Raw genomic sequence first — 56,625 nt, 5'->3', positions numbered from 1 at the left:
GTGGTACACCAGTGGTTGAAGAAGGCGGTACTGCTCTACTTCCGCATCAATGACAACGGCATCATCAAGGGTGACGACGCCCAGTACTACGACAAGGTTCCCCTCAAGTTCTCCGACTACAGCGCCGAGCAGTTCAAGGCTGCCGGTGTGCGCGTGGTGCCGCCGGCCACCGCCCGCAAAGGCTCCTTCATCGCCCCCAATACCGTGCTGATGCCCTCCTACGTCAACATCGGCGCCTTCGTCGATGAAGGCACCATGGTCGACACCTGGGCTACCGTGGGCTCCTGCGCCCAGATCGGCAAGAACGTGCACCTCTCCGGCGGCGTCGGCATCGGCGGCGTACTGGAGCCGCTGCAGGCCAACCCGACCATCATCGAAGACAACTGTTTCATCGGTGCCCGTTCCGAAGTGGTGGAAGGGGTGATCGTGGAAGAGGGCTCCGTCATCTCCATGGGCGTCTTCATCGGCCAGTCCACCCGCATCTATGACCGTGAAACCGGCGAGATCCACTACGGCCGCGTCCCGGCCGGCTCGGTGGTCGTCTCCGGCTCCCTGCCCTCCAAGTGCGGCAAGTACAGCCTGTACGCCGCCGTCATCGTCAAGAAGGTAGATGCCAAGACCCGCGCCAAGGTCGGCATCAACGCCCTGCTGCGCTCCATCGACGAGTAAGCGGTTTACGGTGATTTAAAAGGGCGCCTGATGGCGCCCTTTTGATTTTGGCGCCCCTGTCACAGGCAAGCCGTACCGACTCGGTTAAGATAGATTGGTCAGGATCGTTTCAAACCGAGGAAGCCCGATGTACGAGAATCTGAAGAGCCTGGGGATCCAGGAACCCACCTCAGTGGACAGCTATACCCTGCGCCAGGAAGCCAATCACGACATCCTCAAGATCTACTTCAAGAAACAGAAGGGCGAGTTCTTCGCCAAGAGCGTCAAGTTCAAATATCCGCGCCAGCGCAAGACCATGCTGGTCGACTCGGGCACCCACGAGTACAAGGATGTCACCGAGATCAACGCCAATCTCAAGTACGTGGTGGATGAGCTCGACAACCTGACCCAGGGCGTGCACGTGCAGGCCGACCCAGACATCAAGCAGAAGATCTTGCGCGACCTGCGCCACCTGGAAAAAGTGGTGCAGAACAAGATCAGCGAAATCGAGCGGGATCTGGAAAAGCTCTAAACCGGTCTGATGCAGCAAAGGCGCCCGTGGGCGCCTTTTTCTTTGAGCTCAAAAGCGATGGCAACACCGATACCGCGCCGGTCGAAACATACACCACCGCATCCGGCTACCCTATGGCGCCCAGCAAAAAGGGAGGCTTGCGCCTCCCTTTTCAACAACTCTGGTATTCAGGCAACAGGATTAGTTGCTCTTCATCCAGATGTCCATGTCGGTTTTCAGGTTGTCGGACTTGGTACCGAAGATGGCTTGTACGCCAGAACCTGCCACTACCACACCGGCAGCACCCAGTTTCTTCAGACCAGCCTGGTCAACCTTGGCCACGTCTTTCACACCGACCCGCAGACGGGTGATGCAGGCGTCCAGCGAAGCGATGTTCTCTTTGCCACCGAAGGCAGAGACCAGTGCGGCAGACATCTCGTCCTTGCTCTGACCAACGCTCTCTTCGGCCGCTTCGTCTTCACGACCTGGGGTTTTCAGGTTCATGGCACGGATGACCACGGTGAAGACCACGTAGTAGATGACGGCATAGACCAGACCCAGACCCACCAGCAGCAGCATGTGATCGGCACGCGGGGATTGCACCACGAAGTCGATGAAGCCGTTGGAGAAGGTGTGACCGTGTACCACGCCCAGGGAGTTGGTCAGCACGTAGGCCAGACCAGCCAGCACGGCGTGGATGGCGTACAGTACCGGGGCGATGAACAGGAAGGAGAATTCGATCGGCTCGGTGATACCGGTCAGGAAAGAGGTCAGGGCGGCAGAGGCCATGATACCTACGATCTTGGCGCGGTTTTCCGGCTTGGCGGAGTGCGCGATGGCAAACGCGGCGGCAGGCAGACCGAACATCTTGAACAGGTAGCCACCGGCCAGCTGACCGAAGCCGTTGCCGGCAGCACGGGAAGCGTCGTCAGCAGTCAGGAAGCAGGTCATGATGCCGTGTACGGTTTCACCGGCAGCGTTGACACAGGTACCAGCCTGATAGAAGAAAGGTACGTTCCAGATGTGGTGCAGACCGAACGGGATCAGGGAGCGCTCAACCACGCCGTAGATACCGAAAGCCAGTACCGGGTTCTGGTTGGCAGCCCAGTCGGAGAAGGCACCGATGGCAGCGCCCACCGGCGGCCAAATGACGGACAGGATCACGCCCAGGCCGATGGAGACGAAACCGGTGATGATGGGCACGGCGCGTTTGCCGGCGAAGAAGCCCAGATACTCGGGCAACTGGATCTTGTAGAAGCGGTTGAACGCCCATGCGGCCACGCCACCGGCGAGGATACCGCCCAGGACGCCGGTTTCGATGGTCTCAACGCCCATCACAGGCGCCATGACCTTCAGGGTGGCGACCATGATGCCGTAGCCAACGATGGCTGACAGACCGGATACGCCGTCGTTATTGGTAAAGCCGAGGGCCACACCCACTGCGAACAGCAGGGCCATCTGACCAAATACGGAACCACCGGCCTGCTCCATCAATTGGGAGACAATTTCCGGCAACCAGCTGAAGTGGGCAGCACCCACCCCCAGCAGAATACCTGCAACGGGCAAGACCGATACTGGCAGCATCAGCGCCTTACCGACCTTTTGCAGATTAGAGAAAGCATTTTTTAACATGTGTGCGCTCCTGAATGGAATGTCTTACCGTAGACGCTTCAGTCCAATTTATAGACGATCATCAACATCATCTCTCATCGGCATGAATTCGACGCGGGTTTGTTTATTTTGACCAGCTGAATATAACCCAGCAGATCGCAAATATCTTCCATCAGGGGTAAGCGAATAAAAAATTTGGAGGGGAGATCACAAGATAATTTCGCCGGGAATTTTCGGCTAATTACGGATATATTTTGGCATCTTCATGCTAAGCCATAAATATGAAAAGTGCTGTTTCGCATTGTATTTTAGCCAATCAAATCAATACTCAACGAAACGCATTGTAACTTAATGTAACCATTTGCTGTTTTTTTCAATTTTAGTCTACCGATTAAAAAGGCCTCCAACAAGGGAGGCCTCAAATAAATATTATATTTTAAAGACCGGGCAATATTCAGCCCTTTTGGGAGCGCTTGACCGCATCAATAAAGACCGATTTCGCCTTGGTCGAACCGGCCCGCTCCGCCTCGCTGACTAGTTGCATCGCCTTGTCGATGTCACCGGCTTTCACCGCTTTTTCGATCTGGGATTGATAGAAGGCTTCGGTTTCGCTCAGCATGGCGGGCGCAGGCTTGGCAGGCGCGGCTACCGCAGTGGTCGCCACAGTGCCTGCCACAACGGCCGTCGCCGCCGGTGCAGCCTTGCTCATTGCTACCTTGTCGGCATATTCAGGCTTGAAGACCGCTTCCAGTCCCTGCCCTTTTGCCATGTCGGCCACCTTGATCTGTACCAGACCCCATGGGGAGTGCGGGATCACGGGGTCCTTGATATCCGGTTCAACCGTCCCGTTGGCTCTGGCAAACGCCTTGGAGGGGTGCAGTATGGTGGTGCTGCCTGCCAGCTTGTTGGCCGGGGCATACACAATCATATAGGTCTCGGCCGCCGGATTGCCCGGCATGCTGCGGTCGACGAACAACTTGCCCTCAATCCTGTCGTTATCGAGCAGATGGGCCGGCTGATAGGTGAATACCGATTCACCCAGCACGCGCGTCACCTTGAACTGGGCATCCAGCATGATAACCTGCGGGATCAGCACCGTCTTGCTCACCTGGGATGCGATGCTGATGGCCAGATTGCCGGTATTGGCCGGCAGGCGATAAGCGGCGAAATAGCTCATCCCCTCGTCAAACTGAAAACTGGGTTGCTTGCTGTCGAGGGCCAGCAGAGTATCGCCCTCCGGCAACGCCACATAATTGAAATCACTGAAAGCGGCGCAGCAGCTGGTCGCCTGCGAGAGCGCCTGCTTGGCCTGATCGGCATTACTCAGGATGGATGCATGATCCTGCACGGGGACCAACATGTTACCGGAACAACCGGCCAACAGCGCAGTAACCACGGCTGCGATAGACATCTTTACCAGTTTCATTCTTCTTATCTCCATAACCCGGTTGCCGTTACCCGGCGAAACAAAACTGCCCCCATATGGGGGCAGTGACTAACTTAACTTAAACAGCTGCTTACCACCAAGCTTCCGCTTGAACACCAAAGTTCCAGGTATCTTTAGATGTTTTACTGTTATAGGGAGTACCAGCCATATCGTTGTCATCCAGAGCTACATAAGAAGTAAAGACTCGGATTTCAGGACGGGCCCAGAAGCTTGAGCCGGCAGACCAAGCCTGAGACAAGGTCAACTTGTAACCAGAATCCTCAAGGGAAGAACCATTGGTAGACTTGTTCTTGTCCTTGAAGTAGCCGCCTTCAAAGATGGTCTTGTTGAAGTCATCCCACTTGTACATCGGGCGTGCAACAACAGACATGGTTTCCCACTTGTCGTTGCCATCCCACATGTCATTGCCTACCCCATAGACCAGCTGGTGGCCCATCTCCCAAGAGTTGCCCATTGGGATCACACCATGGTTGATGATACGGAAACCATCGGCACCATCCTTGGCTTCGGCACCGTACCAAGAACCGTCACCGTAGAAAGCCATGGTCTTGGAGTAGCCTTCAGTACCGTACTGCAGCACGGTCTTGTTGAATCCCCCAAAGATACCTTGGGTCAATTCAGCAGTCAGCATTACGCCATCTTTAGCGTTTTTGTACTGAGCATTAGAAGAGTCTTTTTGAGCATCTGTTGGATTAGCTATTGCATAGTCAACACCGACTTCCAAAGAAGCATCTTGCCACAAAGGAATACCTGCATAGCGCAGATCAAGGGTATTTACATCCATCCCCTCAAACTTGGTCCAGCCATCTTTGCCATCCCAACCACGGTCATTGCGAACCCACGCGAAGGAAATTTTGCCAGGACCCGCCTGAACACCTTCGATACCGGCACCGGCACCGGAGATGTTCCAGTAGTAGAAGTCAGAGATGTGGATGTCGTGACGTTGGTAGTAACGCTTACCAGCCCACAGGGTAGCTTCCGGCGCGAAACCCAGCAGCCCCTTGGCTTGCACGTTGAACTGGCGCAGCGCGAACTCGGAGTCACCGCTGCACTGTTTTTCATCGAAGTTACATACAGAACCAGTACCTTCCCAGTCGTTGGAACCGTTGGAAGTCATGGCGAACATGGAGTCAACGTAGAAAGTCTTGCCGTCTTTGTTGAATACTTCCTGCCCCAGCTGAACTTCACCGTAGGTATCATCTTCGTTACCCAGACGTCCCACCTTTTGTTTGCTCAAAGTCTGCATATCACCATCACTGGAAACGCCGACACCTGAACGGAAGTAGCCGTGGAAATCAACGGCGAAGGCGGCTTGGGAAGCCAGGGCTGCGGTTACTGCTGCAGCGATCGGGAGCCACTTTGCTTTCATTTTCATTTTCCTTATTCCCGCTGAGAGGAGTGTGATCCTGAATATCCAAGTTCTTATCACCATAAAAACGTTTAGGTGATAACCGAGGCCGATTATAGGTAGCCAATTTCGGGACAAACATGAGCTGATTCACAAAATGGCGACAAATCGCCCAGCATTGGTCGTGGAGGGTTTTGTACGATGATAACCAACAGAACCATGCAATAACTCACCATTCAAGCGCGCTTAAAAGCGAAAAGATCCACCATGAAACCGCTACCAACCATTAATTTGCTCCGATGAATAAGTTATAAATATTCAAATTGATGACAAAAACATGACTGAAATCGCTTTCAATGGGGAACTTTTAAATTTGAGGCATGTCGGCCGCCTCCGAAATAAATCGCTGAGCAAAGCGGGGATGGCGTGGAAAATAACCGGATAAATATCGGGAAAATATGGTCAGTTGAGACTGCTGATTACCGCAAAATAAACATCCCCGCCAGACGGGCTGAGCGGGGATGAATAAAGGATAAAAACGGACGATCGCTACAGTTTATTTAGCCAGCCATTGAGCCAGGCCAGCGCCACCTTTTCCGGCTCATCGTCGACGGTGGCATCTATTTCCAGCCGGGGCAGCAGAGGGCTGGCGCCGAGCTCCTGCAACAGCGCATCGAGGTGACGACCGGCACCGCAAAAGTGCTCGTAGCTGCTGTCCCCCATGGCGACCAGCGCATAACGCCACCCTTTCATGTAGGGGGCCCGGTCAGCCAGGGCGGTGGCCAGTGGCTGCAGATTGGGCGGAATATCGCCCTGCCCCGTGGTAGCCGTGATGACCAGCAAGAATCGACTCGCATCCAAATCTGCCAGCTCGGCGTCTTCGAACACCTGGCAGCCGTGCCCCGCCTGCTCCAGCTGCGCCGCCAGCGTCTCGGCCACCAGCATGGCCGCGCCGTATACGGTACCCACCACTATGTCTATCTGCGCCATCACGGACCCCTTTGACCAACATGGATGCCCAGCATGCCACAGCAACAGCTTGGGCAACACCCCGCGATCGTCAGGCTCAGTAGTCGCTCTCGCTGGCAGGCCAGCCCAGTTCGGCAAACAGCTGCAGCACTTCCTGCCCCAGCGGTGCCTGGATCCGCATCGGCACCTTCAGTACCGGATGCTCAAAGCTGAGGGTGCGAGCCACCAGCAGCAGGCGACCGCAACCATAGTGCTCGCGAAAGAAGCGGTTGTGGCGGCCATCACCATGGGTGGTGTCACCGACGATGGGGTGGAACAGGTGATCGAGATGGCGGCGCAGCTGATGCTTGCGGCCTGTCTTGGGGAACAGCCGAACCAGGCTGTAGCGACTGGTGGGGTGTTTCTTGGAGACCGCATGGGGTATCTCGACCTGATGCAGGCGACGAAACGCGGTCACCGCCTCCTGGGCCGGGCGATCCGGGTCGCTCATGGCGTCGGCGATCTTGTCCAGCTGCTCTTTGAGCGGATAGTCGATGAGCCCCTGCTCGGGGGCCCAGCCGCGTACCAGCGCCAGATACTCCTTGTGCACCTGACGGGCGGCAAAGGCTTCGGTCAGGGTGCGGGCCACGGCAGGATCGAGGGCAAACAGCAGCACCCCCGAGGTGGGCCGGTCGAGCCGGTGTACCGGGTAGACGTGGCGACCGCCGATGAGATCCCGGGTCATCTGCATGGCGAAACGGGTCTCGGCCTTGTCGAGCCAGCTGCGGTGCACCAGCAGGCCGGAGGGCTTGTTGACCGCCACCAGCCAGTCATCCTGATAAAGCAGGGTCAGTTGCAAGGCGTTCTCTTCCTGTGCCTGCTCACGCATCATTGCTCAACCACTTTGCCGGAGAGCAGCAGATCGAAGCGGGCGATCAGGCGCAGCAGGGCTTCGACCTCGGCCAGCTCCTCCTTGTAGACTTCGCTGGCCATGGGATAGAGGGAGACGCTGCTGGGCAGCGGCGCCTGCAGCAGCACCAGCTGCTCCATGCGCGGGATCAGCACGAACTGCAGCCACTGATCGAAGCTCAGGGTATCGACGCAAAATGGCAGCTCGCTGGCCAGGGCCTCTTCACCCGGATGGGCCGCTTGCCAGCGTTCCAGACGTTGCAGCTCGGCGGTCAGTTCACCCAACAGGCCGGCTACCAGCAGATATTGATTCATTGCGTTCTCTTCCTCATCACCACACACCGTCCGCCGCCAATCCTGTGTCGCTGGCGGCAGGCCGAACTTTGCAAAAAAGGGCGTTACTATACACCCACCCCCCTATCCTCTGCCATGCCCCTTGCGGCCGACAACACGGGCGAAGAGCCATGGCGGCTCCCGCCCCTGCGTACCGAGCCGGATGCTGGGCGGCGCGCCCCCACTGGCTATCTTGTGCAACCTCCTTATAATCGGCCCGCATCACCCTTAGCCGGATCACCTCATGTCCACCATCAATACGCTGACCGAATTCTTGACCCAGGCCGACACCCAGTTCCAACTGTTCGACATGGGCCGCCAGGTGCGACCACTGGCGAGCGACACCTTCGAGCGCATCGAACAGCAGCAGGAGCCCTACCCCTGGCCCCTGCAGCAGCACGCCTGGCTCGGCGTCCACTTCTTCCAGCCGGCCGAATCCCGTCACTACCTGTGGTTTCTCAAGTTTGCCCTCGACGAGCGCGGTCTGCTCATCGCCAGCGGCCCCAAACACTTCATGGATCAGGTGGTGGAAACCCTGGGCTACAAGCTGACCGGCGAACTCGACGAAGAGAAGGCCCAGCGTCTGGCGGAGAACCCCTACACCTTCCGCCCGGCCGAGGCCAAGATGGCCAGCCTGCACGCCAAACTGGCCCGTCAGCTGGAGCAGGCCCCCTCGACCTACTTCGAGGGGCTCTGCCACTATCTGGCGGCCCCGACGCCAGAGGGATGGCAGACCCTCGGCGTACAGGGTTTTGCCGATCTCGCTGAGCGGCTGCAAGATGAACGCAACCTGGCGCTGGTGTGCAAGGCGCTGCCAAAACTGCCGCAAGAGCCGCTCTACGCCCTCTGTCAGAGCCTGGAAAACGCCCCGTTGCCGCCGGCCGTACAGGGCGCCCTGTTCGAGCGCATCGGCAAAGAGCAGGAGTGTGCCGAACCCAATGCCGAGACCCTGGCCTATCTGTGCCGGGCACTGGCCTCCTGCAACGGCAGCAGCATGCGCACCAACAAGCTGCTGACCCTGCTGCAAACCCAGCCGAGCCCGGCCCTGCTGCTGGCCATCGCCGGCCGGCTCTGGCCCGATCTGAAGGATGCCGGCCTGCTCAGCCTGTTCCTGGAACAGCTGGCCCTGCAGCCGACCCAGTTCTTCAATCAGGTATTTGCCGAGCTGGTGACCCTGCCGGCCCTGCGCAATGATATGCTGGCCAGGCTGCGCGACCCCGAACGCAGCGATGCCCTGGGCCAGGCCATCGGTCGCCTGTTCGCCTCGGCCTGATGATGTCGGCGACCCGTCACCATGGCGGGTCGCCTGTCGCCACGGATCACACCCCGGAAGGAGCCCGCGATGGGTGAAATGTTCGCAATCTTGCTGCTTATCCTCGGTGCGGGTGCCTTCTGGCATCAGCGGCGTCAGGCCGAGCTTGCCTGGCAATACATGCGCCGCTACTGCCAGCATCACGACCTGCAACTGCTGTCGCTGGCCCGCAGCCACCGTGCGCTGGCCCACCAGCCGCTGCGGCTGCTCACCTATTACGAGTTTGAATTCTCCAGCGATGGCGAGAGCCACTATCTGGGGCAGCTGCGCATGCAGGGGCTGCAGGTGGTCGGCGTCGAGCTGCCCCCCCACCGGGTGCCCACCCTGTAAATCTGCCGCCACGGGGCGGGCCTATAATATTCAGGAATGCCTCTTGGGAGAGATGAGATGGAATTCCTGACCCACGATCTGGCCGCCCTGTTTGCCCAGCTGGGGCTGGCCAACGACGAGCTGAGCCTGCACCGCTTCATTCACGAGCACCGCTTGGACAACCAGACCCTGCTGCCGGAAGCCCCCTTCTGGAATCGCGCCCAGGCCGACTTTCTGCGCGATGCCCTGTGGAACGATGCAGACTGGTCGGAAGCCATCGACGAACTGGACGTGCTGCTGCGCCGGCCCGACTGACCCTTGCCCCGCTGTTCAGCGCCCCGCGCTTTGGTTAAGCTCTCTGCCCGTCCAGCCCGAACCACTTTTCATCCTGCGCAGGAGTCCCATGTCAGCCCAAGAGATCATCCGCATCGCCAATGAACTGGCCGCCAAGGGGATCACCCCCTCCACCGCCATGGTCAAGGCCCGCCTCAGCCAGCCCGTCCCCATGGCCGAGCTGCTCAAAGTGCTGAGCCAGTGGAAGCAGCAGCCCGCCAGTGCCCCGGAAGCCGGAAGCACAGCGCAGAGGACTCCCTCGCCCGCCGCCGAGCCCACCCTGCTGCAGCTTGCCGAACGGCTCGAGCGGCTCGAACAGAAGGTGGATCGGCTGACCGAACTGCTGCTCCAGCAGGGGAAGCAGTAAGCCATGTACATCCTCGAACTCTGCTTTGAGTGCTATCGCGACACCTCGCTGGGCGAGGCCGAGCGGGCCATCGTCAACTACCTCGACATGCTGCGCTATCAGGGGCAGATCCTCGGCCGGGAGTTTCCCACCAGCATGCACGAGGGCTATTTCGTCAGCCGGGTGGTCTGCCCGGAGCAGGACAGCCTGCACCCGGACAACCAGAGCGAGCAGGTCAAGCTCGCCGAGCAGCAGCTCAATCAGGCCGGCCTGCTTGCCCCCAAACTCCAGCTGCAGGGGGCGGATCTGCTCTCCGACAGCACCGACCCTTGCGGCCATGATGGCGAGCGCCCCAGCTGGATGCTGCTCTACACCAGCTTCCTGCACACCTGCTCGCCGCTGCGCTGCGGCGATCACTTTGCCCCCATCCCGCTCTATCGGCTGCCGGCCGTCGCCAACGGCGACCACAAGCAGATAATCAAGTGGCAGGAGGATTGGGAGGCGTGCGATCAGCTGCAGATGAACGGCTCCATCGCCGAGCATGCGGCGCTGCACGAAATCGGTGAAGTGGGCAGTCGGCTCCAGCGCCGTGGCAGCGATCTCGGCAAGCGGCTGGAAGCCCTCACCGGCATCCCCACCTACTACTACCTCTACCGGGTGGGCGGCCTGAGTGCGGCCGAGGAGAAAGCCCGTCCCTGTCCGAGCTGCGGCGGCGAGTGGGCGCTGGCCGACCCCCTGCACGAGATCTTCGACTTCAAGTGCGATCCCTGCCGGCTGGTCGCCAACCTCTCCTGGGATTTCAAGGACTGAGCCCGACGGTGAACCAAACAAAAACGCCTTGCCGGTCGGCAAGGCGTTTTTCATTGCAACTGACGCCCTTTATTGCGGCAAAGTCTCCAGCCGATCGAGGAACGCCGGCAATGAGGGCGCCAGCACCAACCGACGGCCCGAGTCGAGCCACTCCAGCCACACCTGCCCGCTCTCGTTGTCGAGCGACACCAGCGTCATCTCGTTGCGGGTGGTGGCAATGAACAAAGAGGGTGAGCGCTTCAACTTGCGCAGCATCAGCAGATGGCCGATGAGGTTCTCCTTGAGCAAGTCGAGATCCGCCTCGTTCCAGGGCAGCACAAACTCGAGCCGCAACCCCTTGTAGAGGCAGGGCACAGGACGGCTGAACCAGCCACCAAATAGGGCCTGCGCGGCCGGATGCAGAGTCAGCTCGAGCGCCTCGTTCATTGCCGTGAAATCGGCGGGCTCGGCGCGCCGATGCGGGCGCCAGGCCACCCGACCCTCCTTGGGCTCATCAAGCTCGCAGGGGGAGCGCCAGTCTGCCTCCCACTCGCACAGGGGCAGCCCTCGCCTCGCCTCGCCATCGCGCTGCCAGCGCAAAAAAAAGTGTTCCAGGGCAGACAAGACTTGATCCGACATCGAAATTCCCCACAATTGCTGCCAAAGTTCGCTATTGCACCATCAAAGCCATGAGCAGACAAGGTGCAGCGCGGATCGCCAGCCGGCGCTCCCCGCCTTGCCGCCCCCATCGGGCGCATGCTCTGCCATCGCCCATTCAACGTTCGAGTCAGCACACATGAGCAAACAAGAGAGATACGCCGGAGCCAGCGCCCTACAGGGGCTGAGCCTGGGTCAACAGTCGGCCTACATCAGCCAGTACACCCCGACCCTGCTGCAGCCGGTGCCCCGCAGCCTGAACCGCGACGACCTCGGCCTTGGCGGCGAGCTGCCGTTCCAGGGCTGCGACGTCTGGACCCTGTACGAGCTCTCCTGGCTCAATGCCAAGGGCAAGCCCATGGTCGCCGTCGGCGAGGTCTCGGTCCCCGCCACCAGCGCCAACCTCATCGAATCCAAGTCGTTCAAGCTCTATCTCAACTCCTTCAACCAGACCCGCTGTGACTCGCTGAAAGCGGTGCAGGCCATGCTGGTCAAGGACTTGAGCGCCTGTGCCGGTAGCGACGTGAGCGTCGCCCTGTTCCCGCTGGCCCAGGCCCCGCACCACATTGCCGCCCTGCCGGGCGAGTGCATCGACGAGCAGGACATCGCCGTGGACTGTTACGAGTTTGATGCCGACCTGCTGCAAGGCGCGGCCGGCAGCCTGGAGGTGGAGGAGACCCTGCACAGCCACCTGCTCAAGTCCAACTGCCTGGTGACCAGCCAGCCCGACTGGGGATCCGTGGTGATCCACTATCGCGGCCCGCAGCTTGACCGGGAAAAACTGCTGCGCTACCTCATCTCGTTTCGCCAGCACAACGAGTTCCACGAGCAGTGTATCGAGCGGATCTTCACCGACCTCAAGCACTTCTGCCGCCCGAGCCAGCTGACCGTCTATGCCCGCTACACCCGTCGCGGCGGCCTGGACATCAACCCGTTTCGCAGCGACTGGGAAGTGGTGCCGGCCAACCTGCGCCTGATCCGGCAATAATCCGTCACCCCGCCGGGCCTGCAGCGCGGCCACGGCCCGGATAGCGGGGCCGGCGCGCAATCTGTCAGTAAACTCTGGACGCACGGGGGCGGGCTTGGATAACATGCCCTCACTCCCGTGCTGCCCTTAATCCAATGAATCAACTGTTTTTTCTGGCAATGATGATGTCCTCCCTGTCGGCTCCTGATCTGGATCTGGCCAAGGAGCAGTTGTCCATCGATCTGCAACAGGCCCAGACCCTGGTGCTGACCGACCCCGCCAGATGCGTGCAGATCACCTCCGCCTTCCTCACCCGCACGGCCAATAATCCCAAGCAAATCATCAGCAATCGCCAGGAGTACGGCTACCGCGAGCCACTGTTGAGCTATGGCACCGCCGCCCAGGCCACCGGCGCCCACCTGCTCAAGGGGGAGTGTCTGCTGCAGCTTGGCCAGTTCCAGGCGGCGCAGAAATCCCTCGATCAGGGCATCGCCATGGCGGCCAAGGAGCAGCAACTGGAGCTGCAGGCCCACGGCCTCTATCTGAAGATCCGCAGCCAGAACCTGCAGGAGCGTTCCCACGGCGCCAGCGGCGGCCTGCTCGGTCAGCTGGAGACCTTGCTTAGTACCCCCAGCCTGAAAGAAAGCCAGCTGCAGGTGTACAGCCGGCTGCTGCGCACCAACGCCAGCATAGAGGCGCACCAGTTCGACGAGGCCAAGCGTCAGCTGGCCGAAGCCCGTCGCTGGGCGGATCAGACCAAGAATCCGCTGGCCAGCGCCTGGGTCAGCGCGGTGAGCGGCGATCTCTACCACGCCCTCAAACAGCCCCAGCTCTCGCTGGGTGACTACATCGACGCCCAGCAGCAGGCCAGAGGGTTACAGGATCCGCTGTTCCTCGGCCTGCTGTCGAACCAGATAGTGAACCTCTATCAGGAGGAGCAGGAGCCGCAGAAGGCGCTGCAATACGCCAACGAGGCGGCCAACTACTTCCATGCCCTCGGCAACCCCTCCCTGCTGAGCGACGCCCTCATCGTGCTGGCCCGCCTCAACCGGGAGCAGGGCGAGATGAACATGGCGCTGGTCTACTTCTTCAATGCCCTGGATCTGCTGGACGAGGGCAACAACCGCACCCGCATCGCCCACCTCAAGTACGAGATAGGCAAAACCTATCTGGAAACCGGCAACCTGACCCTGGCCCGCAACTACCTCACCGCGGCCCGCCAGTCCCACGAGCTGGGGGACGACAAGGAGCCACTGATCGACACCCTGCTGCTGCTGGGTGAGCTGCACCTCAAGCAGAAGGAGGCGGGCATCGCCATCCTGCAGTTGGAAAACGCGCTGGCACTGGCCAACCAGATCGGCGACGCCCAGCGCCAGTTCGAGATCTTCCGCCTGCTCTCGGCGGCCTACGAGCAGAAGGGCTATCTGCAGCAGGCGCTGGACAGCTACAAGAATTTCCACCAGCGCAGCGAGCAGGTCCGCCAGCAGCAGGTCGATCTGGAGCAGGAGGCGATCCGCGACAACTACGCCCAGGTGGAGCGGGAGCAGCAGATCAAGGAGCTGCAGCAGCAGCTGAGCACCAGCAAGCATCAGCAGGATCGCTACCTCTGGTCGAGCGTGGTGACCGGTCTGTTGCTGACCCTGTTCATCTATCTGTTCTTCACCCTCTGGCTCAAGCTGCGGGTCGCCCGTCTGCAGGGCAAACAGCTGGGCGAGGCGCTGCTGCTCGAGCCACGCACCGGGCTGGCCAACTGGCAGCGACTGATGAGCCGCTGGCCGCGGGAGATGGCCAAGCGCCAGCAAAAATCCGAGCGCTGGTATTTAAGCGAGCTGCCCACCAGCGAGTTCGACGACAAGCTGCACTACCTGCTGTTTCGGGTACCCTTCCTGGTCAACAGCCTGGAACAGCACGGTTATCAGGTGAGCCGCGAGATAGAACAGGCCTTCGGCGCCTACGTCAACGGCCTCACCCCGCAGGATGGCCGCATCTACGACCTGCGCGAAGGCCACCTGCTCTATGTGGTGCCCCAGCGTCATGTGGAAGACCTGCACCGACTGGCCCACGGGCTGCTTGCGGCACTGGCCGAGTTCCCCTGCCAGCACCCGCTCGATCGCCACATCAGCCTCGGCATCGTCAGCCACCCCTTCCTGCCCAAGGCGGCCACCGCCCTCGATCATCACGGCCTGTTCGACCTCTGTTATCTGGCCCTGGCAGGAGCCATTCAGCTCAGCGAAAAACACCAGCAAAGCGTCTGGCTGGAGCTGGCCGCCATCGATTGCCAGCAGGCCGCATTTTTTAATGGGGATGTGTGGCAATGCTGCTTGATGGCAATTGACAAGGGACTGGTAAAAGTAAATTCTTCTCATGAAAAGCAATGGGTTAATTGGCTTCGACTTTCACGGACGAAAGCGCCGGTTGATCAATGACAAATAGATAATCAACTGGGTCTGGAACTGGGTTCGACCGCTGTTGCTATCCAACACAACAACGATAATGACAACAGGGCGACCTGAATAATGAATGATATCGCTGCCGTAGCCGGACAATTGGCCAGACTCAGGGAATCCCTTCAGCAAAAGCAGCTGGAGCTGGACGGCGTCGTCTCTTTCTCCGACACCGAACGCGCCCGCAGCATCCAGTTCATCGCCAAGCTGATGCAGGCCTGTCGCGGCCACGATCGCGAGCTGGACAACAAGCTCGCCAAGCTCAAGCAGAAACTCGATGGCAACCCGCCGCTCTCCTCCCTCGATGCCGACCTCGCCGTCATCGAGAAGCTGTTGCAGCAGCACGGCAACGCGCTGGAAGAGTCCATCTCCCTGACCAAGTCCGCCATCGAGCTCGGCAGCAAACAGCTCAAGGCTCTCAAAGGCTTTCCGGAAGATACCCGCAAATCCCTCAAGGAGTTTCTGGCAAGCCCGGATGGCTATGGCATCGGCGATCACCAGAAGAAGGTGATCCGGCTGCTGGAGTTCTACCAGCAGGCCATCAAGATCCAGCTGCTGCCCACCCAGCCCCTGCTGGCCCAGAGCGCGCCTGCCGGCAACCAGACCGAAACGGTCACCGACCTTGCCGCGCCGGAGCCGGGCGCCCCCTTTGACGTCAAGGTGCACGCCCACATCGCCGACGAGCTGCAGCGGCTCATCACCGAGCTCGACTTTGCCGGCGCCGTCGGCGAGAGCCTGGCGGACATTCGCCGCCAACTGCTCAATGGCATCACCCCTCCCCTGCTGGCGGAGATCTGCCTGCAGGTGATCGAGCTCATCATCGAGGGCACCCGCGAGGAGCGCAAAGCCTCCCAGGCGTTTCTCAGCACCCTCAACGAGAGCCTCTCGGCAGTCCACTTCAGCTTCACCGAATCCCTCGACGAGGGGCGCGCCCTGCAAAGCGCCACCCTGGATACCCGTAAGGCCATCGACAGGGAGCTGAAGGCCATCGACCACACCCTGGCCAGCCATGACACCCTTGATGACCTCAAGGGGGCCATCTCCGGCCACATGGGGGCCATCAACCTGCTGCTGCAGGACAGGGAGGCCATGGCCGCCCGCGAGCGCCATCTGCTGACCCGCCTCTCCACCATGGAGGCCAAGCTGCGGCTGATGAAGGAGGAGACCGCCGAATACAAGAAGCGGCTCACCATCCAGAAACACAAGCTGTTCCTCGACAGCCTGACCCAGGTGCACAACCGGGCGGCTCTCGACGAACGGCTCGAGCTCGAATACAAGCGCTGGCTGCGTTACAACACGCCGCTGTGCCTGGCCATCATCGACATCGACCACTTCAAGCACATCAACGACAACTACGGCCACATGGCCGGCGACAAGGCGTTAAAGGTGGTGGCCAAGGCGCTGCAGGGGGCCCTGCGCGACACCGACTTCATCGCCCGCTTCGGCGGCGAGGAGTTCGTGGTGCTGCTGCCGAACATCAACCCTGACAAGTTCCAGAAGCCGCTGGAGACCTTGCGCCAGACCATCAAGAGCATTCCGTTCCGTTTTCGGGATGCCAGGGTCGAGATCACCATCTCCATCGGTGCCACCCTGTTTAGGGAGGGAGATCACACCACGGACGCGTTCGAGCGGGCCGACAAGGCACTCTACAGCTCCAAGAACTCGGGTCGGGATCAGGTCAATCTGGCCTGATCGGCGACTAAAAAAGCAGCAAACGCACTTTCCCCCTATTCCCCTGCCCCACCGCTTACATCTACTATCAAATTCAAGGGATGCCACAGGGCATCCCGTTTTCTCCCCAGGGAAAAGCACAACGATAACAAGCGAGTGAAAGGGGAACCTATGATTACGCACATCAATCCAGTCGGCAGCATGGACTTGCTGTCCCAGCTCGAGGTGGACCGCCTCAAGCAAACCGCCTCCAGCGATATCTATCAACTGTTTCGCAACTGCTCGCTGGCGGTACTCAACTCCGGCAGCCATACCGACAGCTCCAAAGAGATACTGGAGCGCTTCAAATCCTTCGATATTCATGTGATCCGGCGCGAGCGCGGGGTCAAGCTCGAGCTGTTCAACGCCCCCGAGCACGCCTTCGTCGATGGCGAGATCATCCGCGGCATTCAGGAGCACCTGTTCTCCGTGCTGCGCGACATCCTCTATGTGTCGACCCAGCTGGAGTCGAACCGGCTGGTCAACCTGACCAGCTCCACCCACATCTCCAACGTGGTGTTCGCCATCCTGCGCAACGCCAAGGCGATCCTGCCGGGCGCCGACCCCAATCTGGTGGTCTGCTGGGGCGGTCACTCCATCAACGAGATCGAGTACCAGTACACCCGCGCGGTAGGCAGCGAGCTGGGCCTGCGTGAGCTCAACATCTGCACCGGCTGCGGTCCGGGTGCCATGGAGGGCCCGATGAAGGGCGCCGCCGTCGGCCACGCCAAGCAGCGAGTGCGCAACGGCCGCTACATCGGCCTCACCGAGCCTTCCATCATCGCCGCCGAGCCGCCCAACCCCATCGTCAACGAGCTGGTGATCCTGCCGGACATCGAGAAGCGGCTGGAGGCCTTCGTGCGCCTCGGCCACGGCATCATCATCTTCCCGGGCGGGGTCGGTACCGCCGAAGAGCTGCTCTACCTGCTCGGCATCATGATGCACCCGGCCAACGAACGGCAGCCCATGCCGATCATCCTGACCGGCCCGAAGGAGAGCGCCGATTACTTCCGCGCCATCGACGACTTCGTCAAGGCGACCCTGGGCGAGCCGGCCACCAGCCTCTACCGGATCATCGTCGGCGATGCGCCGGAAGTGGCCCGGGTCATGAAAGAGGCGATGCCGAAGATCCGCGAATACCGCAAATCGGTCGGCGATGCCTACTCCTTCAACTGGTCCCTCAAGATCGAGCCGGAGTTCCAGCTGCCGTTCGAGCCGGATCACGCCAACATGGCCAGCCTGGACCTGCACCGCAATCAGCCGCCCCAGTTGCTGGCGGCCAACCTGCGCCGTGCCTTCTCCGGCATCGTCGCCGGCAACGTCAAGGAAGGGGGCATCCGCGCCATCGAGAAGAAGGGTCCCTTCAAACTGCACGGCGACAAGGAGCTGATGCACCTGATGGACAAGCTGCTGGAGAGCTTCGTCAAGCAGCAGCGTATGAAGCTGCCGGGCAGCCAGTATGTGCCCTGCTACGAAATCGTGCGCTGACGGGCAGCACTGCTGAAACGAGGGGCGCATGGCGCCCCTTTTTTGTCGCAGGGGATGCCCGCGGCCATCAATCCCCCATCGAGCCCGCTGGTTTGTTACAATGGGGCGTCCCGACTGCCAAGAGTGCCCCATGTCAAACCCAAGGCCACACCTGCTCATCATCGATGCCCTCAATCTCATTCGCCGACTGCACGCGGTTCAGGCCCAGCAGGCGCTGACCCCGGCCCAGGCGTTGATCGCCACCCGTGCCAACCTCATCAACACCTGCCGCAAGCTGCTGGCCGCCAGCGAGCCGACCCACGTCATCGCGGTCTTTGACGGCGAAGTGCACAGCTGGCGCAAGGAGGTCTACCCGGCCTACAAGGAGGGGCGAAGCCCCATGCCGACCGAGCTGCGTGATGGCTTGAACGAGCTGCAGGATGCCTTCTGGGAGTGCGGCGTGGACGCCCTGCTCTCCCAGACCGACGAGGCGGATGATCTCATCGCCACCCTGGCCACCGGCATTGCCCAGCACGGTGCCAGAGCCACCATCATCTCCACCGACAAGGGGTTCTGCCAGCTCATCTGCCCGCAGATCCAGATCCGCGACTACTTCAACAAGCGCTGGCTGGATGCCGCCTTCGTCGAACAGCAGTACGGGGTGGCGCCGGCACAACTGGTGGATTTCTGGGCCCTCACCGGCATCAGCGGCTCCAACATCAAGGGGGCACCCGGCATCGGCCCCAAGACCGCTACCCAGTTGCTGCAGCAATACGGCGATCTGGCCAGCCTGCTGGCGGCCTGCCAGCAGGAAGACGCCGCCAAGGCGCTGCTCAAGCTGCGCCAGCACCAGGATGAGGCCCTGCTGGCCCAACGGCTGGTGCGGCTGCAGCGAGACATTCCGCTCGGCTTCAACCTGCGGGAGATCCGCTATCCACCGGCTCCCGAAGCCTGAGCAAGCGAAACCGCCAAGCATGATCGGACTCACTCTCGCTGTTGACAAAAACAGATAGAATGTAAAGAAACATGGAGGGTTAGGTGTAGAAATGGTATAAAACCGCCGAATCCTCCCCCTCTGTTCCCTAGAAGTGGATACGTCTCATGTCAAAAAGAAAAATTACCGTCATCCCGGGCGACGGCATCGGCCCCAGCATCATCGAATCCGCCATCCAGATCCTGACCCACGCCGGTTGTGACTTCGAATACGAATACGCGGACGCCGGCCTGGTGGCGCTGGAGAAGCACGGCGAGCTGCTGCCCCAGGCGACGCTGGATCTCATCGAGAAGAACAAGGTCAGCCTGAAGGGCCCGCTCACCACCCCGGTCGGCGGTGGCTTCACCTCCATCAACGTCTCCCTGCGCAAGAAATTCAACCTCTACGCCAACGTCCGCCCGGTACTCTCCTTCAAGGGGACCCGCAGCCGTTACGACAACATCGACATCATCACGGTGCGCGAGAACACCGAAGGCATGTATTCGGGCGCCGGTCAGAAGCGCAGCGATGACAACAAGAGCGCCGAGGCGATGAGCATCATCACTCGCGAAGGGGCGGAACGCATCGTCAAGTTCGCCTTCGAGCTGGCGCGCCAGGAAGGGCGCAAGAAAGTCACCATCATCCACAAGGCCAACATCCTCAAGTCCACCTCCGGCCTGTTCCTGGAAGTGGCCCGTGAAGTGGCCAGCCGCTACCCGGACATCCAGAGCGAAGAGATGATCGTCGATGCCGCCTGCATGAACCTGGTGATGTACCCGGAGCGTTTCGACGTCATGGTCACCACCAACCTGTTCGGCGACATCCTATCGGACCTGTGCGCCGGTCTGGTGGGGGGCTTAGGGATGGCACCGGGCGCCAACATCGGCGATGGCGCCGCCATCTTCGAAGCGGTGCACGGCTCGGCACCGGATATCGCCGGCAAGAACATCGCCAACCCGACTTCGGTGATCCTCGCCTCCATCCAGATGCTGGAGTATCTGGGCATGCAGGACAAGGCCGAACGGATCCGCGAGGCAGTGCGCGCCACCATCGAATCAGGCGACCGGGTGACCCGGGATCTGGGGGGTACCGCTTCCACCAGCGAGTTCACCCAATCCATCATCGACCGTTTGTAATCACACCCAAAACATTGATTTTAAAAGGGAGCTTAGGCTCCCTTTGTTTTATCTCTCGGCGCGCCTCCCCCTTTGTCGATTGGCTACTATGTTCAATAGATAAGGGATAAGGAGATCCATTATGCGCGCTATCGTTACCCTGCTGCTCATCAGCAGCAACGCCATGGCAGTAGACAGACCGGTCGAGAATGCCTGGCCGCAATTGCCCCCCTCTTCCCAGCAGGCCAGCCAGGTCTGGCGCTCCAACGTGGATACCAACGACCTGCTCAAGGCACCCAAACCGCTCTCCTTCGGGATGGATGTCGTGACCGACAGCGATGGCAACAGCCAGGTCACTCCCTATCAGAAACTGAACCTGACCGCCGAGAAGAGCGTGAGCCTCTCCTTCGAGCAGCACAAACCCAGGATCAAGTTCAAGACCGCCGGCATGAACACCTCCATCAAGCTGCGCGGCAACGGGGTGAAGCTGGAATTCAGCCCGACCGATCGCACCATACCGCTCGACATCGAACTCAAGCTCACCGACGGCGAATCCTCGCTGCGTTTCGATTACCGATTCTGAGGACGCAGAAATGACAAGGCCGGCAACCCGTGGGTTGTCGGCCTTGTGGTCAGTGGCTCACCGCCAGCAATTACTCCTTGGCGGAGAGCTTGGAAACCCAGTACTTGTTGTAGACGTGCACCGTGATCTCTTCGCGATCGTGATAGAGCTGCTTGGCCTGGATTACGAAGGCGTTGTCGATCTCCCTGAGCAGCTCGCGCAGCACCTCGATGTTGTGCACCGCCTCGGCGTAGCGCTTCTTCATCGGCAGCTTGAGGTTGAACATCGCCTCCTGGCAATCGCTCTCCCGGAACCAGTCGGCAATCATGTGGGTGACCCGCGCCGGCTTGTCCACCATGTCGCACACCAGCCAATAGGTGTTCTTCTTGCTCGGTCGCCACACGAAGCCATCGTCGCGGATGTGCTTGACCTGACCGGTATCCATCAGGGACTGGGCCATCATGCCGTTGTCCACCGCCGTCACCATCATGCCGCGACGTACCAGCTGATAGGTCCAGCCACCCGGGCAGGCGCCCAGATCGACGGCCTTCATGCCGGAGGTGAGGCGCAGGTCCCACTCTTCCCGCGGCACGAACACGTAGAAGGCCTCTTCCAGCTTGAGGCTGGAGCGGCTCGGAGCATCGGCCGGGCAGCGCAGACGCGGGATGCCCATGTGGAATTCGGAGTTGTTGAAGGAGTAGGAGTAGCCCAACAACACGTGATCATTGGCCAGGAAGAAGGCGTGGAACACCGGCCGGTGAGGCGTCTCCTTCTTGGTCAGCAACTCGTTGCCGCGCAGCGCCTGGCGCAGCGGCACTGTGAACTTGCGGCAGAAGGCCGACAGCTCTTTTGCCTCGTTGGTATCGGCGGTTTCCACCCGCAGATCGCCACAGATGGCGTAACCCTGGGTCGCCTCCAGGATGGGGGTGATGCGATCCGACAGATCCAGATCCTTCAGCTCATGGGTCACTACCAGCATCTGGCGAATGAAGATGAGCTCGCGGAACGGCAACTTGCGCGCCAGCAGATCGGCCTGCTCCTCGTCATACAGCTCGAATATCACGTAACCGCTGTCGTCCTTGACCCGGGCGAAACCGTAGCACTGCATGTTACTGGCACGCTCAGTGATCTCTGCCGCCGCCTCTTTCTCAAAACCGGGGCGGCAATAAAGCAGCAGATTATTCATTTTTTCCTCCAAGACGACAGCCAGCCCATATCAGAGCCGCCCATCCCAACATAAAACAGAGGCCACCGGCCGGGGTAATCAGCCCCAGCCCCTTGCTGCCGAGCAGCACCATGGCATAAATACTGCCGGAGAATCCCAGGATCCCCAGCACGAAGGCGGTGCCGGCAAAGGTGATGACCTTGCTGCGCACACCGCACCACCCCAGCACCAGCAGGGCCAGGGCGTGGAAAAACTGATACTGCACGGCGGTATTGAACGCCGCCAGACGCGAAGGCTCGATCCCGCTGGCTGCCAGACCATGGGCACCGTAGGCTCCCAGCAGGGTTGCCGTCAGGCCGAACACACCCGCCAGCACCAGCCAATGTCGATGGAATTGCATCCCTTGCCTCCTCGTCGTTTCGCTTCCCATCCTCATGTTAGTGTCGGGATGGTCGCGATGAAGTTCTTGATCTGCCCGGCCGCCTGCCGCAGGTTCTCCTGCTCGCTCACCCCGCTGCTCTTGCGCGGTTTGAAGCCATGATCACCATCGGTCAGCCAATGGACCGATACGGCGGGTGAGAAGGGAAAATCAGCCAGTTCGGCACGGGTGCCGAAAGTATCGCGCTCCCCCTGCAACAGCAGGGTCGGCGTCTTGATCTGCTTGAGCACGTCACCCCGCCAGCGGTCGGGGTTGGCCGGGGGGTGGAAAGGATACCCGAGAATGAGCAATCCTGCAGCATTCATCTCGTCCTCGCCATCCTGATAGAGTTCGGCCGCCATCCGCCCGCCCATCGACTTGCCGGCCAGAAACAGCCGGGGATGAGCAAACTCCTTCGCCATCTGGCGCCAGTGCGCCAGCAGCACGGGTTGCCTGTCCGGCGGTCTGCGTTTGCCATCCAGCGCGCGCTTGCTCATGTAGGGGAAGTTGAAGCGTACCACCTCGATGTCCGGCCCAGCCAGCAGGCGTGACAACTCGGCCAGAAAGGCGTGCTCCATTCCCGCACCGGCGCCATGGGCCAGCAGAATGCGGACGGGGGCATCGACAGCCCCCTCCCGGATCACCTCATGCATCGGCCAGCCGTGCCCGGCGACGGGCCTCCTCCTGCTCCACCAGCTCCAGCATCCAGTCGCGGAAGGCCACTATCTTGCCCTGATCGGACTGCTGCTCCTGGCACACCAGATAGAAGGCGTTCTTGCTCACCAGCACCTGCTCGAACGGGCAGATGAGGCGGCCGGCCTCTATTTCGGGCTGGGCCAGCACGCTGTGGCCAAGGGCCACCCCCTGACCGTGAATGGCCGCCTGGATCACCATGGTGGAGTGGCTGAAGATGGGCCCCTGATTGACGTTGGGCGCATCGATGTCGAGCTGGCGAAACCAGGCCTTCCAGTCGCGGCGCGAGGTGTCGTGCAGCAGGGTGTGGCGGGTCAAGTCATCCGGTGTGCGCAGCGGCTTGGGGCCGGTCAGCAGCAGCGGCGAACAGACCGGGATCAGATACTCGGTGTGCAGCTTGTCGGCACGCAGCCCAGGCCAGTTGCCACGACCGTAATAGATGGCCACGTCCACATCGTCGGTGAGCGAACCCTCGTCCATGTCCACCGCCTTGATCCGCACATCGATGTCGGGGTGGCGCTCGCTGAACTTGACCAGCCTAGGCACCAGCCACTGGATGGCGAAACTCGGCTGCAAAGAGACGGTGAGCGCCCCCTTGGCGCTGCGCGCCAGCAGCTTGTCGGTTGCCTCCGAGATAGAGGTGAAGATGTCCTTGATGTCGAGGAAGTAGCCCTGCCCCTCCTCGGTCAACAGCAGGGAGCGGTTCTTACGGCGAAACAGCTTGATGCCGAGGTACTCTTCCAGCGCCTTGATCTGGTGACTGATGGCAGCCTGGGTCACGAAAAGCTCTTCCGCAGCCCGGGTGAAGCTTAAATGACGAGCCGCGGCTTCGAATGCTTTCAGTGCATTGAGCGGGGGTAAACGACGAGACATGAGACCAGCCGACGATGAGTTTTTCTAATGGGCCGCATTATAATTTGTCGGTTGCGGGTCGACCAGTGAATAAACATAATTCGCTTCGCAATCCGTTGTCATATGGCTCACTTTTTCTCTTCCATGTTGGTTTACATGTGATTTTTGTGAGTCACTGGACTGCGATTGTGGTGTTGTGTTTCTTCCTCTGCGGGAAGAGGGGTTTAAATCGGACCGATTTAACCCAGTCTGTCATCTGAATGTGTTTGGCGCCTCCGGTTGGATGGCGCCTTTTTTCTTATCCCTATACCTTGAACTGCCCCACCAGTTGCTGCTGCTTGTCGGCCAGCGCCGACAACTCGCGACCGTTTTCGGCGGAGCTGGCCGCCTCGGCACGGATGGTGTGGCTCACATCGCGAATGTTGCTGACGTTGCGATTGATCTCGTCCGCCACCCCGCTCTGCTCCTGCGCCGCCCTGGCAATCTGCTCGTTCATCTGATGGATGGTCGCCACCGCGTGGATGATCTGCTCCAGCACGCTGACCGACAGGTCCACCTTGGTGAGCGTCAGATCCGCCTGGCTGTGGCCGGTCATGATCGCCTTCACCACGGCCTCGGTGCCGGACTGCAGCTGGCCGATGAGGGTCTGAATTTCGACGATGGCGTTTTGGGTGCGACCCGCCAGATTGCGCACCTCGTCCGCCACCACCGCAAAGCCGCGGCCCTGCTCACCGGCCCGCGCCGCCTCGATGGCGGCGTTGAGCGCCAGCAGGTTGGTCTGCTCGGCAATCCCCTGGATAACCACCAGGATGTCGTTGATGTTCTCGCTGTTGGCCGACAGGTGCTCCACCACCGGCTTGGCGTCGCTGATCACCGCCATCAGCTTGCGCATCGCCTCCTGGGTATCCGCCACCACGTACTTGCCCTCCTGCGCCGCCGTATCGGCCTGGTTGGCCGCGGCCACCGCCGAATTGGCATTGCCCGCTACCTGCAGGGCAGTGGCGCTCAGCTCCTCGAACGCGGTCGCCACCAGATCCACCTCCTGATACTGGGCCTGCATGCCGGCACTGGTACGCTCGGCAACGCTGGCGGCCTGTTCGGCGCTGGCACGAGTCCCGGCCACGGTATCGATGACCTGGCTGATGGTGCTCTGCAGCTTGTTCAAGAAGCTGTTGAACCACTTGGCCAGCTCGCCAATCTCGTCGTCACGGCGCAGCTCGATGCGCTGAGTGAGATCCCCCTCGCCGCTGGCAATGTCCTTGAGGCGGGCGACCACGGCGCGGATGGGGGCCACTATCTGGTGGGCCATCAGCCAGATGCAGATCAGGGCGACCGCCGAGATGAGGCCGCCGATGAGCAGTTGGGTCATCACGCTGCGGCTGGCCTGACCGGAGAGATCCTCCTGCAGCTGAAGGGCCGACGCCAGCACCACGCTGCGCGGCAGTTCGATGTAGATGCCCCATTTCTGCTCGGTGCCCCGCATCTTGACCGGCACGAAGGTCTGCAGCAGGGTGCCGTCAGGACTCCAGCGGCTGCTGATCTGCCCCTGACCCAGCCAGCTCTTCAGCTCGCCGGCCAGGGTCTGATACTGCTGGCCGAGCGGGCTGCCCAGGGTGACGTCGAAGCCGTCCACACCGGCGACACGGCCCTGGCTGCTGACTAGCAGCACCTTGCCCTGCCCCTCGTAGAGCTCCTGATCCATCTCCTTGACCAGGCTTTGCAGGGCGGTCAGCGAGATATCGACGCCGACCATGCCGAGCAGCTTCTCTTGCTCCAGCAGGGGCACGGTCACCGAGGTCATCAACACCTTCTGCGAGCCCACATCGTCCAGATAAGGTTCCAGCAGGCAGAGCGCCTTGCTGCGGATGCTGCAGCGATACCACTCGTTCTCCACCCCGCCGGCCGCCGTCGGGCTCTCGTCCGCCAGCACGGATTCGTTTTGCACCTCGGGTTCTATCTTGCCGTCGACCCGCGCCCAATAGGTGGAGAAGCGGCCCTGATCGTTGGAGCCCAGTGCGCTGGAGCCGTGATAATTGCTGTCTTCACCGTCGAGCTGATCCGGCTCGAACACCGCATAGACGCCGAGCAGGTTGTCAGAGGAAGCGGCCGCGTCGTGCAACTGCTGATTGACGGCGGTGCGCAGCGTTTCGGAGGAGCCGAAGTTGTCGGCCGCATTCTTGCGCTGGAACAGGATCCCCTGCCCCAGCAGGGTGGCCCGGAAGTAGGCCTCGTCCAGATAGCTGGTGACCTTGGCCGCCTGCTCGGAACCCATCGCCTTCATCCAGTTTTCGGCCGCACTCTGGGCTTCCGCCGTGGTGGAAGTCAGCACCTGATCCTGCATGTTGGCAGCACTGAAGAGAGAAGAGGCCACCAAGGCTCCGGCACTGGCCAACAAACAACAACCGGCGATCAGGGTGATCCGCCCCTGAACAGAAAGAGAACTCATGCCACCATTTCCTAGCTTTTTACAGATGTGATCAGTGTATCGGTTTTAGAAACAAAAACTTAACCTTATCACGCTAAATCCAGGGCAAGTTGGTTCACTTCACCGGCCGCGGGCAGGCCGACCACCAATCCCAGTAGCCGAATGGGTTTACCCTGCGCCCGCAGCAAGCCTTCGTGCAGCAGATCGTGAAACCGCTCCGGCTGGTAACCGCCGCGCCGGTAGACGGTGGTCTGCTGAAAATCGGCGAACTTGAGCTTGATCCCCTGCCCCATCAGCTGCTCCTTGCCATGGCTGACCGAGAACCGCTGCTCCAGCTCGGGGATAAGCTGGCTGAGCACCTGCCAGCAGGCGGCCTCATCCAGCACGTCGCTGGCGAGCGTCGTCTCCACCCCGATGGTCTTGCGCACCCGCTGGGCCTGCACCGGCTGCTCGTCATGGCCCCAGATCCGCCCGGCCAGCATCTCCCCGAGCTTGCCGAAACGGGCGATCAGCTCCTCGTTGCCGAGCTGGCGGGCATCTTCGCAGGAGTAAAGGCCGAGCGACTCCAGCCGATCCGCGGTCTTGCGGCCGATGCCGGGCAACTTGCCAAGCGGCAACTGGCGCACGAACTCATCCACCTCCTGCGGGCGGATCACGAACAGGCCGTCCGGCTTGCGCTGCTCGGAGGCGAGCTTGGCAAGAAACTTGTTCGGCGCCACCCCCGCCGAGGCGGTCAACCCCAGCTCGGTGTTGATTGCGGCGCGGATCTCGCGGGCCATCAGGGTGGCACTGCCGCCACAACAGGGGCTCATCGTCACATCGAGATAGGCTTCATCGAGAGAGAGCGGCTCCACCTGCTCGGTGTAGCGCAGGAAGATGGCCCGCAGCTGGCGGGACACCTCCTTGTAGACCGCCATCCGGCCGGGGATGAGCACCAGCGGCGGGCAGAGCTTGCGAGCCAGAGCGCTCGGCATGGCGGAGCGCACCCCGAAGCGGCGCGCCACATAGTTGCAGGTGGAGATGACGCCGCGCCTGTCCGCCGAGCCGCCGATGGCCAGCGGCACCTCGCGCAGGGCCGGGTTGTCCCGCATCTCTACCGCGGCATAGAAGCAGTCCATGTCGATGTGAATGATCTTGCGCATACCACTGTACGAATAAACAGGTAACCTGCCTATGCTAACCCAGTGCTGCCATTTCTGCCATCGGCATGAAATGAGGGTCAGATATAGACTCTTAAGGCACCATTGGTTAGCGCACCATGCAAGGAGGGTGAGATGAAGATAGGTTGGCTGGGATTGGGGCTCTGCCTGCTGGCACAGCCGGGCAGCAGCAAGGACAACCCGACCGCCGAATGCAGCTGGCTGTATGACCGCATCGCGGCGCTGGAGCAGGCCATCAAACAGGGCGACGAGCTGGGTACCCGGGAGGAGCTGGCACGCTGGCGGGACGAGTTCAAAAAGAAAGCCTGCCAGCAATACGACTACTGAGTCTTTTGCAAAAAATAACGGGCTGACCATCAGGTCAGCCCGTCGGTTATCCGGCGCGGCGCCAAATGAGACTCGGCACCCTGTCCGCTCAGATGATCCGGTTCTCCGCCAGCATCTTGCGACGGGCCTCTTCCTTGGCCATCTTCTTCTTGCGGTTGTCACAGGGTTCCGGGCAATCACACTCTTTTTCGATACCTATGCTGCCGAGCCCGCCGCAGGAGCCGGAGATGGTCTTCTTCTGGAAGATGTAACCGATGGCCATGGCCACCACTACCGCCAGAAATACCCCGAAGGTGATCAAAAAAATCTGCATGTTACCGCCCCTTATTTTCTAACCAGATACTGTTTGAAGGCATCGGAGTAGGACTCCTCGAAGCCATCATCCGTCTTGGTGATCACGAAGATAGCCAAACCCCGCTCCTTGGCATAAGCCAGGCTCTTCTCGGGCCCGAGCACCATGAACACGGTCGCCAGCCCGTCTGCGGTCATGCAGGAGGGGTGAATGACGGTCACCGACACCATCCGATGCTGGATCGGTTTGCCGGTCATGGGATCGATGGTGTGGGAGAAGCGCTTGCCGTCCAGCTCGTAATAGTTGCGGTACTCGCCCGAGGTAGCCACCCCGTTGTCACCGGCCACGATCACTTCCTGCACCGAACCGGCGTTGGCGGTGGGCTTCTCGATGGCGACGCGCCAGGGGTGCCCCTTGCCGTTGACGCCGTTGATCCGCAGCTCGCCACCGATCTCCACCAGATAGTTGCGCGAGCCCATGGACTCCAGATACTCGGCCACCTTGTCGACCCCAAAGCCCTTGGCAATGGCGGAGAGATCCACGTAGAGATCCGGAATGTCCTTTTGCAGAGTATCGGCATCGGCCGAGGTGATCACGTGCAGATTGCCGAGCCCGGTCTTCTGGCGGGTCTGGGTGATCAGCTCGTCGGAGGGCATCTTGGTCGGTCTGGCATCGGGCCCGAAGCCCCACAGATTGACCAAGGGGCCGACGGTGACGTCCAGCGCCCCACGGCTCTCACGGCCAATGTGAATGGCCTCGGTCACCACCCGCGCGGTATCGCGGGAGACCACCACCGGCGTCGAGCCGCGATGCTGGTTGAAGCGCGACAGCTCGGAATCCGGGCGGTAGGTCGACATCTGATCGTTGACCCGCTCCAGCAGCACATCGACTTCGGCCTGGAACTTGGCGGGATCCGTGATGACGCTGTCCGCCACCTTGATGGAGTAATAGGTACCCATGGTGCTGCCGGTGATGTGGATCTCCGGCTTCGATTGGACCGTTTGTTCCTGACCGCACCCAGTCAAGAAAAAGGCTAGCCCGAAGGCTAGCCAGGTCTTTACAACACTGTGCATTGATTAACCACCAAAGTCATCCAGCAGGATGTTTTCGTCTTCAACACCGAGGTTTTTCAGCATGTTGATGACGGCAGCGTTCATCACGGGAGGCCCGCACATGTAGAACTCGCAATCTTCCGGCGCCTCGTGGTTCTTGAGATAGTTCTCGAACAACACGTTGTGGATGAAGCCGGTGTAGCCGTCCCAGTTGTCTTCCGGTTGCGGATCGGACAGGGCGACGTGCCACTGGAAGTTGTCGTTCTCGGCCTGCAGCATGTCGAAGTCTTCGACATAGAACATCTCGCGCTTGGAACGGGCACCGTACCAGAAGCTCATCTTGCGCTTGGTCTTCAGACGGCGCAGCTGATCGAAGATGTGGGAACGCATCGGCGCCATACCGGCACCACCCCCGATGAACACCATCTCGGCATCGGTGTCCTTGGCGAAGAACTCGCCGAACGGACCTGAGATGGTCACCTTGTCGCCAGCCTTCAGGCTGAAGATGTAGGAGGACATCTGGCCGGGAGGGGCAGTCCAGTTGCTCGGCGGCGGGGTCGCGATCCGCACGTTCAGCATGATGATGCCGAACTCTTCCGGATAGTTGGCCATGGAGTAGGCACGGATGATCGGCTCGTTGACCTTGGACTCCAGCTCGAAGATCTTGAAGCGATCCCAGTCACCGCGATACTCCTCGGGAATATCGAAGTTCTTGTACTGCACGTGGTGAGCCGGCGCTTCGATCTGGATATAACCACCGGCGCGGAACGGTACGCTCTCGCCATCCGGGATCTGCAGCTTGAGCTCCTTGATGAAGGTGGCCTTGTTGTCATTGGAGATGACGGTACAGTCCCACTTCTTCACCCCGAAGATCTCTTCCGGCAGTTCGATGTCCATGTCGGAACGAACGGTGACCTGACAGGCCAGACGCTCGCCGTGACGGGCTTCGCCCTTGCTGATGTGATCCAGCTCGGTCGGCAGTATATCGCCACCGCCGGATTTCACCCGTACCTTGCACTGACCACAGGAGCCGCCGCCGCCGCAGGCGGAGGAGACGAAGATACCGCTGCCGGCCAGCACGCCGAGCAGCTTGCCACCCGCCGGGCTGGTCACAGCCTTGGCCGGGTCGCCGTTGATGCTGATTGTCACGTCACCGGCGGTCACCAGCTTGGACTTGGCGAACAGAATGACTGCCACCAAGGCCAGCAGGATCACGGTGAACATGACCACACCCAGAATAATTTCCATCTATATTTCCTTTCCGATTACAGGGAAATACCAGAGAAGGACATGAAGCCCAGCGCCATCAGACCCGCGGTGATGAAGGTGATGCCGAGGCCACGCAGGCCTTCCGGAACATCGGAATACTTCATCTTCTCGCGGATCCCCGCCATCGCGACGATGGCAAGCATCCAGCCGGCACCCGAACCCACGCCATAGACCACGGACTCAACGAAGTTGTAGTCACGCTGCACCATGAAGGAGACGCCACCGAAGATGGCGCAGTTCACGGTGATGAGCGGCAGGAAGATACCGAGCGCGTTGTAGAGAGCCGGGAAGTACTTGTCCAGCGCCATCTCCAGGATCTGCACCAGTGCCGCGATCACCCCGATGAAGGTGATGAAGCTCAGGAAGCTCAGATCCAGGCCGGAAACCAGGGCGCCATCCTTGAGGACGTAGTTGTAGATCAGGTTGTTGGCCGGGACGGCCACGGTCTGAACCACGATAACGGCGATCCCTAGGCCCATGGCGGTCTTGACCTTCTTGGACACCGCCAGGAAGGTACACATCCCCAGGAAGAAGGAGAGCGCCAGGTTCTCGATGAAGATCGAGCGAATCAACAGACTGATATAGTGTTCCATACCTTAATCCTTCGCCTCCACCTGCTTGGGATCCTTGGTGCGTACGCCCCAGATGATCAGACCAATGATGAAGAACGCACTCGGCGGCAGCAGCAGCAGGCCGTTGGGCACATACCAGCCGCCATTGTTCACCAGCGGCAGCAGTTCGATGCCGAACCAGGTACCGGAGCCCAGGATTTCACGCACGGTGGCCACGGTCAGCAGCACGGCGCCATAACCCAGGCCGTTGCCGATACCGTCCAGGAAGGAGGGCAGCGGGGCACTCTTCATGGCATAGGCTTCGGCACGACCCATTACGATACAGTTGGTGATGATGAGGCCGACGAACACCGACAGCTGCTTGGAGATGTCGTAGGCATACGCCTTGAGCACCTGGTCAACCACGATAACCAGCGAGGCAATCACCGCCATCTGGGCGATGATCCGCACGCTGTTCGGGATCTGGTTGCGGATCAGGGAGATGAACAGGTTGGAGAAAGCGGTGACCGCGGTAACGGCCAGCGTCATCACGAACGCCGTCTTCATCTGGCTGGTAACGGCCAGCGCGGAACAGACCCCCAGCACCTGCAGTGCGATTGGGTTGTTGCCGAGCACAGGCGTCAACAGCAAATTTTTCATTTCGCTCTTGTCAGCCATTGTTGATTTCTCCTGCACGAACCTTGGCCAGGAAAGGACCGAAGCCCTTGGGACCCATCCAGAAGTCGAAGGTATGCTGTACGCCATTACCGGTCAGGGTCGCGCCGGACAGGCCGTCGATCTCATGCTCGGAACCAGCCGGAGCATGACCTTTGATCACCCGCAGTGCCGGCATGCCATCCTGATCGAACAGCTTCTTGCCGACGAACAGCTCGCGCCAGGCCGGATTTTCGATCTCGCCACCCAGACCCGGGGTTTCACCGTGGTCGTAGTAGGTGATGCCCTTGATGGTCTGGCCATCGGCCGCGACCGCCACGAAGGCGTACATGGTAGACCACAGACCCTGGCCGTAGATCGGCAGGATGATGTTGTCGACCTTGCCCTCGGCATCTTTCGCGAAGAACACCGGGATCAGTTTGGATATTTGACGCAGGCCGGCCTTGTCGTCGGCCGGGGCCAGACGAATGCTCTTGGCCGGGTCTTTTGCCGCCAGCTTGGTATCGAAGTTGTCGGCATCGCCGTCAACGAACTCACCGGTAGTCAAATCAACCAGACGCGCTTCAATCTTGTCACCGTACAGCTGGGCCAGATCGCGCTTGGCCACGCTGCTGATGTCGACACCGGCGACGGACAGAATGTTGCTTTGCTTGTCCAGCGCCCGGTTTTCCAGCTGGGCCGGACGTAGTCCCACGGCGGCCACGGAGACCACGATGGAGCAGACCAGGCACAGACCGGTCACTATGGTGAGGGTGCCGACAGTAGAGTCTTTATTAAACGCCACGAGCGATCCTCCGCTTGATGTTCGCCTGCGCCACGAAATGGTCAAACAAGGGGGCAAACAGGTTGGCAAACAGAATGGCCAGCATCATGCCTTCCGGGAAGGCGGGGTTCACCACCCGGATCAGCACCACCATCACCCCGATCAGGGCGCCATACCACCACTTGCCCTTGTTGGTGAAGGCAGCGGAGACCGGATCGGTCGCCATGAAGGCCATACCAAAGGCGAAGCCGCCCAGCACCAGATGCCAATGCCACGGCATGTTGAACATGGGGTTGGTATCGGAACCAATGACGTTGAACAGCAGGGAGGTCGCTACCATGCCGATCATCACACCGGCGATGATGCGCCAGGAGGCGATCCGCATGTAGACGATCATGGCCGCACCGATGAGGATCATCAGGGTGGAGACTTCACCGATGGAACCGGGCAGGTTGCCAAGGAAGGCGTCCATCCAGCTGATGGTCTGGCCAGTGGCACCGTTGATCAGCGCCATCTGACCGCCCTGGGCCCACTGGCTCAGTGCGGTAGCACCCGAGTAGCCATCGACGGCAACCCAGACTGCATCACCGGAGATCTGGCCCGGATAGGCGAAGAACAGGAATGCACGACCCGCCAGTGCCGGGTTCAGGAAGTTCTTGCCGGTACCACCGAACACTTCCTTGGCCAGCACCACACCGAAGGTGATACCCAGGGCAGCTTGCCACAGGGGCAGCTCGGGCGGCACGATCAGCGCGAACAGGATGGAGGTCACGAAGAAGCCTTCGTTGATCTCGTGCTTGCGCACCATGGCAAACAGCACTTCCCAGAAACCACCGACCAGGAACACGGTCAGGTAGATGGGCAGGAAGTGGGCAGCACCGATCAGCATCTTGCTGCCGATGCCGGCGACGGCCGGATCCAGCGAAGCACCCAGCAGGGTGGCGATGGTGTATTGCCAGGTGTCGGCACCGGCAGCCGTGCCCAGATGGGCGATGGCGGCGATGGATTGGTTGCCGACGTTGTACATGCCCCAGAACATGGCCGGGAACACGGCCAGCCACACCATGATCATCATGCGCTTCAGATCGATTGCATCACGGACGTGGGCAGCATTTCGGGTCACGGAACCCGGGGTATAAAACAGGGTGTACGCCGCTTCGAACAGGGCATAGTACTTGGCGTACTTGCCACCCGGCTCGAAGTGATGTTCCATATTTTCAAGAAGTTGCTTGAAACTCATCGCTTAACCTTCCAGTTCGATCTTGGTCAGGCACTCACGCAAGACTGGGCCGTACTCGGTCTTGCCGGGGCAGACGAAGGTACAGAGCGCCAGATCTTCCTCATCCAGTTCCAGACAGCCGAGTGCTTGCGCATTGTCGGTGTCGCCGGATACCAGATCCCGCAGCAGCAGGGTCGGCAGGATGTCGAGCGGCATCACCCGCTCATAGTTGCCGATAGGCACCATGGAGCGGTCACTACCGTTGGTGGTGGTAGTGAAGTTGATGAGTTTGCCCTTCATCAGGTGAGAGAGGGTGGTACGGGTGATGGAGAACTTGCTGGCGCTGGGATTGACCCAACCCAGGAACTCTTTCTCGCGACCTTCACCCAGTACGCTGACCTGATTGTGGTAGCGACCCAGGTAGTCATGTACCCCTTCGGCCTTGGCACCGCTCAGCAGGGAACCGGAGATGATGCGATTCTCGTCCGCACGCAGCTCGTTGTTGGTCAGCTGGCTGATGCAGGCGCCCATGCGGGTGCGCAGCAGACGCGGTTTGACCACGTTCGGGCCGGCCAGCGCGATCACCTTGTCGGTAAAGATCTGACCGGTGGTGAACAGCTTGCCGTAGGCGATCACATCCTGATAGTTGATGTGCCACTGCACTTTCTTGGCACCGACCGGGTCCAGGAAGTGGATGTGGGTGCCGGGCAGACCGGCAGGGTGCGGGCCGACGAACACCTCTTCCTTGACTTGCGCCAGGGAAGCGTGCGGCAGGCTCGCCTCGCCCTTGCAGACGTAGACGGTGCCATCGGTCAGACGAGTCAGCACGGCCAGACCGTCGAGGAAAGCCTGGGCCTGTTCCTTGATGATCAGCTCCGCACTGGCAGCCAGCGGGTTGGTGTCCATGGCGGTGACGAAGATGGCGCGAGGGGTGGAACCCACGGCCGGCACCTTGCTGAACGGGCGGGTACGCAACGCGGTCCATTGGCCGGACGCGACCAGGATCTCTTGCACCTTGCTGCGCTCGAGCTTGGCCAGCTCGGCAGACGCAAAGTGTTCGAAGGTCACCTGCTCGTCGGACCCATCGATATCGATGACAACGGATTGCAGAATGCGCTTGGCACCCCGGTTGATCTCTGAAACCACACCGGTGGCGGGGGCCGTGAATTTAACGCCGGGATTCTTCTTATCTTCGAAGAGCTCCTGACCTTTAATGACGCGATCACCTACTTTGACAAACATAGTAGGACGCATCCCCACGAACTCTTCGCCGAGTGTAGCAACACGGGTGATGGCGGGGCCATCGTAGATTACTTGCTCCGGAGCACCCAGCACGGGGATGTCCAGTCCTCTTTTAATTGTAATCATACTCACTTGCACTACCGTTAAGGGAAGACAGGTTGGTTAGCGCCGAGAAATACATCACGACGAGTTGTTGAATGAGCCCGTTGATGTTGCGGGATGATGTCGAAGAAATAAACAAATCAGCAACATACAGGGTCATTCAAAAGCGCCTGAGTTTACCACTTATGGCGAGTTGCCTGCCATGCAAAATGGGGAAAATCCCCGCTCTATCACAAAATCATCGAAATTTAATCACGCGGCTTTTTTTCACGAAACCTCAGGCGCGGCTTCGAGTTAGCCATTATTACCCAAAAATAGGTAATGGTTTTTATGTTCAAAAAAGGATTAGAAATCTTGATGTCAGGGCGGGAGGTTGGCGTCCCGTTCCACAGCCCGGGACTCCACCGGAAAACGTTTATGAATTGTTAACTAGTCGCAGATTGAGTAATCAATTCGTCAATAGCCTTAGGAGAGGCCGTTTTTGCTGACGCAGCTGGGGGTGGTCGGAGCCTGCTCCCGCTGTTGCCACTCCTGCTCGGTATAGGTATGCAGCGCCAATGCATGAATGGCCCCCGCCAACTCTTCGGCCAGCACCCCGTTGACCTGACGATGACGCCCCAGCAGCCGCTGCCCCTCGAACGCCTGGCTCACCACCACCACCTTGAAGTGGCTCTCGGAGCCCGGCGCCACCCGGTGCATGTAGCTTTCGTTGATCACTTCCAGATGGCTGGGGGACAAGGCGGCGGCCAGCTTGGCCTCGATCTGTTGTTGCATGGTCACGAGCAAAACTCCCAAAGTGGATGTCCGGCCATTGTAGCCAGGGTTGGCCGGATGACGAAATCGTCCAGAACGGGAAAATGGCGTGCTTTTCCCCCGCTGCCGTGGCGGCCGGGACTGGTGAAATTCTCCGCCCCCGCTAGAATAGCGCCACTTTGCGCCCCGTCGGCGCCCGTTACATGAATCAGCTGGACACTTCGCCTATGCAAACCCTTCTCGACACGGCCCATTGTCGCCTGACCCTGTATCGCTATCCACGCCAGCTCCAGGATCCGTTGCAGGCCTGGGACGCCGCAGACGAGTACCTGATCAACACCCTGGCAGAGGAGCCCCTCGAGCACGACGGCCCGGTCATCATCATGAACGACGGCTTCGGCGCGCTGGCCGCCTATCTGCACGACCATGCTCCCGTCAGCGTGACCGACTCCCATATCAGCGAGCGGGCCACCCTGGCCAATCTGGCCGAGAACGGCCTGGATCCCCATGCCATCCGCCTGCAGGATGCACTGGCCTCCCTGCCCGATGCCCCCGCACTGGTGGTGATCAAGGTCTCCAAGTATCAGGCGCTGCTGGAGCAGCAACTGCTGGCCCTGCGTCAGGTGGCCACCCCCGCCACCCGCGTCATCGCTGCCGGCAAGGCCAAAGACATCCACAGCTCCACTCTGGCGCTGTTTGAAAAATACCTGGGGTCGACCCGCACCTCGCTGGCCTGGAAGAAGGCCCGTCTCATTCACTGCACCCCGGCCGCTACGCCCGCCGAACGGCCCGCGCTGGCCAATCCCTTTCCCACGGTCTGGCCGCTGGAGGGCACCGACATGCTCATCCACAACCACGCCAACGTGTTTTCACGCACCAGCCTGGATATCGGCGCCCGCTTCATGCTGGACAACCTACCGATCCACAGCGCCCGCAAGGTTATCGATCTGGGTTGCGGCAACGGCGTACTGGGGCTCTCCCTGCTGGCACGGGACGCCGAGGTGGAGGTGACCTTCATCGACGAATCCCACATGGCGGTCGCCTCGGCCCGACTCAACGTCGAACACAATCTGCCGGCTGCCCTGCCCCGCGCCCACTTCCTGGTCAACAACTGTCTCGACGGCGTGGCGGTCGGCTCGGTCGACCGGATCCTCTGCAACCCGCCGTTCCACCAGTTGCAGGCGATCACCGACCATATCGCCTGGCAGATGTTCAGCGATGCCCATCGGGTGTTGCCCAAGGGCGGCGAACTCTGGATAGTAGGCAACCGTCACCTGGATTATCACAACAAGCTCAAGCGCCTGTTTGCCAACGCACAAGTCGTTGCGTCGAACAGCAAATTCGTTATTTTGAAAGCCATCAAACGCTAAACAGAAAGCTAAAGGAAACCCATGATGAAAAAGTCACTCTTGCTGCTGGCCGCCCTGATGCTGGGTGGTTGTGCGACTCACTGGCCGGAGACTGCCCTGCTCAACCCGCAGGTGATCCCCTCCAATCAGCAGTACTACTCCGGCAACCGCATCACCCTGGAAGGGGTGGACAAGCGTGAAGCCGCCTACGTCTTCTCCATCAAGAAGAAAGAGAAGGCTGCCGTGCTGGTCAACAGCGAACAGCCGCTCAACAACCTGCTGGCCGAAAAGCTGGCGGAAGGACTGCGCAGCCAGGGGCTGGAAGTGGGCAACAGCGGTACCACCAACCTGACCCTGGCCATCTCCAGCGCTGCAGTCACGGTGGAAGAGAAGACCTTCACCTATGTCACCAAGTCCCGCGTCAGCCTGCAGGTGATCGCCGATTTCCAGGGCAGCAAGCTGACCAAGCAGTTCAACATGTCCTCCAGCAAGGAAGGCCCGGGTGAGCCGAGCATGGCCGAGCTGGAATCCATCCTGAACCAGCAGCTGGGCAGCCTGCTGCAGCAGATCATGGCGGACAACGCCCTGCGCGGTTATCTCAAGGGTCAGCCAAGCTGAGCGAGGAGCGGATAGATGAAAAAACTCTGGTTACTGGCCATGCTGATCGCCCCGCTGGCGTTCGCCGGCCCCAAGGTCAGGATGGAGACCAACCACGGCAATATCGTGGTGGAACTGGCGTCCAAACAGGCGCCGCAGACGGTGAAGAACTTCCTGCGCTACGTGGCGGATGGCAGCTATGACGGCAGCATCTTCCACCGGGTGATCCAGGACTTCGTGGTGCAGGGGGGCGGCTACAACCAGCAGTTCCAGCAACTGCCGACCTTCGATCCCGTGGTCAACGAGTCCAAGGGCGGCCTGCCCAACAAGCGCGGCAGCATCGCCATGGCCCGCACCCAGGCGGTCGACAGTGCCACTCGCCAGTTCTACTTCAACCTGGTCGACAACAACAACCTCAACGCCAATGCCGGCGCCGGTTATACCGTGTTCGGCCAGGTGGTGCAGGGCATGGAGGTGCTGGACAAGCTGGCCCAGGTGCAGACCGGTTACAGCCCGATCCTGCGTGCCAATGACGTGCCCACCAGCCCCATCATCCTGAAGAAAGTGGTGCTGCTGGCAGACAAATAACGCGGAGCGGATCACATTCCGCCACCCCGCACGCTGGGTCGCCGGCGCCCCTTTCTATACTCTGGCCTTGCCCCGCTGTTCGGGACTAGGCCCACATAGAGGAGAAGGAGATTCCGGTGACCTGCAATGATTACATCGCCCAGCACGCCATCCCGCTGGCCCAGACGGTTCGTCACTTTCTGGCACGAGAGATCCCCTATCAACAGCTCGAAGATCTGAGCTGGCAGCTGTTGTCCCACTGGCAGGATCTGCCCCAGATTCCCACTGACAAGACCCCGGCCTCCGAGCAGGAGGGCGTATTCTGGCACCTGCTGCACAGCCTGCATCAATGGGATGAACAGCAGATCATCGCCGATGTCTGGCTGCGCCTGCAGCTGATGGAGTGCGCCAATTACCTGACCACGGACGGGCCGCTGCCGCGCCACTGCATCGGCCTGCGCCCCTGAATCGCGCAACGCCACCCCCGGCTTGCCTTGGCTATCCCTCTCGAACCTGACAAAATGGCGCAATTTTCCCAGAGGAGTCAGGTATTTGAACACTGTCCGTACACCGAGCTGGCGAGACTCGCTCGCCGTCTACCTTGAGACTCGGGTTCTCATCCTGTTTGCCATGGGATTCTCTTCCGGCTTGCCGCTGCTGCTGGTGTTCGGCACCCTGTCGTTCTGGCTGCGCGAAGCGGATGTCAGCCTGACCGACATCGGCTACATGAGCTGGGTGGCGCTGGCCTACGGCTTCAAGTGGCTGTGGTCACCGCTGGTGGATCGGCTGCCGCTCCCGCTGCTCTCTCGCTGGCTGGGCCGGCGCCGCAGCTGGATGCTGTTCTCCCAGTTGCTGATCGCCGCCTCACTGGTGGGCATGGCCTTCTGCGATCCCAAGACCCAGCTCGCCCAGCTGGCCCTGTTCGCCCTGCTGGTGGCGTTTGCCTCTGCCACCCAGGACATCGTCATCGACGCCTATCGCATCGAATCGGCCCCCGAGCGGCTGCAAGCGGCCATGGCGGCCTCCTACATGACCGGTTACCGGCTGGCGATGATCATGGCCGGCGCCGGCGCACTGGCGCTGGCCGCCTGGCTCGGCAGCAACAGCGGTTATGACTACAACGGCTGGCGACTCACCTATCTGCTGATGGCGGGATTGATGTCCCTCGGCGTCATCACCACCCTCTGTTGTCATGAACCGGTGATCGACCTTGCCAGCCAGAATGAGCAGCAGGCGGCCCACAAGGCCTTGTTGCTCGCCCGTGGCTGGCCCACCTCGCTGGCCGGGCTCGGCGCCTGGAGCCACGAAGCCATCTGGTGCCCGTTTGCCGACTTCTTCCGCCGTTACGGCAGCTCGGCCCTGCTGATCCTCGGGCTCATCGCCTGTTATCGCATTTCGGACGTGGTGATGGGGGTGATGTCCAACAGCTTCTACGTGGACATGCAGTTCAGCAAGACCGAGGTGGCCACCATCACCAAGGTGTACGGTGTCATCATGACCCTGGTGGGGGCCGCATTGGGTGGCGTGCTGGTGATGCGCTTTGGCACCCTGCGCATTCTGTTCCTCGGCGCCCTGCTCACCGCCAGCACCAATCTGCTGTTCGCCCTGCTCAACGAGGTGGGCCACAACCTCGAGCTGCTGACCCTGATCATCTCGCTGGACAACCTCAGCGCCGGCATTGCCACGGCCGCCTTCGTGACCTATCTGTCGAGCCTGACCAACGTGGCCTTCTCCGCCACCCAGTACGCCCTGTTCAGCTCGGTGATGCTGCTGCTGCCCAAGCTGCTGGCGGGTTTTTCCGGCCGTTTTGTCGAACAGTTCGGCTACAGCAGCTTTTTCATCAGCACCAGCCTGCTCGGTATTCCGGTGCTGATCCTGATCGTGCTGGTTGCCAAACGAGGAAGATCCTTGCTCTCGCAATCGGATAAATAGCAAGCGTTTGCGTAAAATTGGGGGTGATTAGATTCACACTTCCGAATAAAGTTCCCCGGTGCTGGTTTCTCCGATGAATTTATTTGGCTAGAATCCCTTCCGCTCCTTGTGGGCAGGCTACGGAAAACCTCAACTAACGCACAAGAGACCAATAAAATGGCCAAATTTACCAAGACTCTGATCGCTGCCGGTCTGCTGGCTGCCGCCGCTACCCCGGCCTTCGCTGCTGACTACAGCGGTGACATCCACAAGAATGACTACAAGTGGATGCAGTTCAACGTCATGCACACCATCGACCAGATGCCTTACAAGGATGCTGAAGGTGGCTACAACGATACCTACTTCGAAATGGAGTTTGGTGGCCGTTCCGGTATCTTTGATCTGTACGGTTACGTCGACGTCTTCGACATCTTCCAGAACCGTCACGACGACAAGCACAACCAAGACAACCTGTTCATCAAATTTGCTCCGCGTATCTCCATCGATGCCATGACCGGCAAAGATCTCTCCTTTGGTCCGGTGCAAGAGGTCTATATCGCCAACCTGGTCAACGTAGGTGGTCCGGATGGCCTGTTCGAAGCCATGACCGGTCTGGGTGCAGACGTCATGGTGCCTTGGTTTGGCAAAATGGGCATGAACCTGTACGCACGTCACGTTAACGAAGGCGGTGGCGAACAGGGCTGGAACGGCTATCAGTTCTCCATGAACTGGTTCAAGCCTTTCTACACCTTCTCCAATGGCAGCTTCGTAGCCTATCAGGGTTACCTGGATCACCTGTTTGATGCCAAGGACACTTCCACCGACGGTACCGCCATGTTCAACGGCCTGTACTGGCACTCCGACCGCTACGCCGTCGGTTACGGTCTGAAGTACTTCAACGACATCTACGGCATCCAGAATGGTTCCTACGGTCTGAAGACCACTGGTTTCGGCCACTACTTCTCCGTTACCTACAAGTTCTAATCGAACGGGTATCAGGGATACAAAAAACCGGAGCAGCTGCTCCGGTTTTTTTATGGCTTGCTGCCGGTAACAGGGGAGAGCCGTGCCCTCCCCCGGCCATCATCAGTCGCGGAAATTCTGGAACTGCATCGGCTGACCCAGCTCGGCGCCGCGCACCAAAGCCATGGTCTCCTGCAGATCGTCACGCTTCTTGCCGGTGACGCGCACTTCGTCACCCTGAATGGCGGCCTGTACCTTGATCTTGGAGTCCTTGATCAGCTTCACCAGCTTCTTGGCGATCTCTTTGTCGATACCCTGCTTGAACTTCACGGTCAGGTGGAAGCGCTTGCCGGAGTGAACGCTGTCACCCACGTCCATGGAGCTGTTCTCGATGTTGCGCTTGAGCAGGGCAGCGCGCAGGATCTCGACCATCTGCTTGAGCTGGAAATCGGCATCGGCCTCCAGCTTGACCTCTTCCTTGTTCAATTCGAAGCTGGCTTCGACACCACGAAAATCGAAACGGGTCGCCAGTTCACGATTGGCGTTGTCGACGGCGTTCAACACCTCGTTCATTTTGACTTCAGAGACAATATCGAATGACGGCATAGTGGGCTCCTCATGTTGCGCTATAAGGGGGCAAATCTACCAGAATTACGGCAAATTTGCTGATTTCGATGGGGCTGCTCTGCTAGAATCCCCTGCGCACAGGAATGGCGAGACCCGTTAGAACCTGTTCAACATCTGCCGCGAGAGGTCATCCACAAGGTAAGGCGCTGCGCAGGAGCCGGCATGTATATGAATATGTGAGCTACTGGTTCCCTATAAGCAAGTCTCATACAAGCCTTGATCACGACCTCGCAGCAAGATGATGAACTCGTTTCTGGTGTCCGCCAGGCGACATCTTCACTTATCCCCGGCAGGCGGTTGACTGGAATGCAGCCCCTACCTTGATTGAGTCTCTCCATGCCAAGCGGATCACGCGATTACAACCTGACACAAAGTCGACACACCTCCTCCCCCCAATGGACACTGCTGGGCTGCGGCGCCCTGGGCGGCGTCTTCGCCTCCCTGTTGACTCAAAGCGGCCAGGCCACTCGCGTCTTGCTGCGCGAGCGCCACCGCTCCACCCTGCACCCAGGCATCGACTTCACCTCGCTGGAGGGCCACACCCAGCTCATCAACATCGAGCGCGGTTTCATCAGCCAGCCCGGCCAAGTAAAACGGCTGCTGGTGATGACCAAGGCTGGCCAGGTCATCGAGGCGCTGACTCCGCTGGTGGGCCAGCTGGCGACCGACGTGCCCATCGTGCTGCTGCACAACGGCATGGGAATCGCCGAGCAGGTAGTCACCCTGTTCCCGCACAATCCGGTCATCGCCGGCGTCACCAGCCATGGCGCCATGCAGAGCGGCCACTTCGTGTTCCGCCACACCGGCAAGGGCGAAACCTGGCTCGGCCCGGTCAACGAGGCGGCCAGAGCCCACGCCGCCCTGGCTGACGATCTGGCAGCCGCCCTCGGCCAGGCCGGCTGGGATGAACAGATCCAGGCGCGCCAGTGGCAGAAGCTGGCGGTCAACTGCGCCATCAACCCGCTCACCGCGCTCTACAAGCTCAAGAATGGCGAGCTGGCCGGCCCGCGCTTTGCCGATGCCCTGCAGCAGATCTGCGTGGAAGTGGCGGACGTGATGCAAGCCGAAGGCCAGCCCACCGGCAGCGACGAGCTGCTGCGCCGGGTCATGACGGTGGTGGAGCTCACCGCCGACAATTACTCTTCCATGTATCAGGACATGGAGCAGGGGCGCGAGACCGAGATCGAGGCCATCACCGGCTTCCTGCTGGCCCGGGCTGCCAGTCACGGCATCGCGGTGCCGGTCAATCAGGGTCTCTATCAGGCCATCAAAGAGAAGCAGTGAGCCCGGCGGGCTCGCCAACGCAAGGAGCAAAGGATGAGCGTACTGGTACTGGTGGCCCCTGGATCGGAAGAGATCGAGACGGTCGCCATCGTCGATACCCTGGTGCGTGGGGCCATCGAGGTGGTGCTCGCCTCCTGTTGCCCGGCCGGGCAGCGCCAGATCCGCGCCTCCCGCGGGGTGCAGCTGGTGGCGGATTGCCACCTCGACGAGCTGGCTGACCAAGCGTTCGAGGCCATCGTCGTGCCGGGCGGCCTGCCCGGCAGCGAGGTTATCCGTGATACGCCGCGCGCCATCGCCCTGCTCAAGGAGCAGGCGGCAGCGCAGCGCTGGCGGGCAGCCATCTGTGCAGCCCCCGCCGTGGTGCTGCAACACCATGCTCTGCTGGGGGATGCCAGTGCCACCTGCCATCCCGGTTTTCAGGCCCGCCTGCCCGCGGCGCAGCTCAGCATGGCGCGGGTGGTGACCGATCAGGCCCATCGCCTGATCACCAGCCAGGGACCGGGCACCGCCATCGAGTTCGCCCTCGAGCTGGTGCGGGTGCTGCGCGGTGACGAAGCCGCCCGTGCGGTGGCCGGCCCCATGGTGTTGCCCCCCCTCGCTCCTTGAGTAAACTGCCCTCTCGCAATGACAGAGCGCCCCTTGCCGATTGGCAAGGGGCGCTCTGCGTTGGGCGGACCGCTTCACAGCCTCCCTCAGATCCGGCTCAACTGAGCATTTCGGGTCTGAGCTGCTCCATCAGCAGATGGTTGTCGCTGTAATCCACCGGGATGGCCACCACCGCCGGCCCGCTCACCGCCATGGCGGCGCGCAGGGTCGCTCGCAAATCCTCGGCGCAGGTAACGGCAAACCCGGCTGCCCCGAACGACTCGGCATAGGCCTTGAAGTTGATAGGACCGAAACTCACCCCGGAGCTGCGGCAGTACTTTTTCTCCTCCTGCATCGCCACCATGTTGTAGCCGTTATCGACCCAGATGATGTGCACTATGTTGGACTTGAGCCGCACCGCGGTCTCCAGCTCCATGCTCGACTGCATGAAGCTGCCGTCACCGGACACCGAGATGATCTTCTCCCCCGGCCGCACCATGGCGGCCCCGATGGCCCAGGGCAGCGCCACCCCCATGGTCTGCTGGCCGTTGGAGATGAGCACCTGGCGGGCCCGGAAACTGTACAGATAGCGGGCAATCCAGATGTGGAAGCTGCCCATGTCCACGCACAGGGTCATGTCCTGCCCGATGATGTCCTGCAGCTCCTTGACGATGCGCAGCGGATGGATGGGGGTGCCCCCCAGCCGGCCGGCATGTTCGGCGAGCTGATGGCGCTGGGCGCGGATCTCGCCGAGCAGCGCGGTAATGGCCGGATCCCGCGCCAGCGGCTGGTGCAGCATCCGGGTCAGCCGCGCCAGATTGGCGCTGATGGAACCCACCAGCTCCACCGCCGGGCAGTAGCTGCTGTCGATCTCCGCCGGCAGCGCATCGATGTGCAGCAGCTGGCGCTCACCGGTGCCGTTCCACAGCACGGGGTCGTATTCGATGGGGCTGTAGCCGATGCAGATCACCAAATCCGCATCCTGCAGCAGCTTGTCCCCCGGCTGGTTGTTGAACAGCCCCACCCGTCCGGCGAAGTCATCGAAATGGTGGGTATCCACCACCCCGGCCGCCTGATAGGTGCCCGTCACCGGCAACCGGCTCTTGTCGAGGAAGGCGCGCACCGCGAGGGAGTTCTCCGGTCGGCTGGCCAGCAGGCCGAGCAGCACCACCGGCTTGCGGGCCTGCGCCAGCAGACTCAGCGCCCGATCGATGCCACGCTCGTCGGCCGCCCCCGGCTCGGGAATGGCGCTCGGCACCAGGATGGCGCCATCGGCCGGCTCGTTGATGATGTCCATCGGCAGGCTGACGAAGGCGGCGCCGGGCCGCCCCAGCTCGGCGCTGCGAAAGGCGTTGGCCATCACTTCGGAGAGGGCGGATCCTGTGCCCACCTGGGCACTGAACTTGGTGACCGGCCGACACAGGCTGACGGTATCCAGGCTCTGGTGGGTCAGCTTGAGGCCGTCAGCCCGCCGCACGGCACCGCCCAGCGCCACCATGGCATCCCCTTCCGAGGTGGCGGTGGCAAGGCCGGTGATGAGGTTGGCGCAGCCCGGCCCCGAGGTCACCAGCGCCACCCCGGCCTTGCCGGTCAGCCGGCCGACCGCGGCGGCCATGAAGGCGGCATTCGCCTCGTGACGCACCACTATGGTTTCGATGGGGGAGTCCTCCAGCGCATCGAATACCCTGTCGATCTTGGCCCCGGGAATGCCGAATACCTGCTTGACCCCTTGCACCTCCAGATGGCGCACCACCAGTTCGGCCCCACAGGCCCAGTGTTGATTTTCCATGATGTCACTCCTTGTTAAGCGAAGGGCTCAGCCTTCGGCGGCGCGGATGGCGCGGTCCAGATCGGCGGGATTGAGGTCGGCCAGCTGAAAGGCCGAATTGCGGGGCAGCTCGATGTTGAGGTGTTGCACCACCGACAGCTGCAGCTGGCCGTGGCCCATGGCGTAGTCGAGGATGTGGCCGCCGCCCCGGCGATCCTCGGTGATGAAGTGCTCGTGATAACCGGCCACGTTGATCCCCTGCACGAAGGGCGGGCAACGAAAGCCCACCAGGGTGCCGCGGCGCTGGCTGAACGAGAACAGCGGCTGGGCCTCGATGGCCTCCAGCATGGGCTTGTAGGGAGGACTCTGGCAGGGGACGGTGCGCACCTGCGCCTGCTCGAACAGGCCGTCGAGTCGAAAGGCGACGAAGACGTTGTCGGTGCCCACCAACCGATCCACCCACTGGTGGATCTCCTCGCGGCTCAGGGGATGATCGAAGCGGCGCTGCAGGCAGGGGCGAAAGTGGGTCATCACCGCGAACGGGGTCTTCTGCCCGGCGCGGGCCGGGCGGGCCGAGCCGTCAGCCTTGAGCTGGTGGATCTGGCGCTCGAAGGCAATCAGCTCGCCGTCGAGCCGGTTGAAGGTCCCGAGGCCGAAGTCACCGTGGCGCAGCAGGTCGGCCATGGTGGTCTCCCCCTCGTAAACCCCCGCCAGCAGGGCACTCATCAGGGAGCTCTGGTAGACCTCGCCGCCCCCCTGGCGAGCCTGCCAGCGGGCAAACTGCTGGCTGATCTCGATGGCGCAGTCACATGACGAATTAGTTTCCATTTGGATTTCACCTCCAATCCTGTTAGGTTGGCAAATCAGGATTCAATAGTGACCAAGATCACAGTTTGATACCAATATCCAAACCCATCAGCTTCGAGACGTACCAGATATGGAATTCCGTTACCTGCGCTACCTGGTGGCCGTGGCAGACAAACAGAGCTTTACCCGCGCCGCCGAGGCGCTGGGCATGGCCCAGCCGCCGCTCAGCCAGCAGATCCGCAAATTCGAACAGGAGGTGGGCACGCCGCTGTTTCACCGGCTGACCCGCAGTGTGGAGCTGACCGAGGCGGGGCTGAGCCTCTATCAGGATGCCAAGGGGATACTGGCACAGACCGAGCAGGCCATGCAGAAGGCCAGGCGTATCGCTCGTGGCCAGCTGGGCTCGCTGCGCCTCGGCTTTGCCGGCTCCACCGTGCTGCACCCGAGCGTGCTGCAACTCATCCACGACTTTCGCCAGGCCTGGCCGGAGGTCAGCCTGCACCCCATCGAGAACAGCATGCCCAATCTGGTGCGCGATCTGGTGAGCGAAGAGCTGGATGCCGCCATCCTGCGCCTGCCCTGCAGCAGCAGCTCGGCGCTGGCTCACCACCTGATCGATGAGGAGGAGATGCTGATCGCCCTCCCCCCGCACCATCCGCTGACCGGCAGTGGTGCCATTCCCATCGAGGCGCTGGCGCAGGATCCCTTCATCCTGTTCCCTCGCGAGCTCGGGCCCGGGCTGCACGACGCCATCACCCAGCGCTGTCAGCGGGCCGGCTTCAGCCCTCGCCTCGGCAGCCAGAGCCCGCAGGTGATCTCCACCGTCGGCATGGTGCAGGCCGGCTTCGGGGTCGCCATCATCCCGCGCTCGGTCAGCGAGCTGCATCCCCACGGCGTCAGCTATCACCCTATCGCTACCGAGCCGCTCACCACCCGCATCAGCCTCGCCACCCGCCGCCATCCCCGTCAAAAAAGCCTGCAGCATCTGATTGGGCTGATCCCGCACCAGCTTTGAATCAACGTCATGTAGAACTTGATGATAAAGAGGAGAGCTTTAAAGACAAGAGCTATCGGTTTCATGGCTACACCACATCTCTATCAGCTTGGACTTGGCACTCATAATGCTATATTTTGCCGGCTCAATTTGGCTAATCAGCAATTATGTGGAGCTGGAAGCCGGCATGCTGGGAGATTCTCCCGACGCCCTGAACCATCCAATCAGGAACCCCAGAAACGTTATTAAATAGGTGAAAACCAAGATGATATTGATCAATATCTTATAGTAAACACTCTCAACCTCCTCTACCTGAGTTGGATGGAACTCATCATTCAAAAAAACAATAACACTTCCATCAGGATTTTTTTCTATACTCACAACCAAGCCAGAAAACGAATATCTTTCTGAAATCTCATCGCCATAAACATAGTGTGAAACACCACTAACAATGATGTCATTATTAATTATCGGGCTGATTACTTTTTTTACTTCTTGTCTTTTAGCAGATGGGGACGTAACCAACTCTGCTGGACCATAAAAGCTTTCATAAATCCTTCTATCTAAAACCCCGGGATCATCAACCACATATTTTGAAATGTATTCAAGAATGAATGCTGGAGATGTGTGAAAATTATATTCAATTTTCCCGGTTACGCGAACGGTGATCGGACAACTCACCTGCTTACCGAGTTTCATATTTACAAGGTATTTATAAAGTTCAGGATAACGCTCTGATAAAGCACCCTCAAAGTCAGACTCGGCACTGTAATCCATACCTATGATATGCTGAGCAGAATTTTTTATACCTTTGATGTCGATCGAACTCTTATCACGAAGACAAACTGTATCATCGGCCCCATTTGCAATGGCTAAAACACCACTTACATGAATAAAGTCTTGTGATGACAAATCGTATAACGTGGAGAAGTTATTGCTATCGACTGCTATTTCCCTATTATATTCTGTAATTCCAGTATGGATTTGGTAAGCAGGTGACTGGTATAGGTTGTGAAGCAAAACAATATGCAAAATCAAAAAAAACAATGCCAAAGCGCAGTTAAATTGACGAGAACCAAAAAGGAGGGATTGGGTACCATCTACATATTCTTTATTATTTATTCGCTCTGGGGAGAAAAATAATTCACGGTGAGTGAGCTGGCAATGGAGTCTATAACACTCCCCTGGCTGCAACTTCTTTGCGGGATCACTGACCATGTATCCATTGATGACTTTCCTTTCGCCAAAAACACTATTAGCTGGCAGGAGCAAGCACTGTCCATCAAGCACAAACAAACGGTGCAATGTTAAGACTATCCATGAATAACCGCCCAATATACCGAGTATTAGGATAGTTAATATTAACAAAGTGGGGATGCTATTTTCGAAAGAGAAAATAAAAGTAAATATTGAAAATATAGGAATGATGATATGTAAGGCTTCAAGATAGACAACATCACATTCTCTGGGCACCCACTGTTTGGACAGTTCCTCTGACTTACGAACTTCAGAAACAAGGAAAGCGCCATCTACACTGACGGCGTAGAGCGCATCTTTATAGATAAGACCCCGGATAACAACACTACGGGATGAACCCTCGCTGTAAGTGGCTGGCGGCCAATAAATAGACTCCACCCTCACGTCACCTACACAGGTATCCTGCCAACGTTGCCGCCATCCTGGCGCCAATTGACGCACGTTATAAAGACCTTCATGTTGATAGATAGTTCTATCGGTAAATCGTCGTTTGTATATCTTTCTCAGCCAAACCAGATCCGCATCAGATAACTCATCAGCAGTTTTACCCCTCACCTTCAATCGAGCAATTGCGTCATCCCTTTCCTTCTGACGCAAAGAGTTATCTGACCACCAACAAAGCAACGTCATGGCCTTGATAAGGCTTATTAAGATGGGTATAAAATAGCTTAACAATGACATCTCCTTGATGTGATGCTTGGAGTAAGAGAAAATAAAATCCTGACATTGACAAAAAAATATATTGCAACTTTAAGAGTCTAAATAGTAAAAACTGAAACATCATGGGATATAAAATATCTTGCCAAGTTATCCTCATCCCATAACTAATCTGCTTCAGGATCTACTGCACCATCTATGCTGGTCATGGCCCGGTCTATAACCTTGAGTCGTTCTCTACTAGAACAAGCGAGCTGGTAGTGATAATTGCAACTTTAGGTATCTTTCCATCTCGCCTTGCGAAGCAGATAGAGCCCACTTAGGCAGAGCAAACCGACTCATGGGGTGAAGGGGTCAACGCCTGAACGGCCTGCGGGGTTATCTCCTCCCCCAGTAACTCACGCACGTCACCCACGGTGAAGATGTTCTGGCCCTGGGCATATTGTTCCGCCAGCAGCTGGTTGCAACGGGTCAACCGCTCGCTCGGTTTGGCCCACTGCTCGGGTGGCAATGGCTCACTCCAGGCTGCCAGCTCGGGATGGGAGGCGAAGTAGCGTTCTGCAAAGCGCTGCTGCAAGCGGCTCTGGATATTGATGCGCAGTATGCCAAAACGGGTGCCGTTCAGTTCCCACCAGAGGCGGCGCAGAGGGGAGAAGGCGCTGCGGGGTATTTTCTGCTCCCGACAGAACTCCTCAATCATGCCGTCAAAGGTGACCGGGGCCGGCTCGTCGATGGCCTCTGGCCCCTCTTCCATATAACGGCGGAGCATCTCCCACTCGCCGGCCCCCACCTCTTTGCTGAGGGTGCCGACGTTCATGCCGGACCAGAAGTGGCCGGGTCGCTCGTCCGAGTTGATACCGAAAAACAGGCTTGCCATGGTCATGACACCACTCACCGAGACGGCTGAGCCCTCTCCCACCATGGCGCACATCTCTTCCCAAGGGAAAATCCGGACTTCGGTGCGCTTGGTACGCTTGTCCCAGCGCGACAGCATCACTTCGCGGCGCTGGCGGTGAAAACGGAACGGGAATACTCGGCGAAGTTGTTGTTGATGCTCCCACAACATTTTTAATGTCAAAAACAAGGCAAAACCGGGCCCCATTCCTAGTAACACAACGGCACCCAGCAGATTCATCCAGCTAAACTCCATCACCCACTGGTTATGCCCTACCCAGACCTCCTGATAGTTGCCAGCCCAGACGCCAGCCCAGCCCTGTTCATCACTCATCCCATTGTCGGGTGGCCCCCAAAATGCAAAAGAGAAAAGAACGAATCCGAGCACCCAAAACGAATAGAGTATTTGGGTTTGAAAGAGAGAGCCGCCCGCCCCCCCCAGCTCGATATAGTGGGGGTGCTTTTTGGTCAGCCAGTCGGTGCGGCGCACCGGTGGCACATTGGTCATCACCGGCAGGGGGCTGAATACGGTACGGGCGCCGAAGCGCTCCTGGCGGTGCTGGCCGGCAAAAAATGGCAATGTTGAGTGTTTCATCCGTGCTCTATATCGATGCTGTCAGGTGGGTGGCAGTCACATCCCACCAACGATGGTATCCATTAGGGTGCCAACGCCTGAGCGGCCTGCGGGGTTATCTCCTCCCCCAGCAACTCACGCACGTCACCCACAGTGAAGATGTTCCGGCCCTGGGCATATTGTTCCGCCAGCAGCTGGTTGCAACGGGTCAACCGCTCGCTCGGCTTGGCCCACTGCTCGGGTGGCAATGGCTCACTCCAGACTGCCAGCTCGGGATGAGAGGCGAAGTAGCGTTCTGCAAAGCGCTGCTGCAAGCGGCTCTGGATATTGATGCGCAGTATGCCAAAGCGGGTGCCGTTCAGTTCCCACCAGAGGCGGCGCAAGGGGGAGAAGGCGCTGCGGGGTATCTTCTGCTCCCGGCAAAACTCCTCAATCATACCGTCAAAGGTGACCGGGGCCGGCTCATCGATGACCTCGGGCCCCTCTTCCATATAGCGGCGGATCATCTCCCACTCGCCGGCCCCCACCTCCTTGCTGAGGGTGCCGACGTTCATGCCGGACCAGAAGTGGCCGGGTCGCTCGTCCGAGTTGATACCAAAAAACAGGCTCGCCATGGTCATGACACCACTCACCGACACCGCAGAGCCCTCTCCCACCATGGCGCACATCTCTTCCCAGGGGAAAATCCGGACTTCGGTGCGCTTGGTGCGCTTGTCCCAACGCGACAGCATCACCTCGCGACGCTGGCGGTGAAAGCGAAATGGCAACACCCGGCGCAACTGCTGCTGATGCTCCCATAACAACTTACCTGTAAATAACAGAGCAAATCCTGGGCCCGTAACCAATCCGATAATGGCGCCTAACAAGTTCATCCAGCTAAATTCCATTACCCATTGGTCTGGTCCCACCCAGACCTCCTGATAAAGTCCGGCCCAAACACCAGCCCAGCCATGCCCATTGCTCATGCCATTTCCAGGGGGTCCCCAAAATACAAAAGAGAAAAGAATCAATCCAAGAACCCAGAACAAATACATCAATTGGGTTTGCAAAAGTGAGCTGCCAGCCCCCCCTAGTTCGATATAGTGGGGGAGCTTCTTGGTCAGCCAGTCGGTGCGCCGTACCGGCGGCACATTGGTCATCACCGGCAGGGGGCTGAATACGGTACGAGCGCCGAGGCGTTCCTGGCGGTGCTGGCCAGCGAAAAACGGCAATGGGGAATGTTTCATAGGTCCTCGTTATCGGTTCAGCAGGGGTTGCAACTGGGCCACTATCTTGCCACGGGTCAGGGGGAAGTTGTCATCCTCCTCCAACGCTTCCACCTGGCTCCAGCCCGGCTCATCCCCGGCCAACTTGGCCTCTTCCAGCCCCTGCAACTGCTGCAGATTGAGGGAGAAACGCAGACCCCCCTGCTCCTCAAACAACTTGTTTCCCTCCGCCGTGGTGACCGAGACCACCAGATGCAGCCACGCCATGCGACGTCTGCTGACATCATCCTGGGGCCAGTCGAAGTCGAGTCGGGTATACAACCCTTCCTGAGCAACAGGAGCAGTCTGGCGAAAGTGGTCGGTGAAATCGACCAGCTTTCCCTCGCTCTTTACCAGAACGGCAAGTTTAACCTGCTCGGGAGCTGTCATGGGCAGCAGGATACGCAGCTGAGTCAACACCCGTTGCTGTACCGGCACATCCACGATGGTGCCCACCATCAACCGCTGCTGCGTCTTGGTCTCGGTGTTGTACTTAATCCTCAGGCGCGGGGTCTGCATCACCTCCTGCCACTTGCGCAGTTGCATATCGTACTTCCACTCCTTGTTTGCATGCAGAAATGGCAGCATGCCGCGTTTGCCCCAGCGGGACTCGCTGGCCCAGCGCATCAGCGGGGTCGAGGAGAGGAAGTTGTAAGCCAGCTCGCCACTGAAGATCAGGGCACTGGCCAACCACATATAAGGGTTGAAGCGCACCGCAAAGCGCAGCGTGACGGCGGCGGCCCGCTGCCAGCTGATCTCCCCAGCGATGGCGGCCATGGTCATCCGCCCCCCAGCGAACGCGATTTTGCCGCTGGCATAAGTCTGCAAGCTATCACCACTCAGGGTAATCGCGGAGGCGACCATGGGCTCCCACTCTCCCCGGCGCCAATGGCGAGTTATCTGAGAAATTTGTTTATAGCCATCAAACAGTGCTGATGCGAAACCAAAGCCAGCGACTACCATACTCCCCACCGTAACCATCCGACCGGCCGCCTTTAGGCTGCTCTCTGCCCCCTCGTTAAGCCAGCGACAATAGGCGGCGGTGCGCACCACTTCGATACTGAGGGCCAATGCAGCTCCCACCAACCCCAGAGCTGAAGACCATACATCAAAATTCTGTGCCATAGTGTTCTCGCTCTTATGCGCCAGATCCCCCGCTGTCTTGGCGAAGTTAAACCAGTTGGCCATCAGCACCACCAGACCCAGGCTGCCGCTGAGGGTTGCCCCCCCCAAGGCGGGTCTGGCCGCATTGCCAAACAGCACCTGGTTGCGCAAGGCGGCGCGACTCAAACGTAAATGCTCTTCTATCTCGGTCAGGGTCGCACCGCTGGCCTTGATCACGATATGGGATACGGGGTGTGGCTCGCCGGGACGGGCCACCGGCTGGCTGTGTGCAAACACCTGCTCGCGCAGCGCCGCACTTTCACGCTGCACCGCGGCCCACTCGGCATTGGCGCTAGCTCTAATCTTGCTGTCGGTGGCGGTACTCTTGCTCGCCTTGTTGTATGCAGTGGTGGCAGAGTCAGCCCGTTCGCGCAGCGTCTCCAGCGTACCCAAGGTTTTCTGCTGCCACTGCGTGTAACCAGCATCACTCTGAGTGCCAATATCCAGGGTGACGGCCGCATTCTTCGCCTGACCCAGCAGCATGGCAATAGTGCCGGGTCTGGCATGGCGCAGCAGGCTATCTGCCTGCCCCTGGGCTGCATATATCCGTTCAGCCATTTTTTGCAGCTCGGGGATCGCCAGACGGCCGAGTTCCGACGCCAGCCTGCTCATGGAGCCTTGCAACTGTGCAGGGACGCTGTCTATGAGCTTGAGATGCATGCCCGCCATCTGTGCCTGAAACTCCTTGAGGCCAGCCAGGCCATCGATCAGAGCACTGGTACTGTCCTTCACTCCCAGCGCGTTGTTGATGTCTCCTGCAAGCCCGTCATAGTCTTCAACGGTGGCGATATTGTCGGCGTTGGATACCCAGAGATGGGTGTTCTGCTCACCGAGGGTGGCGAAAAATGCACTGACTTTCTGTCTGTGTTCCGCATCGTCTCCCAGACCGAGCAACCAGTGATATTCCAACTCCAGCCGACGTTTGAACTGCTCCTGTACCTCTTTGTCATAGACGGGAATGGCCGTGTAGGCCGCTGGCAACATGGCAACCCTGTCGGTTTCGAGCTGGAAACAGGTTTCCCGCCAATGGGTGACCTTGGCCTGAGCAGGCCCGTACCAGGCGCGCATGGCCTCCTCATCAATACGCTCCAGGATCCCTCGTGCTATCCGCATGCCCATCCAGCTTTCGCCGTAGAGCAGGTCTTTCTTCTGCTCACCGGCGCGGTCAAACATCGCCTTTAACTCTTGGCTGGAGACGCCTGCTTCCTTTGCCATCACGTCGTTCTTGGCCAGCTCGGAACGATAGGCTTCGAACGTCTTTTTATCGCCAAACGGCGATGCACTGGGACGATTCATCTTCTCCAATGCGGCTTCATAGTCTTGCTTGGCCTTCCAATAGCCGCGATAGCGATTCTCCAACGCGTTGGGATGGGCCTTGCTGTACTCGGCCAACTTTTGATTGTCCGCCGACTGCATCAACAAGAGGTCATCGCTCATTTCAATCAGTTGGAGCAACTGAGCGGCAGCAAAGTAATCCGCCCGGTTATAACCTTCGGCCATCCACAGCTCTTCTTGCTCCACCATCGCCTGATAGGCGCTGGCCAACTCTGTCATCAGACCGATCGGATCCTCCAGCAGCAGGATGGCGGCCTCCCCCTGGTAAGCAGGCAGTATTTTGCTAGTCAATACGCTAGCACTTTGCGTTTTTGGCATTTGGGTCAACCAACACCACTGATCGGTTTTGGCATGACTGCTTTGCTGCGGATGTGCCTCTGCCAGATGCTTCTCAAGCGGCTCAGGTGGCAGCAGATGTCTAGACCCATTTTGACAATCAAAACCGCCCAACTGGCAGGTTTGCATCATCTTTTGACGCAGCTTGGGGGAGCGCAGCAGCTGGCCTTGCAGCTTGGGCGAGATCTTGGTGCGACTGTAAAGCACCTGCACAGAACCGGAACGACTGACCACTATGGTAGAGTCCGATTCCTGATAAACAAACGCCTCCTTGCCTGAGGCGGATGCCAGCCCTTTCTGCTCCAGCTTGGCAACGCCCCCGTTCTCCGCCAATTGATAGGCATGGATGATATCGGGGCGCTTGCTGTGGATCAGATAGAGATAGCTCGTCTCGTCAATCAATCGGATCCCGACGGGGCGGTACTTGATGCTGGCAGCATGGTTGCTGGCTATGGCTGGATGGACCGTTTTCTGTTCAACCAACGCATAACGAACCGGTAATAGTTGAATCTTGTTTTTCTTCAATGGGCAAGTTTTTGTGCTCCCCTGAGCATTGGCACTGCTTGCTGCTGCAGCGTCTTGATTAGCACTCATATCTCAGTTCCCATTCTATGTTGTGTCTCGGCGAGCTCGGCGGCTTGCTCAATTCTCTGTGAGGGGGTGAGTGAAGACGTACGCATGATCAATGCCGTGATGGCCGGATAAGCGTCACTTTCCTTCCAGGCAGTGCCGAGGTAACCCAGTACATTGAAGAAAAACAACAGGTCCCTTGGGCTTTCGAACCCTTTGCCATAGCCCCATTCAGCCCACTCTGCTACCCACTGGCGAGCATCAAGCTGTTCACCCAGACGTTCTGGGAACCATTTCCCCATATGGCGCCAGATATCATTTAGGGTGTTCAACCAGGTTACCTCTCCAAGACGTGTCCACTGGACATCACTCAGACGTAGCAACTTGCCAACTGGCCGTTCCGACGTGGAAACCTTTTTGTTCCACCATTCGGCAGGGGAGTTTGGGCGCAGCAACTTGTGCACAGGGATCCATACCTGCTCAATAGCCTGCCAAAGCCAAGGCTCGTCATCGATCAGTAAGCGAAACATGCCATCGGGTTGAGCCATCTTGAGCAAAATGCAACTACCGTAAGGGCTTTCGACCTCGATCAATTGGCGTAGCCGCTCCGCGAGTGGTAATAACGGGAGCCGCGAGGAAAGGAGATACCCCCACCCCTCTTCTCCGTGGGCATACCAATCGAGCAGTGCTGATGACGCCTCAACCAAGCAGGGAGAGGCTTCTCGCAGGGCATCCCAAGGTGCATAGAGATATATAGGTTGATAGGTAGGGCTATCGGTTACCTCAAACAACTGCCGTTCAAGCTCGGGGATCTGCCCGCCATCGAGCAGCAGATAAAGGTGCTCTCCTTTGGCCAAATCAAACTCGGGCAAAACCATTACTGGCTCTCCCCCTTGGCCAGCTGTTCACAAATTTCACAGACCGGTTCTGCCGATTTCAGCGTTGCGATCTGACGTGCGGGGTCCATGGGAGGCGGTGGCGCCACCACCTCAACCGCTCCGGGCTGGATCGGCATCTGACCACCCCAGCCAGAGCCAGACCCCGGGCTGCCGCCTGAGTTCATCTTGATGGAGCCGCCCGAGAGGGTGACACCACTCGGGTCGATTTTGACAAAACTCCCTCCCACCTTGAGGGTCAGCTCGGCACCAGCCTCCATCACTATCTTCATGCCTGCTTTGTGGTGCGCCTCGCTTCCTGCCTCCACCAGCAGGGACTGGCCGAGCTTCTGGTGCAGGCTGGCATTCACGGTCAGGGAATAGTCGGCCTTGATGTGATCGCGTTTCTCTCCATTGACGGTGAGATGGTCATTGGCCTTGATGCGGGTCACCCGCTCATTGTCGATGTCCCTGTGTTCGTCGTGCTTGATGTGCCAAGCGGCATCATTCTCGATAAGCACGTTCAGGTCTTTCTGACCGTGGATATAAATCTCTTCCTGTGCCGCCTGG

General features: G+C 59.6%; 54 protein-coding genes and 1 pseudogene (1 of these 55 only partly in view). 24 read left to right on the top strand and 31 right to left on the bottom strand.

Annotation, left to right across the window (positions count from 1 at the left end; genetic code table 11):
- Positions 1-669, top strand: partial view of a 2,3,4,5-tetrahydropyridine-2,6-dicarboxylate N-succinyltransferase gene (dapD, locus tag ACB032_RS13420; protein ID WP_005303473.1) — the 3' portion only. Its footprint begins 159 nt before the window's first position; 669 of the gene's 828 nt are visible here — the last part of the coding sequence; its start codon lies beyond the left edge, outside the window; it ends in the stop codon at positions 667-669.
- Positions 670-796: 127 nt separating this feature from the next.
- Positions 797-1,180, top strand: a complete 384-nt coding sequence (locus ACB032_RS13415) for a DUF3461 family protein (RefSeq protein ID WP_011705091.1) — start codon at positions 797-799, stop codon at positions 1,178-1,180.
- A 180-nt stretch (positions 1,181-1,360) separates the two neighbouring features.
- On the opposite strand, the gene ptsG is transcribed toward ACB032_RS13415, so the two are convergent.
- The 6 genes from ptsG to ACB032_RS13385 all read right to left on the bottom strand — a co-directional run bounded on the left by ptsG (position 1,361) and on the right by ACB032_RS13385 (position 7,737).
- Positions 1,361-2,791, bottom strand: coding sequence for a PTS glucose transporter subunit IIBC (ptsG, locus tag ACB032_RS13410; RefSeq protein WP_016349865.1), 1,431 nt, complete (start codon positions 2,789-2,791; stop codon positions 1,361-1,363).
- A 433-nt stretch (positions 2,792-3,224) separates the two neighbouring features.
- Complete coding sequence (locus ACB032_RS13405) at positions 3,225-4,196, bottom strand: MalM family protein (RefSeq protein ID WP_371138088.1); 972 nt, start codon at positions 4,194-4,196, stop codon at positions 3,225-3,227.
- Positions 4,197-4,287: 91 nt separating this feature from the next.
- Positions 4,288-5,586, bottom strand: a complete 1,299-nt coding sequence (locus ACB032_RS13400; RefSeq protein WP_323971246.1) for a maltoporin — start codon at positions 5,584-5,586, stop codon at positions 4,288-4,290.
- A 528-nt stretch (positions 5,587-6,114) separates the two neighbouring features.
- On the bottom strand, positions 6,115-6,555 hold the full coding sequence (locus ACB032_RS13395) for a flavodoxin (protein ID WP_085734646.1): 441 nt from the start codon (positions 6,553-6,555) through the stop codon (positions 6,115-6,117).
- 76 nt (positions 6,556-6,631) lie between these two features.
- A complete protein-coding gene (gene truC, locus ACB032_RS13390; protein WP_371138087.1) occupies positions 6,632-7,405 on the bottom strand; it encodes a tRNA pseudouridine(65) synthase TruC in 774 nt (257 codons plus the stop codon).
- Positions 7,402-7,737 (bottom strand): YqcC family protein, encoded by a 336-nt coding sequence (locus tag ACB032_RS13385; RefSeq protein ID WP_011705085.1) that lies wholly within the window; start codon positions 7,735-7,737, stop codon positions 7,402-7,404. The genes truC and ACB032_RS13385 overlap by 4 nt, the downstream gene beginning before the upstream one ends.
- Before the next feature lie 262 nt (positions 7,738-7,999).
- Between ACB032_RS13385 and ACB032_RS13380 the strand changes: the two genes are divergently transcribed.
- The 5 genes from ACB032_RS13380 to ACB032_RS13360 all read left to right on the top strand — a co-directional run bounded on the left by ACB032_RS13380 (position 8,000) and on the right by ACB032_RS13360 (position 10,865).
- The gene (locus ACB032_RS13380) at positions 8,000-9,028 is read left to right on the top strand and encodes a DUF3549 family protein (RefSeq protein ID WP_039212953.1); all 1,029 of its coding nucleotides are present in this window, start codon (positions 8,000-8,002) and stop codon (positions 9,026-9,028) included.
- Positions 9,029-9,097: 69 nt separating this feature from the next.
- Positions 9,098-9,397: a DUF3301 domain-containing protein gene (locus ACB032_RS13375; protein WP_011705083.1), complete on the top strand. Its 300-nt coding sequence runs from the start codon at positions 9,098-9,100 to the stop codon at positions 9,395-9,397.
- Positions 9,398-9,454: 57 nt separating this feature from the next.
- The gene (locus tag ACB032_RS13370) at positions 9,455-9,691 is read left to right on the top strand and encodes a DUF2789 domain-containing protein (protein ID WP_011705082.1); all 237 of its coding nucleotides are present in this window, start codon (positions 9,455-9,457) and stop codon (positions 9,689-9,691) included.
- An 88-nt stretch (positions 9,692-9,779) separates the two neighbouring features.
- Positions 9,780-10,076 carry a hypothetical protein gene (locus ACB032_RS13365; protein ID WP_371138086.1) on the top strand — a complete coding sequence of 99 codons (297 nt, stop codon included), beginning with the start codon at positions 9,780-9,782 and terminating at the stop codon, positions 10,074-10,076.
- 3 nt (positions 10,077-10,079) lie between these two features.
- Positions 10,080-10,865 (top strand): Zn-ribbon-containing protein, encoded by a 786-nt coding sequence (locus tag ACB032_RS13360; RefSeq protein WP_371138085.1) that lies wholly within the window; start codon positions 10,080-10,082, stop codon positions 10,863-10,865.
- Positions 10,866-10,934: 69 nt separating this feature from the next.
- Here the strand turns inward: ACB032_RS13360 and syd are convergent, their stop codons facing one another.
- Positions 10,935-11,483, bottom strand: a complete 549-nt coding sequence (gene syd / locus ACB032_RS13355; protein ID WP_017408614.1) for a SecY-interacting protein — start codon at positions 11,481-11,483, stop codon at positions 10,935-10,937.
- Between the two features lie 157 nt (positions 11,484-11,640).
- Between syd and queF the strand changes: the two genes are divergently transcribed.
- The 7 genes from queF (at position 11,641) to ACB032_RS13320 (ending at position 20,760) form a co-directional block, all read left to right on the top strand.
- Positions 11,641-12,489 (top strand): NADPH-dependent 7-cyano-7-deazaguanine reductase QueF, encoded by an 849-nt coding sequence (gene queF, locus ACB032_RS13350; protein ID WP_371138084.1) that lies wholly within the window; start codon positions 11,641-11,643, stop codon positions 12,487-12,489.
- A 134-nt stretch (positions 12,490-12,623) separates the two neighbouring features.
- Positions 12,624-14,894, top strand: a complete 2,271-nt coding sequence (locus ACB032_RS13345) for a hypothetical protein (protein ID WP_371138083.1) — start codon at positions 12,624-12,626, stop codon at positions 14,892-14,894.
- 90 nt (positions 14,895-14,984) lie between these two features.
- On the top strand, positions 14,985-16,604 hold the full coding sequence (locus tag ACB032_RS13340; RefSeq protein WP_371138082.1) for a diguanylate cyclase: 1,620 nt from the start codon (positions 14,985-14,987) through the stop codon (positions 16,602-16,604).
- Positions 16,605-16,754: 150 nt separating this feature from the next.
- Positions 16,755-18,110, top strand: a complete 1,356-nt coding sequence (gene ppnN / locus ACB032_RS13335) for a nucleotide 5'-monophosphate nucleosidase PpnN (RefSeq protein ID WP_011705076.1) — start codon at positions 16,755-16,757, stop codon at positions 18,108-18,110.
- A 130-nt stretch (positions 18,111-18,240) separates the two neighbouring features.
- Positions 18,241-19,044 (top strand): flap endonuclease Xni, encoded by an 804-nt coding sequence (xni, locus tag ACB032_RS13330; RefSeq protein WP_371138081.1) that lies wholly within the window; start codon positions 18,241-18,243, stop codon positions 19,042-19,044.
- 146 nt (positions 19,045-19,190) lie between these two features.
- A complete protein-coding gene (locus ACB032_RS13325; protein WP_029303727.1) occupies positions 19,191-20,198 on the top strand; it encodes an isocitrate dehydrogenase in 1,008 nt (335 codons plus the stop codon).
- A 121-nt stretch (positions 20,199-20,319) separates the two neighbouring features.
- Positions 20,320-20,760, top strand: a complete 441-nt coding sequence (locus ACB032_RS13320; RefSeq protein WP_011705073.1) for a hypothetical protein — start codon at positions 20,320-20,322, stop codon at positions 20,758-20,760.
- 70 nt (positions 20,761-20,830) lie between these two features.
- On the opposite strand, the gene rlmM is transcribed toward ACB032_RS13320, so the two are convergent.
- The 6 genes from rlmM to dinB form a co-directional block, all read right to left on the bottom strand.
- Positions 20,831-21,925, bottom strand: coding sequence for a 23S rRNA (cytidine(2498)-2'-O)-methyltransferase RlmM (gene rlmM / locus ACB032_RS13315; protein ID WP_041217202.1), 1,095 nt, complete (start codon positions 21,923-21,925; stop codon positions 20,831-20,833).
- Positions 21,918-22,304 (bottom strand): DUF423 domain-containing protein, encoded by a 387-nt coding sequence (locus ACB032_RS13310; protein ID WP_011705071.1) that lies wholly within the window; start codon positions 22,302-22,304, stop codon positions 21,918-21,920. The genes rlmM and ACB032_RS13310 overlap by 8 nt, the downstream gene beginning before the upstream one ends.
- A gap of 32 nt (positions 22,305-22,336) precedes the next feature.
- Positions 22,337-22,975, bottom strand: a complete 639-nt coding sequence (locus ACB032_RS13305) for an alpha/beta fold hydrolase (protein WP_371138080.1) — start codon at positions 22,973-22,975, stop codon at positions 22,337-22,339.
- Positions 22,968-23,888 carry a transcriptional regulator GcvA gene (locus tag ACB032_RS13300; protein ID WP_005303519.1) on the bottom strand — a complete coding sequence of 307 codons (921 nt, stop codon included), beginning with the start codon at positions 23,886-23,888 and terminating at the stop codon, positions 22,968-22,970. The genes ACB032_RS13305 and ACB032_RS13300 overlap by 8 nt, the downstream gene beginning before the upstream one ends.
- A 283-nt stretch (positions 23,889-24,171) precedes the next feature.
- Complete coding sequence (locus ACB032_RS13295; RefSeq protein WP_371138079.1) at positions 24,172-26,313, bottom strand: methyl-accepting chemotaxis protein; 2,142 nt, start codon at positions 26,311-26,313, stop codon at positions 24,172-24,174.
- 68 nt (positions 26,314-26,381) lie between these two features.
- Positions 26,382-27,434 carry a DNA polymerase IV gene (dinB, locus tag ACB032_RS13290; protein WP_065476213.1) on the bottom strand — a complete coding sequence of 351 codons (1,053 nt, stop codon included), beginning with the start codon at positions 27,432-27,434 and terminating at the stop codon, positions 26,382-26,384.
- 132 nt (positions 27,435-27,566) lie between these two features.
- Between dinB and ACB032_RS13285 the strand changes: the two genes are divergently transcribed.
- Complete coding sequence (locus ACB032_RS13285; RefSeq protein ID WP_065476210.1) at positions 27,567-27,779, top strand: hypothetical protein; 213 nt, start codon at positions 27,567-27,569, stop codon at positions 27,777-27,779.
- An 88-nt stretch (positions 27,780-27,867) separates the two neighbouring features.
- On the opposite strand, the gene nqrM is transcribed toward ACB032_RS13285, so the two are convergent.
- The 9 genes from nqrM to ACB032_RS13240 all read right to left on the bottom strand — a co-directional run bounded on the left by nqrM (position 27,868) and on the right by ACB032_RS13240 (position 35,718).
- Positions 27,868-28,092 (bottom strand): (Na+)-NQR maturation NqrM, encoded by a 225-nt coding sequence (gene nqrM, locus ACB032_RS13280; protein ID WP_011705066.1) that lies wholly within the window; start codon positions 28,090-28,092, stop codon positions 27,868-27,870.
- 11 nt (positions 28,093-28,103) lie between these two features.
- Positions 28,104-29,144 carry an FAD:protein FMN transferase ApbE gene (locus ACB032_RS13275; RefSeq protein ID WP_011705065.1) on the bottom strand — a complete coding sequence of 347 codons (1,041 nt, stop codon included), beginning with the start codon at positions 29,142-29,144 and terminating at the stop codon, positions 28,104-28,106.
- A 3-nt stretch (positions 29,145-29,147) separates the two neighbouring features.
- Positions 29,148-30,371 (bottom strand): NADH:ubiquinone reductase (Na(+)-transporting) subunit F, encoded by a 1,224-nt coding sequence (gene nqrF / locus ACB032_RS13270; RefSeq protein WP_011705064.1) that lies wholly within the window; start codon positions 30,369-30,371, stop codon positions 29,148-29,150.
- A 17-nt stretch (positions 30,372-30,388) separates the two neighbouring features.
- Positions 30,389-30,985: an NADH:ubiquinone reductase (Na(+)-transporting) subunit E gene (gene nqrE / locus ACB032_RS13265; protein WP_005303538.1), complete on the bottom strand. Its 597-nt coding sequence runs from the start codon at positions 30,983-30,985 to the stop codon at positions 30,389-30,391.
- Positions 30,986-30,988: 3 nt separating this feature from the next.
- Positions 30,989-31,621 (bottom strand): NADH:ubiquinone reductase (Na(+)-transporting) subunit D, encoded by a 633-nt coding sequence (locus ACB032_RS13260; protein WP_371138078.1) that lies wholly within the window; start codon positions 31,619-31,621, stop codon positions 30,989-30,991.
- Positions 31,614-32,402 carry a Na(+)-translocating NADH-quinone reductase subunit C gene (locus ACB032_RS13255; RefSeq protein ID WP_011705063.1) on the bottom strand — a complete coding sequence of 263 codons (789 nt, stop codon included), beginning with the start codon at positions 32,400-32,402 and terminating at the stop codon, positions 31,614-31,616. The genes ACB032_RS13260 and ACB032_RS13255 overlap by 8 nt, the downstream gene beginning before the upstream one ends.
- Positions 32,392-33,621 carry an NADH:ubiquinone reductase (Na(+)-transporting) subunit B gene (locus ACB032_RS13250; protein WP_011705062.1) on the bottom strand — a complete coding sequence of 410 codons (1,230 nt, stop codon included), beginning with the start codon at positions 33,619-33,621 and terminating at the stop codon, positions 32,392-32,394. Before ACB032_RS13250 ends, ACB032_RS13255 begins: the two co-directional genes overlap by 11 nt.
- 3 nt (positions 33,622-33,624) lie before the next feature.
- A complete protein-coding gene (locus ACB032_RS13245) occupies positions 33,625-34,968 on the bottom strand; it encodes a Na(+)-translocating NADH-quinone reductase subunit A (protein WP_011705061.1) in 1,344 nt (447 codons plus the stop codon).
- Between the two features lie 441 nt (positions 34,969-35,409).
- Entirely contained in the window at positions 35,410-35,718 is a 309-nt protein-coding gene (locus tag ACB032_RS13240) for a BolA family transcriptional regulator (protein WP_011705060.1), read from the bottom strand.
- A 206-nt stretch (positions 35,719-35,924) separates the two neighbouring features.
- On the opposite strand from ACB032_RS13240, the gene ACB032_RS13235 reads away from it, so the two are divergent.
- The 6 genes from ACB032_RS13235 (at position 35,925) to ACB032_RS13210 (ending at position 41,105) form a co-directional block, all read left to right on the top strand.
- Positions 35,925-37,067: a methyltransferase gene (locus ACB032_RS13235; RefSeq protein ID WP_371138077.1), complete on the top strand. Its 1,143-nt coding sequence runs from the start codon at positions 35,925-35,927 to the stop codon at positions 37,065-37,067.
- 24 nt (positions 37,068-37,091) lie between these two features.
- Entirely contained in the window at positions 37,092-37,664 is a 573-nt protein-coding gene (locus tag ACB032_RS13230; protein WP_011705058.1) for a YajG family lipoprotein, read from the top strand.
- 15 nt (positions 37,665-37,679) lie between these two features.
- Entirely contained in the window at positions 37,680-38,231 is a 552-nt protein-coding gene (locus ACB032_RS13225; RefSeq protein ID WP_005303575.1) for a peptidylprolyl isomerase, read from the top strand.
- A gap of 116 nt (positions 38,232-38,347) precedes the next feature.
- Positions 38,348-38,677, top strand: a complete 330-nt coding sequence (locus ACB032_RS13220; RefSeq protein ID WP_241416618.1) for a hypothetical protein — start codon at positions 38,348-38,350, stop codon at positions 38,675-38,677.
- Positions 38,678-38,762: 85 nt separating this feature from the next.
- On the top strand, positions 38,763-40,142 hold the full coding sequence (locus ACB032_RS13215; protein WP_371138076.1) for an MFS transporter: 1,380 nt from the start codon (positions 38,763-38,765) through the stop codon (positions 40,140-40,142).
- 156 nt (positions 40,143-40,298) lie between these two features.
- Positions 40,299-41,105, top strand: a complete 807-nt coding sequence (locus ACB032_RS13210; protein ID WP_171282339.1) for an outer membrane protein OmpK — start codon at positions 40,299-40,301, stop codon at positions 41,103-41,105.
- A 102-nt stretch (positions 41,106-41,207) separates the two neighbouring features.
- Here ACB032_RS13210 and ACB032_RS13205 read toward each other — a convergent pair whose 3' ends face one another.
- Complete coding sequence (locus ACB032_RS13205) at positions 41,208-41,690, bottom strand: YajQ family cyclic di-GMP-binding protein (protein WP_016349839.1); 483 nt, start codon at positions 41,688-41,690, stop codon at positions 41,208-41,210.
- A gap of 357 nt (positions 41,691-42,047) precedes the next feature.
- Here ACB032_RS13205 and ACB032_RS13200 point away from each other — a divergent pair, with 357 nt between their 5' ends.
- Both ACB032_RS13200 and ACB032_RS13195 read left to right on the top strand, forming a co-directional pair.
- Positions 42,048-42,995, top strand: a complete 948-nt coding sequence (locus ACB032_RS13200; RefSeq protein ID WP_039214334.1) for a ketopantoate reductase family protein — start codon at positions 42,048-42,050, stop codon at positions 42,993-42,995.
- A 33-nt stretch (positions 42,996-43,028) separates the two neighbouring features.
- Positions 43,029-43,601 carry a DJ-1 family glyoxalase III gene (locus ACB032_RS13195; protein ID WP_253626663.1) on the top strand — a complete coding sequence of 191 codons (573 nt, stop codon included), beginning with the start codon at positions 43,029-43,031 and terminating at the stop codon, positions 43,599-43,601.
- Positions 43,602-43,698: 97 nt separating this feature from the next.
- Here ACB032_RS13195 and alsS read toward each other — a convergent pair whose 3' ends face one another.
- Positions 43,699-45,369: an acetolactate synthase AlsS gene (alsS, locus tag ACB032_RS13190; protein WP_282465360.1), complete on the bottom strand. Its 1,671-nt coding sequence runs from the start codon at positions 45,367-45,369 to the stop codon at positions 43,699-43,701.
- A 27-nt stretch (positions 45,370-45,396) separates the two neighbouring features.
- A complete protein-coding gene (gene budA, locus ACB032_RS13185; RefSeq protein WP_371138075.1) occupies positions 45,397-46,176 on the bottom strand; it encodes an acetolactate decarboxylase in 780 nt (259 codons plus the stop codon).
- Positions 46,177-46,285: 109 nt separating this feature from the next.
- Between budA and ACB032_RS13180 the strand changes: the two genes are divergently transcribed.
- A complete protein-coding gene (locus ACB032_RS13180; protein ID WP_171282335.1) occupies positions 46,286-47,170 on the top strand; it encodes a LysR family transcriptional regulator in 885 nt (294 codons plus the stop codon).
- Positions 47,171-47,314: 144 nt separating this feature from the next.
- Here the strand turns inward: ACB032_RS13180 and ACB032_RS13175 are convergent, their stop codons facing one another.
- The 6 genes and pseudogenes from ACB032_RS13175 to ACB032_RS13150 form a co-directional block, all read right to left on the bottom strand.
- On the bottom strand, positions 47,315-49,087 hold the full coding sequence (locus ACB032_RS13175; RefSeq protein WP_371138074.1) for a hypothetical protein: 1,773 nt from the start codon (positions 49,085-49,087) through the stop codon (positions 47,315-47,317).
- Between the two features lie 295 nt (positions 49,088-49,382).
- Positions 49,383-50,291: a hypothetical protein gene (locus tag ACB032_RS13170; RefSeq protein ID WP_253264637.1), complete on the bottom strand. Its 909-nt coding sequence runs from the start codon at positions 50,289-50,291 to the stop codon at positions 49,383-49,385.
- Positions 50,292-50,614: 323 nt separating this feature from the next.
- Entirely contained in the window at positions 50,615-51,334 is a 720-nt protein-coding gene (locus tag ACB032_RS13165) for a hypothetical protein (protein WP_239053971.1), read from the bottom strand.
- Positions 51,335-51,766: 432 nt separating this feature from the next.
- The gene (locus ACB032_RS13160; RefSeq protein WP_371138073.1) at positions 51,767-55,204 is read right to left on the bottom strand and encodes a toxin VasX; all 3,438 of its coding nucleotides are present in this window, start codon (positions 55,202-55,204) and stop codon (positions 51,767-51,769) included.
- Positions 55,201-56,058: a DUF4123 domain-containing protein gene (locus ACB032_RS13155; protein WP_371138072.1), complete on the bottom strand. Its 858-nt coding sequence runs from the start codon at positions 56,056-56,058 to the stop codon at positions 55,201-55,203. Before ACB032_RS13155 ends, ACB032_RS13160 begins: the two co-directional genes overlap by 4 nt.
- Positions 56,058-56,625: pseudogene (locus ACB032_RS13150) on the bottom strand (type VI secretion system tip protein VgrG); the annotation flags it as partial. The pseudogene ACB032_RS13150 and the gene ACB032_RS13155, both read right to left, overlap by 1 nt.

The organism is Aeromonas sp. S5(2024) (assembly GCF_041403025.1).
In the GTDB taxonomy this organism is placed as follows: domain Bacteria; phylum Pseudomonadota; class Gammaproteobacteria; order Enterobacterales; family Aeromonadaceae; genus Aeromonas; species Aeromonas hydrophila.
This window is presented reverse-complemented; position numbering and strand designations above follow the sequence as displayed.

What these genes read in the sequence shown, in the direction of transcription:
- ACB032_RS13415 (WP_011705091.1), top strand. Translation starts at nt 797, where the DNA reads ATGTACGAGAATCTGAAGAGCCTGGGGATCCAGGAACCCACCTCAGTG.
- ptsG (WP_016349865.1), bottom strand. Translation starts at nt 2,791, where the DNA reads ATGTTAAAAAATGCTTTCTCTAATCTGCAAAAGGTCGGTAAGGCGCTG.
- ACB032_RS13405 (WP_371138088.1), bottom strand. Translation starts at nt 4,196, where the DNA reads ATGAAACTGGTAAAGATGTCTATCGCAGCCGTGGTTACTGCGCTGTTG.
- ACB032_RS13400 (WP_323971246.1), bottom strand. Translation starts at nt 5,586, where the DNA reads ATGAAAGCAAAGTGGCTCCCGATCGCTGCAGCAGTAACCGCAGCCCTG.
- ACB032_RS13395 (WP_085734646.1), bottom strand. Translation starts at nt 6,555, where the DNA reads ATGGCGCAGATAGACATAGTGGTGGGTACCGTATACGGCGCGGCCATG.
- truC (WP_371138087.1), bottom strand. Translation starts at nt 7,405, where the DNA reads ATGATGCGTGAGCAGGCACAGGAAGAGAACGCCTTGCAACTGACCCTG.
- ACB032_RS13385 (WP_011705085.1), bottom strand. Translation starts at nt 7,737, where the DNA reads ATGAATCAATATCTGCTGGTAGCCGGCCTGTTGGGTGAACTGACCGCC.
- ACB032_RS13380 (WP_039212953.1), top strand. Translation starts at nt 8,000, where the DNA reads ATGTCCACCATCAATACGCTGACCGAATTCTTGACCCAGGCCGACACC.
- ACB032_RS13375 (WP_011705083.1), top strand. Translation starts at nt 9,098, where the DNA reads ATGGGTGAAATGTTCGCAATCTTGCTGCTTATCCTCGGTGCGGGTGCC.
- ACB032_RS13370 (WP_011705082.1), top strand. Translation starts at nt 9,455, where the DNA reads ATGGAATTCCTGACCCACGATCTGGCCGCCCTGTTTGCCCAGCTGGGG.
- ACB032_RS13365 (WP_371138086.1), top strand. Translation starts at nt 9,780, where the DNA reads ATGTCAGCCCAAGAGATCATCCGCATCGCCAATGAACTGGCCGCCAAG.
- ACB032_RS13360 (WP_371138085.1), top strand. Translation starts at nt 10,080, where the DNA reads ATGTACATCCTCGAACTCTGCTTTGAGTGCTATCGCGACACCTCGCTG.
- syd (WP_017408614.1), bottom strand. Translation starts at nt 11,483, where the DNA reads ATGTCGGATCAAGTCTTGTCTGCCCTGGAACACTTTTTTTTGCGCTGG.
- queF (WP_371138084.1), top strand. Translation starts at nt 11,641, where the DNA reads ATGAGCAAACAAGAGAGATACGCCGGAGCCAGCGCCCTACAGGGGCTG.
- ACB032_RS13345 (WP_371138083.1), top strand. Translation starts at nt 12,624, where the DNA reads ATGAATCAACTGTTTTTTCTGGCAATGATGATGTCCTCCCTGTCGGCT.
- ACB032_RS13340 (WP_371138082.1), top strand. Translation starts at nt 14,985, where the DNA reads ATGAATGATATCGCTGCCGTAGCCGGACAATTGGCCAGACTCAGGGAA.
- ppnN (WP_011705076.1), top strand. Translation starts at nt 16,755, where the DNA reads ATGATTACGCACATCAATCCAGTCGGCAGCATGGACTTGCTGTCCCAG.
- xni (WP_371138081.1), top strand. Translation starts at nt 18,241, where the DNA reads ATGTCAAACCCAAGGCCACACCTGCTCATCATCGATGCCCTCAATCTC.
- ACB032_RS13325 (WP_029303727.1), top strand. Translation starts at nt 19,191, where the DNA reads ATGTCAAAAAGAAAAATTACCGTCATCCCGGGCGACGGCATCGGCCCC.
- ACB032_RS13320 (WP_011705073.1), top strand. Translation starts at nt 20,320, where the DNA reads ATGCGCGCTATCGTTACCCTGCTGCTCATCAGCAGCAACGCCATGGCA.
- rlmM (WP_041217202.1), bottom strand. Translation starts at nt 21,925, where the DNA reads ATGAATAATCTGCTGCTTTATTGCCGCCCCGGTTTTGAGAAAGAGGCG.
- ACB032_RS13310 (WP_011705071.1), bottom strand. Translation starts at nt 22,304, where the DNA reads ATGCAATTCCATCGACATTGGCTGGTGCTGGCGGGTGTGTTCGGCCTG.
- ACB032_RS13305 (WP_371138080.1), bottom strand. Translation starts at nt 22,975, where the DNA reads ATGCATGAGGTGATCCGGGAGGGGGCTGTCGATGCCCCCGTCCGCATT.
- ACB032_RS13300 (WP_005303519.1), bottom strand. Translation starts at nt 23,888, where the DNA reads ATGTCTCGTCGTTTACCCCCGCTCAATGCACTGAAAGCATTCGAAGCC.
- ACB032_RS13295 (WP_371138079.1), bottom strand. Translation starts at nt 26,313, where the DNA reads ATGAGTTCTCTTTCTGTTCAGGGGCGGATCACCCTGATCGCCGGTTGT.
- dinB (WP_065476213.1), bottom strand. Translation starts at nt 27,434, where the DNA reads ATGCGCAAGATCATTCACATCGACATGGACTGCTTCTATGCCGCGGTA.
- ACB032_RS13285 (WP_065476210.1), top strand. Translation starts at nt 27,567, where the DNA reads ATGAAGATAGGTTGGCTGGGATTGGGGCTCTGCCTGCTGGCACAGCCG.
- nqrM (WP_011705066.1), bottom strand. Translation starts at nt 28,092, where the DNA reads ATGCAGATTTTTTTGATCACCTTCGGGGTATTTCTGGCGGTAGTGGTG.
- ACB032_RS13275 (WP_011705065.1), bottom strand. Translation starts at nt 29,144, where the DNA reads ATGCACAGTGTTGTAAAGACCTGGCTAGCCTTCGGGCTAGCCTTTTTC.
- nqrF (WP_011705064.1), bottom strand. Translation starts at nt 30,371, where the DNA reads ATGGAAATTATTCTGGGTGTGGTCATGTTCACCGTGATCCTGCTGGCC.
- nqrE (WP_005303538.1), bottom strand. Translation starts at nt 30,985, where the DNA reads ATGGAACACTATATCAGTCTGTTGATTCGCTCGATCTTCATCGAGAAC.
- ACB032_RS13260 (WP_371138078.1), bottom strand. Translation starts at nt 31,621, where the DNA reads ATGGCTGACAAGAGCGAAATGAAAAATTTGCTGTTGACGCCTGTGCTC.
- ACB032_RS13250 (WP_011705062.1), bottom strand. Translation starts at nt 33,621, where the DNA reads ATGAGTTTCAAGCAACTTCTTGAAAATATGGAACATCACTTCGAGCCG.
- ACB032_RS13245 (WP_011705061.1), bottom strand. Translation starts at nt 34,968, where the DNA reads ATGATTACAATTAAAAGAGGACTGGACATCCCCGTGCTGGGTGCTCCG.
- ACB032_RS13240 (WP_011705060.1), bottom strand. Translation starts at nt 35,718, where the DNA reads ATGCAACAACAGATCGAGGCCAAGCTGGCCGCCGCCTTGTCCCCCAGC.
- ACB032_RS13235 (WP_371138077.1), top strand. Translation starts at nt 35,925, where the DNA reads ATGCAAACCCTTCTCGACACGGCCCATTGTCGCCTGACCCTGTATCGC.
- ACB032_RS13230 (WP_011705058.1), top strand. Translation starts at nt 37,092, where the DNA reads ATGAAAAAGTCACTCTTGCTGCTGGCCGCCCTGATGCTGGGTGGTTGT.
- ACB032_RS13225 (WP_005303575.1), top strand. Translation starts at nt 37,680, where the DNA reads ATGAAAAAACTCTGGTTACTGGCCATGCTGATCGCCCCGCTGGCGTTC.
- ACB032_RS13210 (WP_171282339.1), top strand. Translation starts at nt 40,299, where the DNA reads ATGGCCAAATTTACCAAGACTCTGATCGCTGCCGGTCTGCTGGCTGCC.
- ACB032_RS13205 (WP_016349839.1), bottom strand. Translation starts at nt 41,690, where the DNA reads ATGCCGTCATTCGATATTGTCTCTGAAGTCAAAATGAACGAGGTGTTG.
- ACB032_RS13200 (WP_039214334.1), top strand. Translation starts at nt 42,048, where the DNA reads ATGCCAAGCGGATCACGCGATTACAACCTGACACAAAGTCGACACACC.
- ACB032_RS13195 (WP_253626663.1), top strand. Translation starts at nt 43,029, where the DNA reads ATGAGCGTACTGGTACTGGTGGCCCCTGGATCGGAAGAGATCGAGACG.
- alsS (WP_282465360.1), bottom strand. Translation starts at nt 45,369, where the DNA reads ATGGAAAATCAACACTGGGCCTGTGGGGCCGAACTGGTGGTGCGCCAT.
- budA (WP_371138075.1), bottom strand. Translation starts at nt 46,176, where the DNA reads ATGGAAACTAATTCGTCATGTGACTGCGCCATCGAGATCAGCCAGCAG.
- ACB032_RS13180 (WP_171282335.1), top strand. Translation starts at nt 46,286, where the DNA reads ATGGAATTCCGTTACCTGCGCTACCTGGTGGCCGTGGCAGACAAACAG.
- ACB032_RS13175 (WP_371138074.1), bottom strand. Translation starts at nt 49,087, where the DNA reads ATGTCATTGTTAAGCTATTTTATACCCATCTTAATAAGCCTTATCAAG.
- ACB032_RS13170 (WP_253264637.1), bottom strand. Translation starts at nt 50,291, where the DNA reads ATGAGTGATGAACAGGGCTGGGCTGGCGTCTGGGCTGGCAACTATCAG.
- ACB032_RS13160 (WP_371138073.1), bottom strand. Translation starts at nt 55,204, where the DNA reads ATGAGTGCTAATCAAGACGCTGCAGCAGCAAGCAGTGCCAATGCTCAG.
- ACB032_RS13155 (WP_371138072.1), bottom strand. Translation starts at nt 56,058, where the DNA reads ATGGTTTTGCCCGAGTTTGATTTGGCCAAAGGAGAGCACCTTTATCTG.